Source organism: Micromonospora sp. NPDC005194 (genome assembly GCF_040608335.1).
Taxonomy (GTDB): Bacteria; Actinomycetota; Actinomycetes; order Mycobacteriales; family Micromonosporaceae; genus Micromonospora.
The window spans coordinates 56,101-112,862 of record NZ_JBEXIA010000014.1 but is presented as its reverse complement, the minus strand read 5'-3'; the positions used below and the strand labels follow the sequence as shown (position 1 = coordinate 112,862).

The following is a 56,762-nucleotide window of genomic DNA, read 5'->3' as shown; positions in this document are numbered from 1 at the left end:
TTGGTGACCACCCGCATCACGATCTGGACGGCCGTCGTCGCAGTGCCCTGGCTCGTCGGCGCCGCCGTGAGCGAGCACGCCCGGCCCGCGGTCTGGGCCGGCGCCCTGGCCATCGAGTACGTGGGGTTCGCCACCGGCTGGCCGATACCCCGGCTCGGCGCCTCCCGGGTGAACCAGTGGGTGATCAACGGGGTCCACCTGGTGGAGCGCTACCAGCAGGTGTTCCTGATCGCACTCGGCGAGGCGATCCTGGTGATCGGCCTGGCCTCCAGCGCGGACCCGTTGACCCCCGCGGCGGTCGCCGCCTTCGTCATCGCGTTCGCCGTCACCGTGCTGTTCTGGCGGATCTACTTCCACCGTGCCGGACACCTGCTCCCCCCGGCGATCCGCGACTCCCGGTCCCCGGCGCGACTCGGTGAGAGGGCGACCTACATCCACCTGGTGACGGTGGCCAGCGTGCTGATCACCGCAGTCGGATTCGAGCTGGTCATCGCCCACCCCGCCGACGAGGGCGCGTTGCCGCCGGCGGTCATCATGCTCGGTGGTCCGGCGCTGTTCCTCCTCGCGCAGGCCTGGGCGGAGTACGAGGTCTTCAGGCGGCGCCCCGTCCACCGGCTGGCCGGGGCGTTGGTGCTGGCCGCGGCAGTCCCGGTCGGCGCCCTGCTGCCGGGCCTGGCGGTCCTGGTCATGGCCGCCGTGGTGCTCGTCCTCGTCGGCGGGGCCGACACGCTGGTCAGCCACCTGAAAGATGCCGATGATCTGCCCTCACCCGCGTGACGGGAATCAGGGTCGCTCGGTAAAAGACCTGAGGGGAAACCGGGGCCGCACCCCCGGCGGCTGCCGTGGTGGAGCGTCGCCGTGCTGCTCGTCGGCATCGTCCTGCCCTCCGTCGACGTCGGCCATCAGCGGGTCAGGTCGGCATAGACCGCGATCTGCCAGGCGAGCACGGCCGTGGCGGCGACCTCAATGAGAGATACGGCGACGAAGGCGACGCTCAGGGGCCCGTTCGCCCAGAAGACGATCAGAGCGGCGAGCGGCGGGACGACGAAGGTGCCAAGGTCGACGGCGAGTTGCAGATACTTCCTGGAGACGCGGCGGGCGTCCGAGCGGTGAGCCGTCTCCCAGCCGAAGGCGGCCTCACCTCCAGCGGTCAGCGCGACCAGGCGGGGGCCAAGGTCGGTGCGGACGTAGCGACCGATCGCGGAAATCTTTTCGTCGTTGATCAAATAAGTCCATCCGAGAACGACGCTTGCCACGGGCAGCAGGAGCAACAGGTTGGCGTGGCCCTTCACGGAGAGAGCGGCCGCGACAACCGCCGCCATCGAGCCGAGGGTGGCATAGATCAGATTGTCGCGGAACCCGATCCGGGTGCGCTGCTCCTGTTTCAGCTGCTCATACTCGGTGAGCAGCAAACCGCCGGTAGTGATCTCGCCGACCATGCACGTCCTCCCGGATCGACAGGTGATGCGCCCCATGATGCCCGAGGCCACCAAGGACGGGCGATCGGTGAATAAGTCGACAACCTTGGCCCGTCGGGCGGCGCAGACGAGCAGGTATCCAGCGATTACCCGGCATTGTTGTCGCCCTGTCGGTCGTGCTCCTTGGCCGAGCGTAGGTCTTCCCGTCAGTCGTCTGTCCATTGTCGGGTTTCGACACCGATGGACGGCACTTTCGCATCTTCACAGGCCGTGTTGGCGCTGCTAGGTTTGCCCAGGATCCGCCCCCGGCGCGTGTGGGGGAGCCGGGGGTTACACCCAATCGGACAAGGGCGGCTGTGCCTCACACCGTCCGCAACATGACTCGGGGCATCGATGACTGGTCGACAGGCGTCGATATCGGCGACGGTGTACCAGCCGACGTGGAACGAGCACCTGGCGTTGCACGTGTCCAAGCTGGTCGTGGGTTTGGCGACCAACCCGCTGAGCCGCACTGTCCAGGATGGACTTGATCGCTGGTTGGCGGCGAAGAGGTCGGCCGCCGAAGACGGCTACCGGGTCTCCGTCCCGGGTGACGCCACGATCGACCGCCTGTGGCACCGGTGGGGCGAGGTCGCCACCGGCTGGCCGAGTGAGCAGAGAGCCTGCCTCGACCTCACCAACTGCGCATTCTCCGATGTGGCAGGTCCTGCCTTTCTCATCTCGAAAATGGTCGAGCGGCACCGCCTCGGGCTGGTTACCAGAGTCCGACTTCCCGAGCAGCCAGAGATGATCAATTTCCTCCGGGAAATCAACTTCCTGGAGGCGATGACCGTCGCCACCGAGACTCCGCTGCCTCAATTGCTGACCACGCAGAGCGTGTACCGATTGACCCGGGTCGACTCCTATCCTCACCGCCGGACGGCGGCCAGACGCCCGACCCTGCCCTTCAACATCTTTCCCTTCAAGGTCCTGCCACTCGGGTCGAGCACTCGGCACGCACCGGCAGTGCGGTACGCGGCGGACTGGCTGTCGAAGCATGTGGTCGCGGCGCTCGATCGGGATCTGGACGGCCATGGCGCGCAGGTGGCCCGCCGGGTCATCCTGGAGACCCTGATCCGCGCGTCGATCGGCCACGAGAAGCGGACCGCGGTTGTCGCCGCGCACTACGGGATGCGACGTTCCGGTCGCGCCCACCTGCAGATCGCCTTCTGGTGGGACGGTGCCGACGATCGATCGACCCAGGTGGCAACGGCCGATCTGCTTGACCTGGTGTTCGAGGAGGCGCAGGAAACGCTCGCCACTGTGGCGCCCACGTCCACCGCGCTCCGAGACGCCTGGCAGCCGCCGAACAATCCCACCGTGCTCGCCAGCGCGGTGATCGACATTTTCGGCGGCCAGCTCGACGCCTACGGTGCCGACGTGCACCTCGCCGTGGCCCGTGACCGCAGTGACGGCAGCGACGTCCCAGCTCTGCCACCGACGATCACCTGCGATCAGTCGCACCGTGGGACAGTGCGTGGCGACCTCGTAGTCGTGACCCTTCCGCTCAGCGACTAGTTCGGCGTCTGGCCCGATGCTGGAACGTGAACAACAGACACCACCGACCACGTTCGACCTCGTTCGCTTCGGGCTGGGTCCGGGCGAGGAACCGAACGAGCAGCAGCGAGCCTTCTACGCCTACGTGGCCCGGATCGTCGCCGGCCACACGATGCGCTACGTAGGATCCGCCGCCGCCTTTCACACCATCGACACGGCGACGGCGCTCGTCGAAACCGAGTCCATCTACGAGCCGCTCTACCGGGCGTTGATGGAGCTTCCTGACCGGGCGGATATCGGGATTCTCGACCTCTCGGTAAGCACCCGAACGGTCAACACCGAGCTGTTCCTCCGCCCGGAGGCTCTGCTGCATCTCGCCTCGGCGGTCAGCGCCGCCTGCGGCAGCGAGCAATGGGCCGCCCGCACCCTGGTCATCCTGCTCCCGACCGAGCAGGCAGAGGACATCAGGCTCCGTGAACAACTGGACGCGCGCCTGGCCTCTGGTCAGATTCACCTTCTCTCCGACGGTGGCACCGCCTCCTGGCCGGGCACCGACGAGGACGACTACCGCAGTGCCCTGGCCCGTCTACAGACCGCGTCGATCGACCTGTTCGAACGCAAACTCATCACCCGGCTCGGCTGGTTTCGTCCGCACGGCCGGCAGGGCGAGCGGAAGGTGCTACGCCACTACTTCGACGCCAGCCGGGCACAGGACGAGCTCGGCCACCTGCTGGACGAGGCGATCGGCGCGGACCGCCCGGACCTGATCGTCTACCACGAGTCCGTCTCGGACTGGCTCGCCAATCCCCTGAAGGGTTCCTGCATCTCCGCCGGCTCGCTGCCGATCCGATCCTTCTCCGAAGCGATGGACACGACGCCGACGGAGGGCCCTCAACCCCGGTCGGTGCTGCTGGTCGTGCCCGTCGTCAACACCGGCGTCTCGCTGACCGAGCGGGTCACCACCCTCCATGCCCGGTTGCGTCCCGAACGACTGCGGGTCCTGTCCGTCCTCTGCGTCGGAGGCCCACAGCCACGGTTCGGTCGCCGCCGGATCGAGGGAAATGACGGCACGGAGCACGAGGTTGCATACTTCCTGTCGGTTGAACAGCGCACCGAGTCGGAAGCCGAGTGCCGCCTGGCTGTGGTGGGAGAGACCAGGCGGTACGAGGAGCGGACCAACACGCTGACCACCGCCGAGTTCTGGGATCTGGTACGAACATGCGGCGTCAAGCCTGAAGATGACGTCCCGGCTCCCCGCCGTCGCGGCTACGCCGTGGTCCCTGACGTCCCACAGATCCTCGAGCAGTACGGAAACTGGCTGGCCGACAAGCTGTGGATGTTCGTGCGTCGGTCAACCAGCACCGTGGGACAGGACATCCTGTTGGTCTGCCCCGAACGCGAACAGGGTTCCCGAAAATTGTCCAACAGCCTGTCCCTGCGTTCCGGCGCTCAGGTGGTACGAATCCCGCGCGAGGATATCGAACGGGTGGTCAAGGGCACCGCACCGGAACAGGTCTTCGATGCCAGGGCCCCTTGGTGCCAGGAACTGGATTCCGTCGCGACGAAGGAGGTGGTCCTCATCGACGAGTTCGTCGGTAGCGGCGACACGATCAGAGCGATGGAGCGCATCGCCCGGGCGAAGGGCCTGAACGTGAAGGCCGTTTGCACACTGCTCGACTTCTCGCCCGACGCGGCCGGGCAACGGCACTCGCTCTACGGCTGGAAGCCACCCGCCTCCCAGACGGACCTCCCCGCGCAGCGCCCGGATGCGGACGGGGCAGCGGTGCGCCGGCCATGACCCGACAGCCGACCGAGAACGATGTCCTCACCCTGCTCGCCCTGCTGCGGGCGGAAACCTCGGACGACGTTGCGTCGATCATGTTCGACGACCTTGTCTGGTCTGTCAGTCGCCTCGACGAGAGATTCCGGTCGAAAGTTCTCGTCCACGCCGCGGCAATCATGGGCTCCCGCTGGCTCGAGGCGGACCGCGTGCGGGACATTTACGAACAGCTTGACAGGTGGCAGGTTGCGCGCAGCGTCGATTTTGCGCTCGTGACGGTGAAGGAGCGCGAGTTCGACGCCGCGAAGGCCGCGCTGGGCGTCGACCTTCGACGTGAGCCCGACTACTCGGTCCGCGGCGCATACTTCTTCGACGTCGAAGTGGCGCGCGACGGCCAGCCGCCGTTGAAGGGGATCATCACCAAGTGCGGGACCGCCGGCAACAGTCGGATGGCGGCCTTCCTGCACACCGTGTTCTCCGCGTACGACGTCCGGCTGTGCTGCCTGGTCGGCATGGCGGCCGGTCACAAGAAGCAGGTCCAGGTGGGCGACGTCGTGTTCGGTGACAAGGTGATCGATACCGGTGGTGGGATCTCGACGGCCCGTGGCTACGTGCCCGACCCGACCCCACTGAATCCGGATCTCCGGATCGCGCGGGAGATGACCTCGTTTCGGCCGGAGCGGCTGGATTGGCACGAACTGATTGCCAAGCAGATCGCCGCCGCGACCGCCGACCTGGACGATCTGCAGGTCCCCGAACTCTTCGACCCGGCGACCTACCGTCCACGGCTCATCCCGAAGACGATCCTCGCGAAGGACGAGTTGATAGAGGACGGGAAGGTAGGGCGGCGGGCACGGCGGTTCGGCCCGGAGCGCCGCACCGGCGCCTTGGAGATGGAGGGCGCCGGATTCGCGGTGGCCTGCGTCGAGGAAGGTGTGCCCTGGATGGTGATGCGCGGGATCGCCGACCTGGGTGAGCCCGATCGCGTGAAGGATTGGCAGTTCGTCAGCACCGTCGCGGCGGCCACCGCGGTGCGGCTCTGGTTGAAGTCCTGCCGGTTCATGCAGGACCGGGCCTAGTACGGCGGGGAAACCGGAATCTGATCTTGCCCCCGAGAGTCGCCTTGAGCTGCGGAGATAACGCTCTCACGGATGGTGCGAGAACCCTTGACGGACCGGGTATCGAGCGGCAACGATGCATGCACACCACCACCCGGCGTGATCGGCGCACGTCGTCCCGCACCCGCGAAAGGACCTACCCGTGCGCAGATCCCTGAGAGCGTGGTTCGGCGCTGCGCTGAGCGCGATCCTCGTCCTGGGCGGCGTCGTCGCCACGCCGCCCGCGGCCAGCGCCGCGCCGTTCACCGTGCTGGTCTTCAGCAAGACCGCCGGATTCCGACACGGATCCATCACCCCCGGCATCACCGCGATCCAGCAGCTCGGTGCCGCCAACGGGTTCACCGTCGAGGCCACCGAGGACGCGGCCCAGTTCACCGACGCCAACCTGGACCGGTTCGCGGCGGTGATCTGGCTGTCCACCACCGGCGACGTGCTCAACGCCGCACAGCAGGCGGCGTTCGAGCGCTACATCACCGGCGGCGGCGGGTACGTGGGCGTGCACTCCGCCTCCGACACCGAGTACGACTGGCCCTGGTACGGCGGGCTCGTCGGCGCGTACTTCGCCTCGCACCCGGCCGAGCAGACCGCCACCGTGAAGGTCGCCGACCAGGTGCACCCGTCGACCAGGGCGCTGCCGCAGCGGTGGAGCCGGTTCGACGAGCTCTACAACTACCGCGCCAACCCCCGGGGCAACGTGCACGTGCTGGCCACCCTGGACGAGAGCACCTACACCGGCGGCAGCATGGGGTACGACCACCCGATCTCCTGGTGCCAGAACTACTCCGGAGGGCGGGCCTGGTACACGGGCCTCGGCCACACCGACGCCTCGTACACCGACACGGCCTTCCGCCAGCACCTGCTCGGCGGCATCCAGACCGCGGCCGGGGCGGTCACCGCCGACTGCGGCCCGACCGTGACCACCAACTTCCAGCAGGTGGAGCTGGCCAAGGGCGCGGCCGAGACCGGCGAGCCGATGAGCCTCACCGTCCTGCCCGACCGGGGGGTGCTGCACACGTCCCGCGACGGCGTGATCCGGCACACCGACGCCGCCGGCAACACCAAGATCGCGGGCACCCTGGCCGTCTACACCGGCGACGAGGAGGGCCTGCAGGGCATCAAGGCCGACCCCAACTTCGCCACCAACCGCTGGGTGTACGCCTACTACGCGCCCCCGTTGAGCACACCCGGCGGTGGCGCCCCGGCCACCGGCACGCCTGCCGACTTCGCCGTCTGGGACGGCGTCAACCGGTTGTCCCGCTTCACCGTGAACGCGGACAACACCATCAACCTGGCCAGCGAGACGCTGATCCTGAACGTGCCCACCAGCCGGGGCATGTGCTGCCACGTCGGCGGCGACATGGACTTCGACGCGGCCGGCAACCTGTACCTGTCCACCGGCGACGACACCAACCCGTTCGACTCGGCCGGGTTCACCCCGATCGACGAGCGAGCCGGCCGTAACCCGGCCTTCGACGCCCAGCGCACCGCGGCGAACAGCAACGACCTGCGCGGCAAGGTGCTGCGCATCAAGCCGAGCACGGCGGGCGGTTACACCATCCCGGCCGGCAACATGTTCGCGCCCGGCACCGCGCGGACGCGCCCGGAAATCTACGCGATGGGGTTCCGCAACCCGTTCCGGATGAGCGTGGACAAGGCCACCGGCATCGTCTACCTCGGCGACTACGGCCCCGACGCGGGCACCGCCGACCCGAACCGGGGGCCGGCGGGCAATGTGGAGTTCGCCCGGATCGACCGGCCCGGCTTCTACGGCTGGCCGTACTGCACCGCCCGCAACGACGCCTACAACGACTACACGTTCCCGTCCGGGCCGTCCGGGCCGAAGTTCGACTGCGCGGGCGGGCCGGTCAACAACTCGCCCAACAACACCGGCATCACCCAGCTGCCGCCGGCCGTCCCGGCCTGGCTGCCGTACGGCGGTTCCGGCTCCCCGCCGGAGTTCACCGGCGGTGGGCTGTCGCCGATGGCCGGCCCGGTCTACCGGTACGACCCGAACAACACCTCCGCCGTGGCGTTCCCGCAGTACTACGACGGCACCTTCTTCGCCGGTGAGTTCGGCCGCCGCTGGATCAAGAACGTCAAGCTGGACGCGGCCGGCCAGCCCTTGAAGATCAACCCGTTCCCGTGGACCGGGACGCAGGTCATGGACATGGAGTTCGGCCCGGACGGCGCGCTCTACGTTCTCGACTACGGCACCGGCTGGTTCAACGGCGACGCCAACTCGGCGCTCTACCGCATCGAGTACGCCCGCGAGGGCAGAGCGCCCGTCGCGAAGGTCACCGCCACCCCAACCAGCGGCATCGCACCGTTGACCGTCGCCTTCTCCTCGGCCGGCACCCTCGACCCGGACGGCGACCCGTTCACCTACGCCTGGGACTTCGACAACAACGGCACCACCGACTCGACCGCGCCGAACCCGAGCTTCACGTACACGACCAACGGGACGCGCAGTCCGACGCTGACGGTTCGGGACACCACCGGCAAGACCGCCACCGCGAGCGTGGTCGTCACCGTCGGCAACAGCGCCCCGGTTGTCACCGTGAACACCCCGTTGAACGGGCAGACCTTCGCCTTCGGGGACGCGGTGCCGTTCAGCGTCACCGTCACCGACGCCCAGGACGGCACGATCAACTGCGCCCGGGTCAAGGTGAACTACGTCCTCGGCCACGACTCGCACGGCCACCAGCTCGGCAGCGTGCAGGGCTGCACCGGGGTCATCCAGACCTCGGCCGACGGCGAGCACGACACGGCGGCGAACATCTTCGGCATCATCGACGCCGAGTACACCGATCTGGGCGGGGGCGGCCAACCGGCGCTGACCACGCACACCCAGGCCGTGCTGCAACCGCGCGTGCGCCAGGCCGAGCACTTCGGCGACTCCTCGGGTGTCCAGATCGTCGCCGGGGCGGCCGGGCACGGCGGCGCCGCGGTCGGCTACATCGACAACAACGACTGGATCTCGTTCCGCCCCTACAACCTGACCGGCATCCAGTCGTTCAGCGCACGGGTCGGCGCCCCGGCCGGCGGCGGCGGGACGCTGGAACTGCGCGTCGACTCGCCCACCGGACCGCTGGTCGGCTCGGCAACCGTCACGCCCACCGGCGGGTACGCCAATTTCGCCACGGTCACCGGTGGGGTCACCGCGCCGACCGGCGCCCGCACCCTGTTCCTGGTCTTCAAGGGCCCCGGGCCGTGGTTCGACATCGACGAATTCACCCTCTCCACCAGTCCCGGCGGTCCCGGACCGGACCCGGATCCCGAGCCGGGCACCAACCTGGCCAAGGGCAAGCCGGCGCGAGCATCCAGCTACGAGGGCGCGTTCGTCGCGGCCAACGCGTTCGACGGCGTGGCCGGAACCCGCTGGGGCAGCGCCTTCGGCGACCCACAGTGGATCGACGTGGACCTGGGCGCCACGTACGCCCTCAGCCGGGTCAAGCTCACCTGGGAGGCGGCGTACGGCAGCGGGTACCAGATCCAGACCTCGACGGACGGGGTCACCTTCACCACGGTCCGGACGGTGACCGGCGGCGACGGCGGGGTGGACGACCTGACCGGGCTCACCGGCTCCGGCAGGTACGTCCGGCTCCTCGGCACCGCCCGCGGCACGGCCTGGGGCTACTCGCTCTACGAGTTCGAGGTGTACGGCGCCACCGGCGGCCCGACCGGCGGCAACCTGCTGCTCAACAAGCCGACGACGACGTCCAGCAACGAGGGGGCCGACGTGACCGGCGCCCAGGCGGTCGACGGCAGCCTCACCACCCGCTGGTCGAGCACCTTCTCCGACCCGCAGTGGATCCGCGTCGACCTCGGCGCCCCGACCGCCATCGGTCGGGTCAAGCTGAGCTGGGAGGCGGCGTACAGCAGCGCGTACCAGATCCAGACCTCCAACGACGGCACCACCTGGACCACCGTGAAGACGGTGACCGGCGCCGACGGCGGCGTGGACGAGCACAGCGGCCTCGGCGCCAACGGGCGCTACCTGCGCATCTACGGCACCGCCCGGGGCACCGGCTACGGCCACTCGCTCTGGGAGGTGGAGGCGTACAGCAGCTGAACCACCACCGACGACGTGGCCGGCACGGAATCCGTGCCGGCCACGTCCGTCGCTCAGCTGCTGGGTGTCGGGTCAGTCGTCGGCGACGGCCACCGGCTCGGCGCCGACGCAACGGACCTTCAACTCGTGCCTGCCGGCCGATCCCTCGAACGTGACCTCGACGTCGTCGTCCGGGCCCCGGTCCACCTTGTGCACCCGGTAGCCCTGCGCGGGCGCCCAGGAGACGAGGCGTACGCCATCGGGGCCGCACTCGGCCACGGCCGTGCCGCCGTTGGTGGCGAAACTGCGGCGGACACCGGCGCCCGGCGACGCGGCGCTCGCCGTGGCGGGGCCGGGCGACGCGGTGCCGGACGCGGTTGGGCCGGTGCCCGTGGTGCCCGTGGTGCCGGTGGGCACCGGCTCCGGCGAGGTGAGCGCCCGTTCGATCTCCGCCTCGCTGCGTATCCCGCCCGGGGTGCCGGTGATGCTGTCGCCGACCAGCCGGATCGCGCCCAGCCCGATCAGGGTCGCCACGGCGACCGTGGCCACCCATCCGACGGCGACGAGGACGGAACGACGGCTCATGCCACCGACTATCCCCGATCGTTGGTTGTCGTCGGCACATCCGGACGCTAAGCCGGGGTTAACGCAGGCCGTGCCGGGCGGCCTCACCAACGGACTCGGACGGGTTGGCCACCCCGGCCACCGCGGCGAGGCGCATGCTGGCCTCGTCCCTGGTGCCGGGCGCCGCGGTGAGGATCACGATCTTCAGCTCGGCGTCGCCGTCGGTCAGAACGTCGCAGTCGACCGTCACGGTACCGACCGACGGGTGATTGATGATCTTGCGGTCCTCGCGGTGTGCGGCGACCGTCCCAGCAGCCCACAACTCGGCGAACCGCTCGTTGCCCTCGGCGAGGTCGCGGATGAGCTTGGCCAGGCGACGGTCACGGGGAAACCGGCCGGTGGCGCGCCTGAGGTCGGACACGACCGCGGCGCTCGTGACTTCGTCGTCCAGTGCGAGCACGGGCCACTGCGACAGCCGTGGCTTGTCGGAGGTCACCGGGAAGGTGTCGCGAGCGAAGTTACGCAGGCCCGGCGGTGACGCCGACGGATCGCCCAGCAGCGCCGCCCAATTCCGGTTCCACCAGATCAACTGCCAGTCCGCGGCGAAGACGGCGACGGCGGCGTCACCGAGGCGCCCCACCACCCGCTGCACCCCGGGCGGAATGTGGTCGGAGATCTGGTCGTCCGTCGGGGCGGCCAGGTGGGCCAGCCGGAACAGGTGGTCGCGCTCGGCGGAGGTCAGCTGTAGGGCGCGGGCGAGCGCGGAGGCGACCTGCGCCGAGGGTGTGGTCGCCCGTCCCTGCTCCAGGCGCACGATGTAGTCGACCGACACGCCGGCGAGCTCGGCCAGCTCCTCCCGGCGCAGCCCGGCGGCCCGTCGCCCGTGGCCGGCGGGCAAGCCGGTGGCGGTCGGCGACAGGCGGTCACGCCAGGCGCGGATCGTGGGCCCCAGTCCCGCAGCCTGCGTCATCACGCCTCGATTGTTGCGCACACCCCCGGCGTGAAGGTGGTATTGCTTTTCCTACCGATGTGACGTCCCTGGCACATGCGCTCACCTCGACGAACGCTGGGACGCATGACGATCACCTTCATCACCGGGGCCAACAAGGGCCTCGGCCGCGAGACCGCTCGCCGCCTCATCGAACTGGGCCACACCGTTATCGTCGGAGCTCGTGACCCCGAGCTCGGCGCCGTGACAGCCGACACACTCGGCGCCCGGTTCGTCCAGATCGACGTCACCGACGACGACTCCGTCACCGCTGCGGCCGCCGACGTCGAGAAGCACGAGGGCCGCATCGACGTGCTGATCAACAATGCCGGCGTCCACGGGCCGTTCGGCGACCCGAGCGAGTTGACCGGCGACGAGATGCTCGACGTCCTCAACGTCAACCTCGTCGGCGTGGTGCGGACGACAACGGCGTTCCTGCCGCTGCTGCGCCGCTCGCCCGACCCGGTGATCATCAACGTGAGCAGCGCGATGGGATCCCTGTCGGCCACGCACGACCCGTCGCGAGCCGAGTCCGGCGTCATCGCCCCCGTCTACACGTCGTCGAAGGCGGCGCTGACCATGCTGACCACCCAGTACGCCAAGGCGCTGACGGACGTCCGCGTCAACGCCGCTGACCCCGGATACACCGCCACGGACCTCAACGGTCACAGCGGGCCGCAGACCGTCACCGAGGGCACGGACGCCATCGTCGCCCTCGCCACCGAAGGGCCGGGACATCGTTCGGGCCGCTTCGTCGACCGCCACGGCGAGATCGCGTGGTCCTGATGGCGAACCGTTAGCCTGCCAGGGTGGCCCGCCTGCTGCTCATCGAGGACGACCTGACGATCCGTACGCCGCTGATCCGAGCATTGCGGGAACGCGGCCACGCGGTCGCCGCGGCCTCGACCGCGATGGCCGGGCTGCGCGACGTGCTGGAGGACCGACCGGACCTGGTCATCCTCGACCTGGGCCTGCCCGACCTGGACGGACGCGAGCTGCTGCGGATGCTGCGCGCGGTCAGCTCGGTGCCGGTCATCGTCGCCACCGCCCGCGACGACGAGACCGAGATCGTCCGGGTCCTCGACGCGGGCGCCGACGACTACGTGGTCAAGCCGTTCACCGCCGCGCAGCTCGACGCCCGCGCCCGAGCGGTGCTGCGGCGGGGCCCGGCCAGCGCCGACGCGCAGGAGGTGTCCCTCGTGGTGGGCGGGCTGCGCGTCGATCCCCGGTCTCGGCAGGTCACCCTGGACGGCACGCTGGTGGAGCTGACGCCGCGCGAGTTCGACCTGCTGCACCACCTGGCCGGTCGGCCCGGCCAGGTGGTCACCAAACGCGAGCTGCTCACCGAGGTCTGGCAGATCCCGTACGGCGGCGCGGACAAGACGGTCGACGTGCACCTGTCCTGGCTGCGCCGCAAGCTGGGGGAGAGCGCCCAGCAGCCCCGCTACCTGCACACCGTGCGCGGCGTCGGGGTACGACTGGAGGCGCCGTGAGGGCACGGCTCGCGCTGCTGGTCGCTGCGGTCAGCGTGCTCACGCTCGTCGCCTTCCTGGTGCCGCTGGCGCTGCTGGTTCGCACCGTCGCCCAGGACCGGGCCACCGTGCGGGCCACCGCCGACGCGCAGAGCCTCGTGCCGGTGGTCGGCACCGCCGACGCGCCGACCATCCGGCTCACCGTCGAGCAGCTCGCCGCGGAGTCCGGTCGACCGGTGAGCGTCTTCCTGCCCGACGGCACGGTGCTCGGCGCCCAGGCGCCCCGTACGCCAGCGGTGGCTCTGGCCGCGCGTGGCCAGAGCCTCACCGGGGAGTCGGCGGCCGGCCGGGAGGTGGTCATCGCCGTGCAGGGCCGGGCGGACGGCACCGGCGTGATCCGGATCGTGGTGCCGCGGCAGGAGCTGACCGCCGGGGTGACCCGGGCCTGGCTGGTGCTGGCGCTGCTGGGTGTGGTGCTGGTGCTGATCGGGTTGGCGGTCGCCGACCGGCTGGCGCGCACGCTGGTGCGGCCGATCAGCGAACTCTCCGCCGTGTCGCACCGGCTGGCGAACGCCGAACTGGACGCCCGGGTCACGCCCGCCGGCCCGGCGGAGCTGCGCGAGGTGGCCGGTGCTCTCAACCACCTGGCCGGCCGGATCCAGGTTCTCCTGCTGCAGGAGCGCGAGCAGGTCGCCGACCTGTCGCACCGACTGCGGACGCCATTGACGGCGCTGCGGCTGGAGGCGGAGTCGCTGCGCGACCCGGACGACGCGGCCCGGATCGCCGCCGCCGCCGACGGGCTCGAACGGGCGGTCACCGGTCTGATCCAGCAGGCCCGCTGGCGTCGCGCGCCGACGCCCGGGACGGCCGTGTCGGACGCCGCCGCGATCGTCGCGGACCGGGTGGCGTTCTGGTCGGTGCTGGCCGAGGACACCGGTCGGGCCGTGCACCTCGACCTGGCCCCCGGCCCGCTCACCGTCGGGGTGCCCGCCGACGACCTGACGGCCGCCGTGGACGCCCTGCTCGGCAACGTCTTCGCGCACACCCCCGACGGCACACCGTTCACCGTCCGGCTCGCGCGCGACGACGGGGAGGTGCTGCTCACCGTCGCCGACGAGGGACCGGGCATGCCGGCGGGGGCGGTCCGACGGGGTGCCAGCGCCGCCGGGTCGACCGGACTCGGCCTGGACATCGCCCGCCGCGCCGCGCAGGCCGGCGGCGGTCGGCTGGAGCTGCGGTCCGGTCCGCAGGGCGGGGCGCAGGTGCTGCTCCGGCTCGGTCCGTCGACGTCGCGGCGAGAGGCATAGCCGCTGCGGTGCCGGGTAGCTGCCACCCATGGCGCGGTATACGAAACCCGAGCTCAGAGAGCAGATCAAGGAAGAGATCAAGGCGTCCGACAAGGGCGGTCGGCCGGGTCAGTGGTCGGCACGCAAGTCACAGCTGGTCACCCAGGAGTACAAGAAGCGCGGCGGCGGTTTCCTGGGCGAAAAGGACGAGCGGCAGAAAGCGCTCCAGCGCTGGGGCAACGAGAAGTGGCAGACCAAAGAGGGCGACACCCGTGCGCGCAAGGACGGCACGACGAGCCGCTACCTGCCCAAGAAGGCCTGGGACGAGATGTCGGAGAGCCAGAAGCGCGCGACCGACACCAAGAAGCGGGAAGCCTCCCGAACCGGCAGGCAGTACGTCGCCAACACCGGGCCGGCCAAGAAGGCGCGTCGAGACGCCACCACCGCCGGTCGGATCTCGGAGATGTCAGTCGCCGAGGCCAGCAAGCTGGTCCGTGGCCTCGACACGCGGCAGCTCAGAACGGCCCTGCGCAACGAGCACGCCGGCAAGGACCGCAAGACGCTCGTCCAGCGGCTCGAAGCGGAACTCAACCGGCGCGGCTGACGGACTTAACCCGGCCTTAGCGTCCGGACAGCGCGCCGCTATCCCGATCCGACCGATCCTCGGAGTCGACAACCGAGGAGAGGTGGACACCACGATGAAGCGCACCAATCTGCTTCTGGCGACGGTCGGCGGCTCGGCGGTGCTGGCGGTGGCCGGGGTCGCGCTGGGCGTCGCCGCCGCGAACGACACGCGGCGCGGCGACACGGCGCTCGCCGCGGCGACCATCGCCCCGACGGGCACGGACGCGCCGGACGACAGCGCCACCACCGTCGCGCCGGGGGCCAGCGGCACGCCGTCGGCGGGGACCCCGTCGGGTACGCCGTCGAGCGGCACGCCGTCCGCCGGCACCGCGCCGGCGGGCAGCGCGGTCGACGAGCAGCGCGCCGGTGAGATCGCGCTCGCCAGGGCCGGTGGCGGCCAGATCGTCGAGGTCGAGGCCGAGCAGGAGCACGGCCGGCCGGTGTGGAGCGTCGAGATCATCGCCGGCGACATCGAGCACGAGGTGGACGTCGACCGGGACAACGGCGCGGTGGTCAAGGCCGAGCAGGAGCCGGTCGACGATGACGACAGCTCCGGCGACGACGACTGACGAAAGACCGGCGACCAGCGACGCCCCGACCGGATCCGGCACAGCGGTCGGGGCGTCGCCACGCGCCGGGCCGGCACCACGCCTGCCGGCGGATCAGCTCTTCGGACGAGATCGCTCACCACGGGTCACCACGGGTGTTCCGGTACCGTTGCCAGACGGTGTGCGGGCCAGGTCGAGGTCCTGGTCGAGTGGCGGGGTGGGTGGTGGCGGTGGGTGCGGTAGGTAAGGTCATCCGGTTCGACGAGGCCCGTGGTTACGGCTTCATCGCGCCGTCGAAGGGCGGGGAGGACATCTTCGTCCACGCGAACGATTTCGGCGAGCAGCGGCATCTCGTGCATCCCGGCATGCGTGTCGAGTACGAGGTGGAGGCCGGTGAGCGTGGTCTGAAGGTGGCGTCCCTGCGGATCATCGAGCCGGTCGCTGTCTCCCGGCCGGAACGGGCGCCGACCATCACGTCGAGTCGGACCGCGCTGGCCGGCGAGGACGACGGGATGTGCGACGTCCTGTCGCCGCGCGAGTTCACGTACGAGGTGACGGAGTTGCTGATCGAGCGGGTGCCGACGCTGACCGCGGCCCAGCTCTCCGCGATCCGGCAGTCTCTGGTCGACCACGCCAGATTACACGGCTGGGTCGAGAGCTGAGCCGCTGACCCTGCCCGCCGGTCAGAGGCCCGCGTGCAGGGTCAGGCTCTGCCGCAGGTGGAGTTTCGGCCGGGACCCGACGACCGAGCCGACGACCTCGCCTTGACGGAACACCAGCAGCGTCGGCAGGGACATGACTCCGTAGCGCCGCGTGGCCTGCGGGTTGTCGTCGGAGTTGAGCTTGGCGATGGTCATGCGGTCGCCGAACTCCTGGGCCAGCTCGACGAGGCTCTTCTCGATCATCTTGCAGGGCGGGCACCACTCGGCCCAGAAGTCGACCACGACGGGCCGGTCGCTGGCCAACACCAGCTCGGCGAACGTGGCGTCGGTGACGGTGATCAGGGGGCGGACGGTCGTTTCCTGGGGCATGTTTCCTCCCGGTGCGCGATGGCGTGGGTGAGCTGGGTGCGCAACTGCTGACGGACCGCGGTGAGCCGGTCGAGGTAGTCGTCGACCTCGGCGAGCTTGCGCCGCAGCACCAGCACGGAATCCGGGCAGACATCGCCGGACGCGTTGCCCGCGCGCAGGCAGGCGACGAACGGTCGGACGTCGTCGAGGCCGAAGCCGACGTCGAGCAGCGCCCGGATCTCCCGGACGACCCGCAGCTCCGCCTCGTCGTAGACGCGGTAGCCGTTGGCCGAGCGCTGCGGGCGTACCAACCCGTGGGCCTCGTAGTAGCGCAGCGTCCGGGTGCTCGTGCCGGCCCGTTCAGCCAGCTCGCCGATCAGCATCAGACCTCCTCGACCAGCCCGTCGTGACCAGGCTAAACCTTGTCGTCAGCGTCAAGGCAAGGTCGCTCCCGGGGACGGCTCAGGGCGCCGCGAGGCGGCGCCCTGAGCGTCGGTGCGTGCCGGAGAGGGTTCTAGCCGATGCGGAACTGCTCGCCGTAGACGGCGAACGTCAGCGGCGTGTTCAGGTTGACGTTGCCGTTGTTGAGGAACACCCGCTGGGCCGTGTCGACGCGGGACGTGTCCGAGTGGGCTTCTTCCTTGCGCATCTCGATGACCCGCTCGTCGAGGAACGCGTTGAGCCAGGTCCGCTCGTCGCCACCCTGGGCCGGCGGCTTGGCGCGGGCGAGGGCGCGGCTGCGGATCTGGCGCATTCCCTCGTACCCGTGCATGACCGCCGCGTCGTAGTAGGCGAACTGGCCGAGTGCCCGTACCCCGTCGTTCTTGCCGTCACGGACCGACGGGTTGAAGTAGACCCGGTCCCGCTCGGCCTCCTGCGCGGCCCGGAACACCGAGTCGTTGGCCGCGGTGCGCCAGTCGCGGGGGAAGTTGGGGTCGAGGCCGGCGTGCGACGCGGTGCCGTTGACGGCGCGCAGCGCCGGCAGGTATCCGGCCAGCACGTTGCCGGGCTTGGTGTTCGTGTACGCCTGGACCAGTTCGAGCATGTCGCCGGTGCCGGAGCAGAAGCCGATGATGCCAGCGGTGTAGCCGCGACCGTCGCCGATGTCCTCGATGTAGGAGAACTGCGCCCGCCAGTCGAGCGAGGAGTTCTCCGCCGCCGACACGAGCTGCATGGCGACGTCCTTCTTCGCCGGGTCGTCCAGGTTGGTGCCGGCCGGGACGGTGGCGGTCGGCGTGGGGGTGGGGTTGCCGCCGCCGGGAAGGGTCCACTGCTGGTTGGTGGTGCCGCCGCAGGTCCAGATCTGCAACCGGGCGCCGTTGGCGGTGCTCCGGTCGGTCACGTCGAGGCACTTGCCCGAGGCGGTGTTGACCAGGGCGCCACCGCTGGCGGCGGTCCATTTCTGGGCGCCGGTGTTGTTGCAGTCGTACAGCTGGATCTTGGCGCCGTTGGCGGTCGACGCGGCGGTGACGTCGAGGCACTTGCCGAGCGCGCGGATCGAGCTGTCGGTGTTGCCGACCGTCCACGTCTGGGCCGCGCTGCCGTTGCAGTCGTAGAGCTGCGCCGCCGTGCCGTTGGCCGGATTGGCGCCGGCGACGTCGACGCACTTGCCACCGAGGCCGGTGATCGGGCCGGCGGTCGCGGCGCTGGCCGACGGGAGGCCGTAGCTGACCGCCGCGACGCCGATCAGCAGGGTGCCCACGACGTAGGCGGCTGTTCTCTTGCGCACCATGGTGTTCCTCGGGGAAGAGGCGGCGTGCCGCCGGCCGGTCGGTGCCCGGCGCGGCGATCGGCCCCGGCGGGCACCACGAGCTTCAGGAAACAGTATTAACAGATAGTGGTACGTCGATCAACTGCCACATCGGCGACGATCAGGATCAATCGAGGAAGGCGGTGGTGGCGCTGCGCAGCGCGGAGACGCACGCGACCACCGCGGGGTGGCCACCCGCGCCCCTGCGGTAGGCGACGCGCGTGCGGCGGCGCATGGCCAGCGGCAGGAGCCGGACCTGCGGGGAGGGCTGGGCGATGGCGAGCTGTGGAATGAGAGCGACGCCCTGACCGGCGGCGACGAGAGCGAGCATGGCGGTGAAATCATCGGCGTGATGCCGCACCGCCGGAGTGAAGCCGGCCAGCTGGCAGGCGTGCAGGGCGACCGAGTGGCAGAGCGTGCCGGGACTGCCGAGGATCCACTGCGCGTCGCGTGCTGCGCTGATCGGCTCGGCGGCGGTGTTGTCGGCGGTGTTGCCGGGCACGGCGAGGAAGACGGTCTCCTCCAGCAGGGCGATCGAGTCCACCGTCGGGTCGGGTGGGGTCGGCGCGATGTCGTAGTCGTGCAGCAGAGCGACGTCGAGCCGTCGGCTCCGCAGGGCGGCCGGCATGTCGACCGGGTCCAGCTCGCTGATCATGAGGTCGAGCGCGGGATGGTCGCGGGCCAGGGTGGCCAGGGCTGCCGGCAGCAGGGTGCGTACGGCGCTGGGGAAGGCCCCGATGCGGACGCTCGCGCGCAGACCGGTTCGGGCGGCCGCCAGGGTGGCGTCGGCGGCTTCCAGCGCGGCGAGAACGACCTCGGTGTGCTGCACGAGCGCGGTGGCGGTCGACGTGAGGCTGACCCGGCGTCCGGTGCGCTCCAGCAACCGGGTGCCCGCCTCCCGTTGCAGGGCGGCCAGTTGCTGCGAGACGGCGGACGGCGTGTAGGCGTGCGCCTGGGCGACCGCGGCGATGGTGCCGAGGCGGGCCAGGTCCCGCAGCAGGACCAGGCGACGGACGTCAAGCATCAGCTCAGCTTACGGATAGGTGGAGCAATCGGAACTGGACCTTCCCGGTCGGTCAGCCGAGAGTGGAGGCATGACCCTGACCGGCCTGTACGTTCCGCTCATCACGCCGTTCGACCTCGCGGGGGACATCGCCGTCGACGCGCTGACGGCCCTCGCGAACGATGCCCTGGACGCCGGCGCGGCCGGTGTGGTCGCGCTCGGCACGACGGGGGAGCCGGCCGCCCTCAGCGACGACGAGCGCGGCACGGTGCTCGACGTCCTGTCCGCGGTCTGCCGTGCGCGCCGCGCGCACCTGCTCGTCGGCGCCAACAGCGTCGAGGCGTTGCGCGCCCTGGCCGACCGGCCCGAGGTGACAGCGGCGCTCTGCCTGGTGCCCCCGTTCCTGCGGCCGGGCGGCGCGGGAGTGCTCGCCCACTTCGCCCACCTCGCCCAGACCAGCCCGGTGCCGCTGGTCGTCTACCACGTCCCGTACCGCACGGGGCAGCAGTTCGGCCCGGACGACCTTCGGCAGCTCGCCGGCCTGCCCGGCGTCATCGGCATCAAGTACGCCACCGGGGGGATCGACGGGGACACCGTCGACTTCCTCGCCGACATCCGGCCCGGCTTCGCCGTACTCGGTGGGGAGGACCCGCTCATCTCGCCGCTGCTCGCCCTCGGCGCGCACGGCGCGATCGCGGCCTCGGCCCAGGTCGCCGCCGCGGACTTCGTCCAGCTGGTCGCGCACTGGCAGGCCGGGGACCTCGTGCGGGGGCGGGCGCTCGGCCATCGGCTCGCGGGCCTGTCCGCGGCGCTGTTCGCCGAACCAAACCCGACAGTGATCAAGTCGGTGCTCCACGCGCGGGGTCGCATCCCGACGGCCGCCGTACGGCTGCCGCTGCTGCCCGCCGGTCCGGACGCCGCGCGGCGGGCGCTCCGGCGCCTGGACGAGCTGACGAGCGCGTCGAGGTGACCGGACGGCGCCCGCCGCGCCGCGTCCGCGTGGTCAGTGCTCCCGGTAGGTGGCCCGGTCGAAGTCGGCGTACACCCCGTCGCCGCCGAGATCCTGCACCCACAGGCCGACGAACGCCCCGGTGAAGCCCCACGCCGCCGGCTCCCCGTCGATGATCAGGGCGGCGTGCTCGTCGGACAGGATGGTCGCGTCCAGGTCGATCGGCAGCCGCTGCCAGCCCGCGCCGAGGTCGTAGTCGAAGCGCACCACGGGCCCGTCGAACACCGCCCGCAGACCGACCCGGTCGACACCGCTGGCATCGACGGTCAGCTCGGGGTACGGGGTGCGCCGCCCGTTGTCCGAGCTGAGCAGCTCCAGCACCGTACGCCCGTCGTCGGCCCGGGTCAGGTAGAGGTGATGCCAGTTGAGGGTGTTGTAGTACGCGGTGATCCCGGCGAGCTGACGGTGGTCGACCGGGTCGAACTCGACCACGGTCTCCAGCGAGCAGTGCGTCGCCCCGACCCGTCGCGCGACCAGGCTCGGCGCCTGTCGACCCACCGGCGACTGCCCACCGTGGACCCGCAGGTGCGAGGGGCGGGACGTCAGGTCGACCCAGTCCGCGGTGGCCGGCCGGCGCAGCGTCGACCAGCAGGAACCCAGCTCGGCGGCGTCGAAGTCGTCGGTGGCGGGCTCCTGGGGCCACGGATGCGGGGACAGGTCGGGAGCGGCGACCTCCTCGGCGGGCACCCCTCCGGAAATCCGGGGCCAACCGCCCGACGGCCACTCGACTCGCTGGATCGCCGTCTCCCGGCCCAGCACACAGTTGCCCAGCGGGGAGTAGGGACGGCCGACCAGGTGGGCCAGATACCACCCGCCGTCCGGGGTCTGGACCAGGCTGCCGTGACCGGCCTTCTGCAACCGCAGGTCCGGCCGACCGACGGAGGTGAGCAACGGCCCCTCCGGGTCCACTTCGTACGGACCGAACAACTCCCGCGAGCGTGCCACGGTGACCTGGTGCTCCCAGCTCGTGCCGCCCTCGGCGGTGATCAACCAGTACCAGCCGTCGTGGCGGTACAGGTGCGGGCCCTCGGTGACCCCGACCGGTGTGCCGGTGAAGAGCATGCGGGGCCGGTCGACGAGACGACGCGCCGCTCGGTCGTACTGCTGGATCTCGATGCCACCGAAGCGGTCGCGGCCGGGTCGCCAGTCGGCGCTCATGCTCAGCAGCCAGCTGGTGCCGTCGTCGTCGTGGAACAGGGAGGCGTCGAAGCCGCGCCCGTGCAGTTTCACCGGATCCGACCAGGGGCCGGCGATGTCGGGCGCGGTGATCAGGAAGTTCTGCGGATCCCAGTAGCCGCTGGCGAAGCTGGCGACGTCGCTGTAGACGAGGTGGAACTCCCCATCCTGGTACGTCAGGTCGGGCGCCCACACACCGTTGGAGTCGCCGCAGCCACGAAGGTCGAGCAGGCGGCGGTCGGTGATGATCCCGCCCAACGGGCGCCAGTTGACGAGGTCGCGGGAGTGGTGCACGCGAACCCCCGGATACCACTCGAACGTCGAGGTGGCCAGGTAGAAGTCGTCGCCGACGCGCAGGATCGACGGATCCGGGTGGAACCCGGCGAGGACGGGGTTGCGGATCGACCAGGCAGCGGTCGCCACGTCAGCGGTGTCGGTCGACACGGGGGCTCCTCTGTGCGGCTATGAAACTTCCGGAAACTTGCGGGGACCAGATCACTGGAAGCCCCTCGTACGGTAGCCGGTCTTATCGCGATAGGACAGGGGTCTTGACCGCTGGGGGAACTGCTCGTAGCGTCCCGGCCATCGATCGGTAATACCGACGAAGCAATGAAAGTTCCGGAGATCCAGGTTCGAACCCTTGCCGGCTCGGCCGGCGTCCGAGCACCCCGTGAGTCCCCCGAAGGGATGGATCATGACAGCGCACCTTTCCCGCCGATCGCTGCTCGGCCTGGCCGGCGCCGGCGCCGGCGCCTACCTGCTGAGCGCCTGTAGTGGCGACGAGAAGTCCAGCGACCCGAACGCCCCGCAGACCATCAACTGGTGGCACATCCAGAACACCGAGCCGATGCTGCCGGTGTGGGCCGCGATGGCCAACGAGTACAAGACCGCGCACAGCAACGTCACGTTCACCATCCAGCCGCTGGAGAACGAGGCGTTCAAGGCCAAGCTGACCACCGCCACCCAGGCCGGCGACCCGCCGGACCTCTTCCAGTCCTGGGGCGGCGGCGTGCTCAAGCAGCAGGTCGACGCGGGCCTGGTCAAGGACCTCACCGACGACGTGAAGGATCTGGTCAGCGGCATCCTGCCCGCCGCCATGCAGCCGTACACGATCGACGGCAAGATCTACGGCATCCCGTTCGACATCGGCATGGTCGGGTTCTGGTACAACAAGGACCTCTTCGCCCGCGCCGGCATCACCGAGCCGCCCACCACCTGGACGGGTGTTCTCGACGCGGTCCGCAAGCTCAAGACCGCCGGCATCACCCCGGTCGCCATCGCCGGCAAGGACAAGTGGCCGGCCCACTTCTACTGGTCCTACCTGGCCATGCGCATCGGCGGCGTCGGCGCGCTGCAGAAGGCCGTCGATGACAAGAACTTCGACACCCCCGACCTGGTCGCCGCGGGTGAGCGGCTCAAGGAACTCGTCGACCTGCAGCCCTTCCAGAAGGGTTTCCTGGGAGCCGAGTACGGCTCCCCGGACGGGCAGGCCGCCACGATGGGCAACGGCGGTGCGGCCATGGAGCTGATGGGGCAGTGGGCGCCGGCGGTGCAGGCGTCCAGCTCCACAAGCAAGAAGGGCCTCGGCGACAAGCTGGGCTTCTTCCCGTTCCCCGCCGTGGACGGCGGCAAGGGCACCGCCACCGAGGTCTTCGGCGGTGGCAACGGCTTCGCCGTCGGCAAGGACGCGCCGGCCGCCACCATCGACTTCCTGAAGTTCCTGCTGAGCGTCGACAACCAGCGTCGTTCCGCGAAGACCGGCGCGGTGCTGCCCACGGTGAAGGACGCCACCGACGCCATCACCGACGCCAACAACAAGGTCGTCGCGGAGACCCTGGCCAAGAACACCGGTTTCCAGCTCTACCTCGACCAGGCGTACGCGCCCGCGCTCGGGCAGCAGATCAACGACAGCGTCGCCGAGATCATCGCCGGCAAGAAGCAGCCCGCGGCGATCCTCAAGGACATCACGCAGGTGGCGAAGACCGTCTGACCGTGACCCCGTATCCATCCGTAGCCGGCGATAGAACCCGAGTGGAGCAGGCATGACCAGGCCATCGACCGTGTCGGACACGAGGCGCGGCGACACGGCGACCGATCCGCCGGCACCGGGGCCGGGCACCACGCGACAGCGTGGCCGCCAGCCCCGGCCGGGGCGGGGTGGCGTCCTCGCCGTCTTCCTGGCGCCCGCCCTGGCGCTGTTCCTGCTGCTGGTGATCGCGCCCATCCTGGTGGCCGGCTACGCCAGCCTCTACAAGTGGAACGGCTTCGGGCTGCCGGAGAACTTCGTCGGGCTGGACAACTACACCCGAGCCTTCGGCGATCCGACCTTCCGGGGCGACCTGTGGCGTGGCCTCGTGCTCGTGCTGCTCTCCCTCGCCGTGCAACTGCCCGCGGCGCTGGCCCTGGCCATGCTCCTCAACCAGCCGTTGCGCGGCCGGGCCGCGTACCGGCTGATCTTCTTCGCCCCGTACGTGCTCTCCGAGGTCACCACGGCCGTCCTGTTCACCCTGGTGTTCTCGCCAAACCGGGGCCTGGGGGAGTCGGTCTCGCGCTGGTTGGGCGCCGACGCGGGCGCCGTCTTCGCCGACCCCGACACCGTGCTGTTCGCCGTCTTCCTGGTGGTGTCCTGGAAGTACTTCGGCCTCTACATGATGCTCTTCCTGGCCGCCCGTCAGGGCATCCCGAAGGAGCTGTCCGAGGCCGCGGTCACCGACGGCGCCACCGCCTGGCAGGCGTTCCGGCACGTCACCCTGCCCCTGCTCGGCCCGACGATCCGCATCAGCATCTTCCTGTCGGTCATCGGCACCATCCAACTGTTCGACATGGTCTGGGTGCTGACCGGCGGTGGCCCGATCCACACCTCGGAGACCATGGCCGTCACGATGTACCAGTACGGCTTCCGCCGCTTCGAGGTCGGCTACGCCAGCGCGATCAGCATCGTCATGTTCCTGCTGAGCCTCGTCTTCGCCCTGTTCTACCAGCGCATCGTCCTGCGTCGGGACACCGCGGGCGCCATCACCAACCAGGGAGGCCAGCGATGACCGCCACGACCAGTCGCGCCCAGCGGACCCGCAGCCTCGTCCTGCACCTCATCTGCATCGGCGTCGGCGCGCTCATCGTCGTGCCGGTCTGGTTCGGTGTGATCGGCGGCTTCAAGGACAACGGTCAACTGTCGACCAACCCACTGGGCCTGCCCGACCCGTGGGTGCCGCAGAACTACACCGACCTCTTCGCCTCCGGCGTGTTCTGGCGACAGCTCGGCAACAGCCTGCTCATCGCCGTCACCAGCACCGTCATCGTGGTCGGCGCGGCGGCGATGGCGGCGTTCGTCTTCGCCCGCTACGCCTTCCGGGGCCGCGAGTTCCTGGTCACCCTGTTCGCGATCGGCCTGATGTTCCCGTTCGCGGTGGCGATCCTGCCGCTGTTCGTCCTGCTCCGCGGCCTGGGCCTGCTGGACAACCCCCTCGGTGTCATCCTGCCCCAGGCCGCGTTCGGGCTGCCGATCACCATCATCATCCTGCGCCAGTTCTTCCGGACCATCCCCGCCGAGGTGGAGGAGGCCGCCGTCCTCGACGGCTGCGGTTCCTTCGGGTTCTTCTGGCGGGTCCTGCTGCCGATGGCCCGTCCCGCCCTGGCCACCGTCTCGGTGCTGGCGGTCGTGACGAGCTGGAACAACTTCATGCTCCCGCTGGTCGTCTTCAGCGACCAGAGTTGGTGGACGCTCCCCGTCGGGGTCCAGGCGTTCCAGGGCCAGTACGCCGACGACACCGCCCGGGTGCTCGCCTACGTCGTCCTGTCCATGATTCCGGCCCTGGGCTTCTACGCCGTGGCCGAACGCCAACTCATCGGCGGCCTGACCGGCAGCGTCAAGGGGTGACGACACCGGATCGCCAACCCAGCTGAAGCGTCCCGCCGAACAAAGGAGCGGACCGTGGGCTCCGACAACGGCCGAAACGTCACCATCGCGATGATCGCGCGACTGGCCGGTGTGTCCGTGCCCACGGTCTCCCGGGTCATCAACGGTCGCTCCGACGTCGCTCCCGAGACCCGGGAGCGCGTCGAGCGGCTGCTCAACCACCACGGTTACCGCCGTCGCACCCAGGCCCGGCGGACCGAGGCCGCACTGATCGACCTGGTCTTCAACGACCTGGACAGCCCGTGGGCCGTGGAGATCATCCGTGGGGTGGAGGACGTCGCCCGTGCCAGTGGCGTCGGCACCGTCGTCTCCGCCATCCACTGGCGCATCTCCTCGGCCAAGCAGTGGCTGGACAACATGCGCACCCGATCCACCGAGGGCGTCATCTTCGTGACCTCGATGGTGAACCCACCGTTGCAGGCGGAGCTGCGCCGGCTGCACCTGCCAGTGGTCATCATCGACCCCGCCGGTGTCGACCCGCAGGAGTCGCCCACCATCGGCGCCACCAACTGGGCGGGCAGCCTGAGCGCCAACCAGTACCTGCTCGGCCTCGGCCACCGCCGCATCGGCTTCATCGCCGGACCACCACACCTGATGTGCAGCCGGGCCCGGATGGACGGGTACCGCGCGGCGCTCGGCGCCGCCGGCATCGCCGTCGACGACACCCTCATCCGGCCCGGCAACTTCTACCACGAGGCCGGCTTCACCTCGGGTACGCAACTACTGGCCCTGCCCGACCCACCCACCGCCATCTTCGCCTCCAGTGACCAGATGGCGCTCGGCGTCTACGAGGCCGTCCGCAAAAGCGGCCTGCGGGTGCCCGACGACATCAGCGTGGTCGGCTTCGACGACCTGCCGGAGGTCCGCTGGTGCTCCCCACCGCTGACCACGGTCCGCCAGCCACTGGCCGAGATGGGCATGCTGGCCGCCCGAACCGTGCTGCGCCTTGCCGGAGGCGAGAAGACCGAGAGCCCGCGCATCGAACTCGCCACCGAACTCGTCGTCCGCGACAGCGCCAGCCCGCCCCGCTGACCTTGCCGGGCCCGCGCGACCGTCGCGGTACTTTTTCGGTACGCCTCCTGCGCTCAGGCGTCGCGCAGGGCGTCGTCGACACCGGTCTCGCGGCGACCGAGGTGAGCGGGCTCCCGGCCGGACAACACGTCCACCGCGGCCTTCAGGCAGGCGCCGTTCTCGCGCAGGGAACCGAACCGCCACGTCCGGGAATACCGCTTCGCGCTGTCGTCGCCCACCCCCTGAGCGTCGATGCCGAGGCGCCGACACAACGCCACGGCCCGGGGCAGATGGAACGACTGGGTCACGACCGTCGCCCGTTGCACGCCGAAGATCTGCCGGGCCCGCGCGCAGGAGTCGTACGTGTCGAAGCCGGCGTAGTCCAGCACGACCTTGCGTGCCGGCACACCCCGGTCGACCAACCAGCGCAGCATCGCTTCCGGCTCGTTGTAGTCGGCGTTCATGTTGTCGCCGGACACCAGGATCGCGGTCACCTTGCCCCGGTCGATGAGCCGCCGCGCGATCTCCAGACGGGCCGCGAGAAAGGGTGACGGCGTACCGTCGGCGTCCACCTTGGTGCCGAGGACCAGGGCGACCGGCGCCGCCGGCACCTGGGCCTCGTCGTAGAGGTGGCCGTCCGCGGCGCCGCGGACCCACGTCACGCTGGCGACCGTGCCGCCGGTCAGCAGCACCGCGCCCACCACCAACCCGAAGAGGGTACGACGGACGAACCGTCGATACTCCGTGCACCACCGCCTGGCCGCTCCGAGTCGTCCCCGGATGCCGCGAGAGTATTCGGGCTTCGCTCATGGCGGTCGGGTCGGGGCGGTCACCTTCAGCCGAGGTCGTGCTCCTCGACGTGCTGCTCCGACTACGCGAGCATCCGATGTGCCGCAGCTGAGCTTGCAACCTGCTCGCGAGCGTGCGTTGCCGTGCCGACCATCGGTGACGTCGTGCCGCGTGCGCGTTCCACCCGCTCCAGAGTGGCAACGAAGTCACGGCGCCACGTAGGCGCATTCCAGTCATAGCTGAACGCCCAGGGAGCAACCCCGCGCAGTTCGACTCCTGGCGGGGGGTGAGAGACCATCGGCGCGCCGCGGACCATCTCCAGCATGTTCAACGAGCAGTCGACCCGGTCAGCGGGCGCCGCCGCCTGTAGGCGGAGCAACCACGCCAGTTGTGCCTGCGCCTCCTGCTCCTGCTCTCCTGGAAAGCCAAAGATCAAGTTCGTCACGACGGTGATACCCGCCTCCGCCAGCGCCAGGATCAGTTCCTCAAGCATCGCGGGATCGGCTCGCTTGTCGAACAGCCGCTGACCAGCCGGGCTGATCGTCTCCACGCCGATCTCCAGCGTGGCGAGTCCGGAGTCGGCCAGGAATGAGGCCAGCGGAAGCAGTGCCCGACTGGCCTTCGTCGTTGCGCTCCATCGCAGTCCAGTCACCGGCTCGTGGCGCAACGCCTCGGCCAGGGTGCGCAGCATCGGCGCTGTGAACAGAGAGTCCTTCAAGGAGAAGCGGCGGACGTCGTGGGCCCGGACGAGCGCGCTGATCGTCCGGGTCGCGGCATCTGGGGCGAGGGCGGTGACCTGCCGTTCGACGACCGGGTAGGTGCAGAAGGTGCATCGCCCGTAGGAACACCCTCGGGAGAACTGGACCGGCAGCGTCAGCGAACGGCGGTCGTAGAGAGCGAGCTGGCGGGCGTGGAACGTGGGTAGATACTCGAACGGAGCGTCTGCTGGAGTTTGCGCTGGTAGCAGCGGTCGCCGGATGCCGCGAGGGCTGAGTCGGACCAGAGTCGCCACAAACTCGTCTTCACAGTGACCGGCCAGCACAAGGTCGACCAGGTCCCGGATGCCGTTGTCACGGTGAATCCGATCTCCCAACAGGGTTACGTGACTGCCACCGAGCATGGTCGTCGTGCCGGGCCAGATCTCCTTGACCACCCGCAGTACGAGCAGACCGACGAAGACCTGGGACGGCCCCATCAGGGACACGCCCACCACCGCGGGTGGGGTGTCGCACGAAGCTTGGAGCTGCTGTTCGAGCCACGTCCGCCATGGCTCCGGCTCGGCGGCGGCGGCCGTCACGGCGGCCGTGATCGCATCGGTTGGGTAGTGCATCCCCGCCACTGGATCGGCGGTGTCGGGCAGATGCAGCGGAGGCGTACCACGCAGACCCGTGTGGGCGAAGAGCCATCGCGCGGCGGCCGCCACGCTCGACCGGTCCTTGCCGTGGTCGCCCAGTGTGCTGCGGAGGGTGCCAGCCTGATTGCCGAACCGGTTGAGTAAGAGAATGTTGAGATCCAGGACCTCCACGTTAAGGCCGTGACGTGCGGCGACGGTCGCGAGGATCGCCGGGCCCAGCGGAGGGTTGGTGTCCGATGGAGACGGTGGCGGTACGACGATCAACGCGTCGCAGAACGGTGGTGGCGTGTGGGATGAAGACGACCGGACAACTCGAGGTGATGCCATTGGCGACCTCGCACTCCGTGAGGCATTGATTGCTCACAGTTTAGGCAGTGCGATTGGAGGTGGTCTATATGCGATGGAGAACCTCGCGAAGGTCCCTGATTCGGAAGTCCGCGCTGCAGTTGCGAAATGCAAAGTCGGGATGGGCGAAGAGGTAGGTCGTCCCCCCGGCCACCTCTGCCAATCGCATGTCGCTCGCCGAGTCTCCGATGATCACGATCTCCTCGAAGGCCTGTTGGCCGACGAGGTACCCGGCGAGAACATCCCTCTTGGTGGTCTTCACGTCCAGGACATGCTGGTCCACAGCGAACGCCCGCCCCGGCAGGAAATAGTCCGCGAGTTCCAGCAGTTTGAGGAACATGTCGAGGGTGCCGGGGCGGGTGTTGGAGATGACGATCTGCTGGTGCTGGATGGCTATGGCGTCCAGTACGTCGGTGACATGTGGAGTCGGTTTCATCCAGTGATACTGCAGGTCAGGCCGCTCCTCGGAGAGGGTGAAGCACGCGTCCTGCAGCTCCAGGTGCCGGTGGTGCGTCTCGTTGGGCAGGAGGAAGTCAAAGTATTCGTACCACTTGTGGCCGTACAGGCGGCGGCCGTCCTCGTACCCGAATCTTTGCTCGTATCCGAAGGTGGCGAGCACCTCGTTGGAGATGTCGATCACGGCTCGATCGTTGCCCTGCTCCAGTACGCCGTGCAGATCCCAGACAAAGAGTTTCACGAGTTCGCCCTTCCCGTGGTCGCGTAGTGTCATCTGCTCATCCCGCAAACGACGTCGAGCTTCCGTCCGCAATGGGCCGACGGGAGATCGCCTGCAACATCTCGGACAGCTTCTCTTCCATCGCCGACGTCAGCCCTTGGCCGGACAACGCAGTGGTGGCCGCGCGGAGCGTCGACAGGGAACGGCCACCGATACTCTCATGCCGCACCAGATAGATGTCCATGAAGGTGTACAGGTCGACGTAGCGGCGTTGCGGGGGGATTGCCTGGAAGGTGGTGCTCTCGAACATCGCCAACACTCGGGTCGTCGTGCGTTCGTGCGGCGGGTAGGGCGGCAGATCCAGGAAGGGTGGGCGGCCTGCCCTCACGTCGCCGTAGTAGTAGAGGACGTAGCCGCGGCTGCAGGCCCGGAACGCCGAGTCGTACTGCAGCAGGTAGAAGAACCGTGACAGCGCCGAGTCCGACTCGTGGTGGCACAACGCCCACAGAATCGAGCTCAACAGGAACTCGTCTCGCTCTCGCTGCAGCAGTGCGGTCAGCTGCTCAGGAGCCGCCGGACTGGTCCGCGAGATCAAGTAGACCAGCAGGTTGCAGACCGTCAGCCGGTCACCCGTGTCGAGACCTGGTTCATCACGCAGATGCCGGTACAGCTGGGAAAGCCGTTCGCCGAGCCGGTGGTCGGCCAGCTCCTGCAGCTGACCGATCAAGTGGTGGCGGACCTCTCTCGTCAGGTCGCGACGCAGCAACGTCACAGCCTGCTCGGGGGAGAGCACGGCGAGCAGCCGGTCGCGAATGTGTCGGGCCAGCAGGTATTCGTAGAACGAGTAGTGCAGGAACTCGCCGACTTCGGTGCCGTGGAGAGTGCGCCGGTCGATCACCTGGTCGAGTGCTCTGATTTCGGCCCCGCGTCCGCGGCTGGTTGCGAGAGCGGCGTGCAGGTCGGCCATCGGTATGGCGTCCGCCGGCAGTTCGCGTGCGTGCACGAGCCAGGCCGCCGTCTGCCAGACCGACAGCGACTGGCCGGCCCACGCGGGGTGGGTGCTGCGCACCGCGAAGTCGGTTGTACGGCTCAGCCGGTTGAGATACTCGCCATAGAGATTACTTGCACTGCTGATCCGCGTTGCGGCGTCATGGCCGATGAAGGTGAGCATCCGGGCGTAGAGCGGACGCTCTACGAGTCTCGTCAACCGCTCCGAGTCGACCACGGTCCGGTAGAGATCGGGATCGGCGATCAGCCCCTGCCGTTGCAGTCGGATCAGATAGTCCGCGAACTCGGTCTCCGCCGACCAGCCCTTGAGCACGAACACCTCGTCGAAGCTGATCGCGGTGGTCTCGAAGGCGATCCATTCCTCGTATTCCCTGGTGCGGGAGGTGACAAGCGCCGGGGCGTGTTGGAGCAGTTGCAGCAGTGCGACGGTGAGCGGCCCGTCGCCGGCCAATTCACTCGCCTCGTCCAGGCCATCGACAAGCACCACCGCGTCCGTCGCTGCCGTCGGGTCGAGTCCTGCCTGCTGCAAACGGTCGAGGACCTCCACAGCGTCAAGCGCGCGCAGCGGAATGGGTATCAGGCCGGCTTGTTGTAGTTCGAGCGCCGCGCCGTAGAGCGAGAGGCTCTTTCCGGACCCGGGCTCGCCGAGCAGAAGCACCGACTCGCCCTGGTGGAGAGGGGCCATCAGTGCCGCCACGGCATGCTCGCCCACTTCTGGGCCTCGCTCGTGATACCGGGTCATTCGGCCGGGCACGAACAGGTCCAACCGATGCAGCTCGGCGAGGCTCAGATCAAGGGGGTATGCGGTCCGTCTCCGACCGAGACGGCTGACCAGTCCCGTAGAGAGGCGTCTCAGTCGGATCCGTTGTTCCTCGCGTCGGTCGTCCACCGGCGCTTCCTGTTCAGCGGACTCGACAACTGTGGACGGCGGCGGTGCCGGTGGCGCGGTCTCGGCGTCCGCCAGGTCCGGGTGACTCGGGGTTTTCGTTCCGCCGTCCGGCAACACCGTCAGGACGACGGTTAGCCCGACCAAGAGCAGTGCCAGTACGCCGAGTGAGTGCCACGGGTGGGTGCGGACCAACTCCAGCCAGCCGGGCCACCGCTGCTGGGCCGACGCCTCGTTGGTGATCAGCCCGGTGAGCACTGTCGCGGCTGAGAGGACGCCGGTGACCGCGATTGCCACCACCATCCGCGGCGTCCTCATCATGCGCATCCCTCATCACCAGTCGGTGGTGGTCGGATGTTCGGCGCGGCCGCCAACCGTTTCCCGCTTGTTGACGGACCGTGACCATGGCCTGACTCCAGGCTAACGCCCGTCTTCCAAGCTGGCTGCCCAGCGATCCGTGGAGAGCCACGACGGGGCCGAGCCCCACTGGCTGGCCGTCTGGAGCGGAATCGCGGCCCGGCTCCGGAAGACTCCCGGGCCGGGCCGCATCGTCGCCGGTAGCACCGATCGATCGGGCTACCGCATCAGCTTCTGGTCCACCTCTGGCTGGTCCCGCCGTTGCAGGTCGAGAGGACCACCGGGCTGCCGTTGGCGGTGCCGGCGGAGTTCGGGGTGAGGCACAGGCCCGACTGGACTCCGGTGACCGTGCCGTCGGTTCCGAGGTTCCACTGCTGGTTGGCACCGCCGTTGCAGTCCCAGATGATCACCCGAGTCCCGGAGGACGTCCCGGCACCCTCGGCGTCCAGGCACTTGGTGCCGTACACCTGGAGTTGCCTGCCGGTCGTCGACGTCCACTGCTGGTTGGTGCCGCCGTTGCAGTCCCACAACGCCACCTGGGTGCCGTTCGTCTGCGACCGGGACGGGACGTCCAGGCACCGGCCGGCGTTGACGTTGCGCAGCGGCGCCGCCGTGCCGCCCGGCGGCGGGGTGGTGGGGTTGGGGTTGGTGGTGTCGAAGCCGAGGAAGCGGATGGCCTGGGCGGCGTCGAACGGGATCGAGTGGCCGTAGCCCTGGAAGCTGATCGCCTCGACCGGGGCGGTGGGGCCGGTGCCTCCGTAGCGGGTGCGGGTGGCGCTCGTCTGGGGGTAGTCGGTGTAGCTGGGGGTCTGCGAGACGCCCAGCACGTTGGTCCACTGTTTGATCTGCTCGCCGAAGTTGACGTAGCTCAGCGTGGTGTCCGTGGTGCCGTGCCAGATCTGGACGCGGGGGCGGGCGCCGGTGTAGCCGGGGTAGGCGTTGCGCACGAGGTCGCCCCACTGCTGCGGGGTTTTGGTGATGCGTCCGCCGGAGCATTCGCTGTTCCACTCGGCGCCGTTGGTGGTGGCGAAGCAGCCGAACGGGACTCCGGAGGAGCTGAAGCCGGCGTTGAACACGTCCGGGTAGAGGCCGAGCATGACGTTGGTCATCATGGCGCCGGAGGAGAAACCGCCCACGGCGATCCGGGTCGGGTCGACCGGGTAGCGGCTGCGGACGTAGTCCAGCATGGACTTCAGGCCGACGGGGTCGCTGCCGCCGTCGCGGCGCAGGGCCTGCGGGGAGGAGACGTCCCAGCATTTGCTGCTGCGGGTGACCGACGGGTAGATCACGATGAAGCCGTAGCGGTCGGCCAGGGAGCTGAGGCCGAAACCGGTGTGCACGGCCGGGCCGCTGCCCGTGCAGTAGTGCAGCGCGAGGAGCAGCGCCGGGCGGGCCGCGACCCGGTCCGGCACGTACAGGTGCATCTGCAGGTTCGTCGGGTTGGTGCCGAAGTTGCTCACCTGGGTGAGCGTCGCGGCCGACGCCGGGGTGGCGAGCGTGACCACGGCCGTCATCGTCGCCAGAGCCGTCGCCAACCCGGCGGCCAGCAGCGCGAGCCTTGTTCTCATCGGCGGTTCCTCCACAGTGGGTGCAGCGGTGGCGGTGGGGGTGTGCGGGGAGAAGGCCCGGACCGGTCATCGGCACGACGAACCACGCGGGCGCGCGGAGTCCACCGCGCGTCACCCGCGGGCTGTTGACCGGTCCGGTCGCGACGTCCGCCTGCCGGCGGGCGTCCTGACCAGCGACGGCTCTCCCGGTGAGCCGTTGACGCTGGGCGTCTCGCATCGACTGTGAGCGATAACATGTCGTTCGTCAAGACGTAACGTATGACGTCATTTCAGTCGTGGGAGCGCCTGCTTCGGGCGGGTCCCCTTGAGATCCCCGATTCGACCATGACATTCTTGGCCGTCGATAACCTGCTACGCGCGGGGCTGACGCCCGTCCACTGGGCAGCCGGGACCGGACCACGGATCCCGGGGGACGGGGATTGAGCGATGGGGCGCCGGGGCCTGTCCGTCCACGAGTCCGCCCGCCGCCGCGCCGCTTTCTGCCGGCCGGGTGACTCACTGTCGTTTCCCGAAGGAACCCAGCCATGCAGATACCGAACCGCCGCGCGGCGCTCCTGGCGGGCGTGCTGCTCGCCGCGAGCGCACTCTCCGGCATCCACCCTCCGACAGCGATGGCGGCGGCCGCCCCCGACGCCGTCGGCGTGACCGTGAACGCCCGCGCCGGGCTGGCGCGGGTGTCCGACACCGCGTTGGGCGTCAACCACGCCATCTGGGACCAGAACCTGGGCACCGCCGAGACGTCGGACCTGCTGCGCGACGCCGGCGTGCAGATGATGCGCTATCCCGGCGGCTCGTACGCCGACATCTACCACTGGAAGGACCACACCGCGCCCGGCGGGTACGTCGCCCCGAACACCGACTTCGACACGTTCATGGCGGCGGTCAGGCGGGTCGGCGCCCAACCGATGATCATCGCGAACTACGGCACCGGTACGCCGTCCGAGGCCGCCGACTGGGTGCGCTACGCCAACGTGACCAAGGGGTACGGCGCAAAGTACTGGACGATCGGCAACGAGAACTACGGCAACGGGCTCTACGGGTCGGCCTGGGAGGCGGACGACCACCCGGACAAGAGCGCCAGCCAGTACGCGCGGCTGGTGATCGAGTACGCCGACGCGATGAAGGCGGTCGACCCGAGCATCAGGGTCGGCGCGGTGCTGACCATGCCGGGCAACTGGCCGGACGGGATCACCGCCGGCGGCGACCCGGGCTCCTGGAACCAGACCGTGCTCTCCCTCGCCGGCCCGAAGATCGACTTCGTGGACGTGCACTGGTACCCGGGTGGAACCGCCGCCGAGTCGCTGACCCGCACCAACCAGCTCCCCGACGCGACGTACCTGCTCCGGCAGCAGCTCAGCCGGTACGCGGGCCCGAACGCCGACCGGATCGGCATCAGCTTCACCGAGCTGAACGTCGGCGCCGGCCAGAACACCCAGCCCGGGGCGCTGTTCCTCGCCGACGCGTACAGCGGGCTGCTGGAGAACGGCGTGTTCACCGCCCAGTGGTGGAACGTGCACAACGGCATCGGCACAGTGAGCGAGGTGGCGGGCCAGACCGACTACGGCGACTTCGGCATGCTGTCCAGCGGCACCTGCACCGCAGACGGCTCGGTGTGCGAGCCGCCGCTGAACACGCCGTTCGCCCCGTACCACGCGCTGACGATGATGAAGCTCTTCGCGAAGACCGGCGACCAGTTCATCCGCGCCGGCACCGACGAGCCACTGGTCAGCGCGCACGCCGTTCGACGGGGCAACGGCGACCTGGCCGTGCTGCTGATCAACAAGGACCCGGACGCGGCCCACGACGTCGCCATCGACTACGCCGGGTTCACACCGTCGACAGCCGCGCCGACGGTGTCCACCCTCACCAACGGCGCGACGGGCATCGCCACCGGCCAGTCCGGCTCGGCGACCAGCCGGACGCTGCCGCCGTACTCGTTGACGACGCTCGTGCTGCGCCCGGCCGGCGCGACCGCCGGGCGGCCGTCGGCCCCGGGCCAGCCCACCGCCAGCGGCGTCACCGACCGGGGCGCGACGATCACCTGGCCGGCGGCCACCGCCGGCAGCAGCCCGATCGCCAAGTACGAGGTGTACCGGCAGAACGGCGCGGTCAGCGAGCAGTTCGGCGAGACGGCGACGACGTCGTTCACGGTCGGCAACCTGGTGCCGGGCAGCAGGTACACAGTCAACGTGCTGGCCCGTGACACGGCCGGCCGGGTGTCGTGGGCCTCACCGCCGTTGACGTTCGCCACCGGCAGCCCGGCGACCAGCGCGTGCACGGTCCGCTTCACCGCCAGCAACGACTGGGGCAACGGCTACATCGGGGGCGTCGAGATCACCAACAACGGGACGAAACCCATCACCGGCTGGACGCTCACCTGGACCTGGCCGACCGGGTGGCAGCAGGTGAGCAGTGGCTGGAGCGCCACCTGGGAGCAGGTCGGCAGGGCCGTGCGCGTCACCCCGACCGACGACAACCGGCAGATCGCCGCCGGCGCCACCGTCAGCGCCGGGTTCGTCGGCGCGTACAGCGGGCCGAACGTGCTCCCCACCGCGTTCACCCTCAACGGCGCCATCTGCGCGAGCGGCTGACCGCGCCCGTCGACGATCGTGATGCCTGTGAGTTGTCCAGATGACCCACAGGCATCACGCTCGTGCCGACTCCGGGGGTCCGTGATCGACCATCGTGGACGGTATGCTGCGGGCTCGGCGGGGAGAGGTGGTCGGCCATGACGCAGTCGGAGCCCAGGCTGAGCCTGCAGACCGACCGGCCGAACGCGGCGCGGATGTTCGACTACTACCTCGGCGGCAAGGACAACTTCGCCGCCGACCGGGCCGCCGCCGAGATGGTGTTGCAGGTCGCGCCGTGGATGCCCGAGGCCGCCCGGCAGGGCCGCGACCTGATCGCCCGTACGGTCCGCCACCTCGTCGAGGAGAAGGGCGTCCGGCAGATCCTGGACCTCGGTTCCGGGCTGCCGACCCGGGACAACGTGCACGAGATCGCCCACCGCATCGACCCGGGCGTACGCGTCGTCTACGTCGACAACGACCCGGTGGTGTGCGCCCACGGGCGTGCCCTGCTCGCCGACGCGGCGACGGTGTCGGTCGTGCAGGCCGACCTGTGCCGACCCGCCGAGGTGCTTTCCCATCCGGAGATCGCCGCCGCCATCGACTTCGACAGCCCGGTCGCGGTCCTCATGATGTTCGTGCTGCACCTGGTGCCCGACGAGCAGGTCCCGCACCGCATCGTGGCGACCTACCGCGACGCGCTCGCCCCGGGCAGCTACCTCGCGCTGTCCCACGCCAGCACCGACGTGCACCCCGACCTGATGGCCCGCATCTCGGCGATCTACGCCCGCGCGAACACGCCGTTCGTGCCGCGCGACCACGCCGGCGTCACCCGGTTCTTCGGCGATTTCGTTTTCGAGTCGCCCGGTCTGGTCAACATGTGGCCGTACCCCGAGCCGCCCGCCACCGTCGACGCCGAGGTGGCCCGCACCGGCTACAGCGGCGTGGCCCGCAAACCGTAGGCATCATCGGGCTTGTTCCGGCGACCGTCGCGCCGCGCCGGTCGGGCTCCAGCCGGCCGCGACCAGCGCCCGTCGAACGGTGTCGGCGACCTCGTCGGGGCGGGCGCGGACCAGCCAGGCGGGGAAGCGCAGGATACGGTCACCGCTGGTCCATACGTCGTTCTGCCGGCGCATGTCCGCCGCCCACTGCCGGGCGTCCATGTGGTGCGCGCCGTCGATCTCCACCTGCACCCGCCACTCGTGCCAGTACGCGTCCAACCAGCGGTTGCGGCCCGCCGCGTCGACGCGGTGTCGTTGCAGGTCCGGCGCGGGCAGCCGGTGCCGCCGGCACAGCCGTACAAAATTGATCTCGGAAAGCGCCTGCGCACCGCCGGCGATGTCGGCGACGGCCTGCCGGATCAGCCGTCGGCGAGGTGCCCGGGGCAGGACGTCGAGCACGGCATCCAGTTCCTCGGGTAGCACGCGACGCTGCTGGCATCCGGCGGCCAACAACCCCTGCGCCTCGTCGACGCCGCCCGCCCACCCGGCCGCGTCCACCAGGGCGCGGGCCGTCGTCGTACGCGGCGGACGGGCGAGCTGAACATGCCCGTCCGGCAGCACCGACGTGCGATGGACCAGCACCGCGGGCATGTCGATGGGCAGCCGACGCAGGGCGGTCCGCGCGGCGCGACGCTCGGCCGGCACCAGCACGTGCAGTGGTTCGCGCCGCAGTCCCCGTACGCCCGCCTCGGCAGCCGCGGTCACCCCGGCCAGGACCGCTCCCGGACCGGCCGCAAGCACCGCCACCCACAGTTGCTGGTCGCGGGTGAGTCGACCATTACCGGCCAGCACGATCCCCTGACAGACCGACCGCCAGCGTCCGGAGCGAATCCGGCCCCGGACCGTCCCCTCGGTGACGAGCCCGGAGAGCTGCGCGGTCGTCAGCACACCCGCCTGCTCGAAGGCGAGCCAGTCGAGTGCGTCAGCGTCATCAGGAGGCAACATCCCGTCGAGCCTTCCCACCTGGTTGGTGCCGCGCCATCACATGGCGGACAGTTCTGCCGCTGGCGTACAGCCCTCGTTGCTGCCGCTGCCGCTTGCTGCTGCCGCCGCTGTCGTTGCGGCGTTGCGGCGTTGCCGCGTTGCCGTGCTGCCGCTCCGCGCTGCCGTTCGGCGTCCGCCGCGTGTCGCGTGTCGCGTGTCGCGTGCCGTGCGCCGTGCGCCGTGGCCGCGTTGCCGTTCGGCGTCCGTCGCGTGTCGTGCGCCGTCCGCCGCGTGTCGCGTGTCGTGCGCCGTCCGGCCCTGCGCCGTGCGGCCGTGCGCGGCGTTGCCGCGCGCTCCGTTGCTGTCGCCCGTGCAGATCTTGGACAGTTTCCGTTAGCAGCTAACGGAAACTGTCCAAGATCTGCAGGGATTCGGGCGGGAGGAGGGGTGTGGCTAGCGGGGGGAGGCCCAGGTGGTGAAGCGGTCGGTCAGGTTTGTGGGTGGTTTATCCGGATTGAGGGCAGTGAGGTGGGCGGCGGCCTCCGCCTGAAGCGCCGCCAGGTGGGCCAGCAGGGCCGGGCGATCAAGCCGGTAGGTCGCGAGGAGGCGGAGCTTGGCGGCCGAGCAGGGCCAGGCGATTCCGCAGGTGCCGCAGCGCCACGTCGGGCGGGCCGGCTGATGGTCGTGAGCACGCCGGGGCATCAGCCGACCCGCACCGGACCGCGCATTGCCGGGCGCCGAGCAGCACGACGCGGCGGTGCCGTGGGCCGGGACGGTGTGGTGGTCGGGCGCGGCGGTGCGGTGACGGGTACCGCAATGGGCTTGGGCGGCGCGGCGGTCCGGGGTGGGGTGGCGGTCCGGGATAGCGCGGGCGTCGGGGATGGGGTGGCGGTCCGGGGTGGAGTGCCGGTCCGGGGTGGGGTGGCGGTCCGCGGTGGGGTGGCGGTCGGGGGTGGCGCGGTCGTTCGGGGTGGGGTGGCAGGCGGGGAGGGGAGCCAGCGCGCGCCGGAGGGCATCAGGTAAAGCTCGCGGCGGGCGACGGCGTCGCCGCTCGGGCCGAGTTGGTAGGCGTCGATCCACAACCAACCGTGGTACGTGTGGCGGTCGGTCAGGGCGCGGATCACGCGGACGGTGATGGGGCGGGCAAACTGCGGGCTTGCGGCACGGGTCAGGTACAGCAGGTCGCCGGAGCGTACCTGCAGTGGTGGGTTGATGGGCATGGTGATCTCCGCTGGCAGTCGTTGGGAGGGGCCGCCCGGTGAGTGCTCGCCCAGAGGGCGGCCCCGGTACGAACGCGTCCGCCGGGTCTCGGGTCCTCCACCGGCCGCGCCGTTGGTTCCACCCTGGATGTTCGGCGCTTAGGATCGGAATAGTTACCGCTCGATCACGGAGCGACGCGGCTGGATTCGAGGCCTGCGGGGAACAGCGTGGAAATCTGCCGGAAGGTGTGGAAGCCGTGGGGATCTCGCCCTCTGAGTACCTTCTTCGTGAGCTGAAACGACGCCGAACAGCGGCCGGACTTACACAGGCTCAGCTCGGCGAGCAGGTGTTCTGCTCGGATTCCCAGGTGAGCGCGATCGAGACAGGAACGAAGCCGCCCACCCCGCCCTACCTGGCGGCGGTGGACAAGGCGCTGGATACGGGTGGGTACTTCACGACGCTCTGGAATGAGCTGGTGAAGAGCGACGCTGCGCCGATCTGGCTACGTGAGTGGATCGAGACTGAGCGCGAGGCAACGGCATTGCGCTGGTACGAGCATGCGTTCGTGCCGGGACTTCTTCAGACTGAGGCCTATGCCCGGGCAACCTTCCGTGCGGCGCGGGTTCCCGCGATCGACCTTGATCAGCGCGTCTCGGCCCGGCTGGAACGGCAATCGGTCCTCGCCCGTGTCCCGGCACCGCAACTCTTCGTAGTCTTGGATGAGATGGCGGTCCGACGTGCCTGCGGTGGCCCGGATGTGATGGCCGAGCAGGTGGAACATCTGATGAGCTGCGCCGAAGAACCGCATATTCAGTTGCATGTCGTGCCGATGTCCATTGGCATGTACTCAGGGCTGGCTGGGGCATTCATCCTGGCCGACATGCCTGATGGATCACGTGTTGGATACGTGGACAACCAGCTCTCCGCTCAAATCGTGGAGCAGCCGGAGGGGATTGCTAGCCTGGGGCTGTCGTGGGACGCGGTTCGCGGCGAGGCTCTTCCGCTCGGGCAAACCCTCGGCTTACTCAAGGAAGCGGCAAAGACATGGACATCATGACGGGTGCTCGGTGGCGGAAGGCCTCCCGGTCGTCCACCAACGGCGGGGCCTGCGTCGAGGTTGCGGACAATCTGCCGGGCATCGTCGGTGTGCGGGACTCCAAGGACCCCGACGGGCCGGCGCTCGTCTTCCGGCCAGCCTCGTGGCGGGCGTTCGTCGCCGATCTCGCTCGGCGTTCGTAGCCAGCGCCCCAAGCGAGAAGCGCCCGCCCCACGAACAGCGGGGACGGGCGCTTCGCTGTGCAGGGGACCGGTCAGGCGACCACCGACCGCAGCGGCACTCCGGCGGCGCGCAGCGCGCGTACCAGATCGTTCGTGAAGGGGTGTTCGTCAGCCTGGAGGCCCTGCGGGTTGGGGATCACGACGTACGCCGAGGTGCCCTTCGCGGACGTCCGGGCGTCGGTGGTGAAGCGTTCGACGATGGCCCGCGTGCGAGCCAGGTCCGTCGCCGCGACCTCGATGGTGGTCGGCCGCCATCCGCCGCCCAGGTCCGCCGCGACCGGCACCGACGCGGCGCTGGCGCGCGCCGCGTCGGTGCCCGGCGTGCGTCGGGCGTCGGGTGCGCCCGGCGGGTAGAGCAGCGCGTTGGCCACCAGGTGCAGACCATTCTCGTTGTACGCGCGAAAGAGCGGGTTGAACGCGAACAGCACCGACCTGCCGGCGCCGGTCGGCTCGTCGACGACGGCGGCCGTGCCCTTCAGTGTGTCCGCGCCGACGGTGTAGCCGTTGGCCCAGAACGTGTCGTCGGTCGGGTAGGTGAGCACGTTCGTCCCGGTGGTGCTGGGGTTGAGGATCGGGTCGCTGTTGTTGAACTCGAAGTCCTCGGCGGGGCGGCCGAGGGCGACCGGGTTGTCGGTGTCGACGTCGACCCGCAGGTGCGAGCCGATCACCAGGTAGTCGGCCGGTTTGGTCTTCTCCGTGGTGGAGGTGAGCCCGGCGGCGCGGGCCAGCCGGGTGCCCTCGTTGCGCAGCCCGATGTAGGTGTGGCCCTGGGCGATCCAGTCGCGCAGGTTGGCCTGCCCGGCGGCGGTCAGTCCGCCGGTCGGGCTGCTGCCGTCGGGGACCAGCAGCACCGTACGCCCGGTGAACGCCGCGGTGTTGTCGTTGATGTCGGCAGTGGTGACCGGCTTGAGGGCGAGGCCCCACCGCTTGCCGAGCACGTACCGGGCCTCGCCGTGCGAGCCGGACGTGGTGGAGATGCCGGTGCCCTGGAACAGCCCGACGTCGGGCAGGTCGAGACGGGTCCCGGTGGGGCGTCCGCCGGGGGTGAGGGTGACCCCGGCGGCCTCGGCCAGGTCGTCGACCGTACGGCTCAGCCGGGTCGCCGGGATCGCGACGCGATTGGTGTCGAGGTCCCGCACGAGCGGCACGCCACGGCCGAGCAGGGTGAAGGTGAGCTCCGCGGCGGCGGCCGAGTCCAGCGGGTACGTGTAGGAGCCCCACGGCCAGGCCAGCCCGCTGCGGCCGCCGGAGATCCCCCGGACCGGCTGGGCCTGCGGGCGGACGTTGTCTCCCGTGTAGATCGTGGAGACGCCCATCAGCAGCGGGTTGCTCCAGGAGGACACGTCGTAGAAGTACGGGAACGGGACGTACGGGTCCTCGCCCATGATCGCCTGGATCCAGTGTTTCTGCGGCTGGTCCATCGGAATCCAGTACGCGCCCTTGGGCACCGTGACGTTTGTGGCGCTGCGACCGCCGAAGACCCGCGCGGTGGGCACCCGGGTGGGCTTCTGCACCTCGTACACCTCGACGTCCATCCGGCGCAGCCGCTCGACGAGGCGGCGGACGTCGGCGAGCTGCCGGTCGGGCAGCAGGAAGTACGAGCGGACCGTGACGGCCGGCACCGGGAACTGGACCTCGTTGGTGGGCTGCACCACCTCGTTCGGCTCCAGGGCGCCCGTCCGGCCCTCGGCGAGCGCGTCGGTCCAGATGTCGAAGTAGCCGTCCAGCACCTCGCGCTTGTTGGCGGCGGCCCAGCCGAGCGTCGACCACTGGGTGTGGAACTGCTGCTGCACCCGGTCGGCGACGGCCGAGGCGCTGCCCTTCTCGTACGTCATGCCGGCCGCGCCGAAGCCGGTGGTCGGCACGGTGTCGCCGTAGCCCATGAAGAACATGTCGTACGTGTCGTAGTTGAAGTAGCACTCGGTGGTGACCGTGTCGTCGCAGGCGCCGTTGTAGCCGAAGCCGGCCTTGTTGGCCTCGCCGATCCGGTTGATCCAGTCCACCGCCTCGCCGGCGATCTCGTGGTGGATCGGATCGGCGTTGGGCGGGAAGAAGTACTGCCGGCCGCCCATCTCGTGGGCGTCGATGAAGACCTGCGGCGGGTAGCGGCGCAGCAGTTCGAGCTTGCCGTCCGTCTCCTGCTGGGTGCGGGCGAACCAGTCCCGGTTCAGGTCGAAGCCGAACTCGTTCTGCCGCCGGGTCGCGTCGCGGCCGTCCGGGTTCTGTGTCGGGACGATGATGGTGACCAGGTTGTCGTTGCGCCGCGCGACCTCGCAGGACAGGCCGGCCGCCAACTCGTACAGCGTCTTGAGCGCCGCGTCGGTGCCGCTCTTCTCGCCGCCGTGCACGTTCGCGGTGACCCAGACGATGGCCGGGCCGTCCTTCGCCGTCCGGGCGGCCGTCCGCGCGCTTGTCCGGCGGGGGTCACGCAGGTCCCGTACGTCGTCGGCGATCTTCCGCAGGGCGGACGGCCGCACGTGGCGCTCGTTGGACACCACCGCGTACGGCAGGGGCTGGCCGAGCACGCTGGTGGCCGTCACACCCGTGACGACCCGGTCGGAGGCGCTGTCCACGGCCCCGAGGTAGGTGCGGACCTCGTCGTTGGTGACGACCCGCTCCTGTCCCGTCCCGAGGGGGAAGCCGAGCACGGCCTCCGGGGCGGGCACGCTGGCCAGCCGTGCGCTCGGGTCGGTGCTGCATCTCGACGGTGGGGCGCCGCTCGCGGCCGAAGTGCCGCCGAGCAGGGGAGTCAGACCGAGCAGGAGCGCGACGGCGGCGGCACCCGCCAGTCGCTTCGGGGGGACCATCCGGATCGGACGCGACGATGGGGCCATGTCTCGGGTTCCCTTCTTGGGGGAAAGCCTCGCAGTGGCCGGAGCCTATGAACCGGCCGACACGGCGGTCAAGGGCTGATCGACATCGGTGAGTGCGCGGGATGCCGGGGCCGGGTCCGGCTGGCAGGATGGCGGGTGGCCTGTCGTCGTCTGGAAAGGGGAGACCGTGCCGGAGACGATCACGCTCTCGGTCCATCCGGATGTTCCGTCCGCCGATGCGCGGCGCTCTCTGGCGTCCTGGCTGCGCGCCGAGGACCGGCTGCGGGACGGGGTGACCACGACACCGTCCGACGTCCTGGGTGTGGTGGTCGACGACGCCGGCGCCGTCATGGTGCTGGTCCAGGCGATCGCTGGCTGGCTCACTCACCGCCGGGAGGACGTGACGGTCCAGCTCGACCACCCGGGGTGGTCAGCCGAGGTGGACGTGCGCCGTGCGCGGGACATGGCTCAGGTGACCGCTCTCATCGAGGCCGCGGTGCGGTCGGTGACGCCCCAGGAGCAGCGCCCGTGATCACGTGATGCTCAGCAGTTGTCGGTGACCCGATTCAACTGGTGGCCATCACGTGATCACGGGCGTCGGGTACGCCTACCGGGTGGTCAGGCCGAGGCCGATCGTCTTGGTCAGCGTGGCGTTGTCGTCGTCGCCGTCGAGTGACCAGACCATCGCGCCGGCCAGGCCGGCCCGCCGGATGTAGAGCATCTTCTGCAGTACGACGGCCGGGTCGTCGTACGTCCAGAAGGTCGTACCGTCGAAGAGCCAGGCGTGCCCGGCGCGCAGGTCGCGGTGCACGGTGTAGCCGTTGCCGGCCAGGGCCTTGAGCTGCTTGTAGTCCTCGTACCCGGCCTCGAAGGTCGCCGGTGCGGGCCCGGCGGCCGGCTGGAACAGGCCGTTGCCGCCGCCGGTGACGCCGGTCCAGCCGCGACCGTAGTAGGGGATACCCAGGACCAGCTTGCCGCGCGGCGCTCCACGGTCGAGCCAGCCGTCGATGGCCACCTCGACGGAGAAGTCCGGGTTGTCCGGCGAGCCCGCCGGCACGCGCAGCGCGGACTGCTGGTTGGTCACCGCGTCCCAGCCGCCGTGGAAGTCGTACCCCTGCACGGTGGCGAAGTCCAGGTACTTGAAGATCTTGCGGCCCTCGTAGCCGGCGTCCATCGTGGCCGGGTTGGCCGGCAGGAAGGCGGTCAGCGGGTGGTGCGCGCGGGTCGTGCGGCCGTACGCGTCGAGCTGCCGGCGGAACTCGGCCAGCAGCTTGGTGAAGTTCTCCCGGTCCTGGGGGCGGATGACGTTGCCGGGCTCGCCGTCCCAGTTCGGCCACTCCCAGTCGAGGTCGACGCCGTCGAAGACGCCCGCCGCGGCACCCGGGCTGCCCGGGAGGTTGCCCTTGAGGTACAGGTCGATGCAGGACGCGACAAACGCCTTGCGGGAGGCGTCGGTGCGGGCGGCGTTGGAGAAGTACGTCGACCAGCTCCACCCGCCCAGCGAGATCAGCACCTGGAGGTCGGGGTGCTTGGCCTTCAGCTTGGCGAGCTGGCCGAAGTTGCCGTTGAGCGCCTGGCCGGGGGCATCGGCGACGCCGTCGACGCTCTCCTCGGCGGACACCGGCCGTTGGTAGTCGGCCCAGGCGTCGCCCTCGCCCGGCCCGCCGTCCACATAGCAGCGGCCGTCCTCGCTGACGTTGCCGAAGGCGTAGTTGAGGTGGGTGAGGCGGCTCGCCGCACCGGAGGCGTCGAGCTTCTTGACCGTGAAGGCCCGGCCGTAGATGCCCCACTGGGTGAAGTAGCCGACCCGGTGGTAGCCAGGCTGGCGGTCGGGCCTGGCGCCGGCGCTCGCCGCGGCGGGCGGGGCGGCGGTGAGCAGCAGGGTCGCCAGGGCGACGACGGCGGTGAGGCGGCGGTGACGCAATTGTCGCATCGGCACTCCCACGAGGGATCAAGCAGAATTAGTAAAGACACTTATCTGATTGATGAAGTTAAGCCGATCACGCTCTGCGGTCAAGAGCCGTCCGTCCGCCGCCGTCCCCGCGGCGGACGGTCAGCCGACCTGGCTGTTGTCCTTGAGCGACCCCCAGCCGTGCCAGCGGTCGATCTCGATCAGGGCGCTGACCCGACCACGATCACGCCGGGGATAGGGATTGCCCGTGTAGTGCCGGGACAGCCGGTCGATGTCCGCGAAATCCTCGTCGGCGCGCAACTCGGCGACGTGCCCGATGATGCTGACGTGGGTGTACCAGCCGGCCTCGTCCAGCACAGTGAGGGAGACCCGAGGATCGTTGCGGACGTGCTCCAACCGGCGGCGGCTCTCGTCCATGTTGACCAGGATCCGGCCGTCCTCCCAGAGGTACCAGGTCGCGGCGGACACCGGCTGACCATCACTGCGAAGCGTGGTGATGACGGCCGGGTTCGGCTTCTGCAGCATCTCGACCGCGGCCTCGGGAAGCGGTGGCTTGGACATGAATGCTCCTTTTCGCATGAGCGGTTACCCCTGCACGGTACGCACCCGCCCGGCCCCCGCACGGCAGGACGCGGATCGCGGCGTGCGGGAGGCCGAGGGGCTCAGTCGAGCCAACGGCCGTCGCGCATGAGGACGCGTCCCCGCAGCTCGTTGGCCTCCCGCCAGGCCAGGATGCGCCGCGGCCGGATCACGAAGTACTGGTAGGGCTCGGCGATTCCGCTCGGGTCGAAGCCGGTCCTGGTGGCGAACGCCGTACGCCTGTCGTGGCCGAGGTCGGCGGTGTCCACCGGCTCGGCGGCACCCTCGACGATGACGACGTCGCGCGTCGTGCCCAGGCTGAGTCGCACCCGGCCATCCCCCACCAGGTTGCGGCCGGTGACCGAGGCGCGCGGCGTCGAGATGAGAAACACGCTGCCGTCCCAGAGGTAGGAGAGCGGGACGAGGTGCACGCCGTCCGGGGAGCCCGACGTGGCGACCCAGAGGTCGACGTCGTTCTCCAGTCTCCTGCGCGTGTCTCTCAGCCGCTCCTCACGCCCCCGCGGTGGCGTGCTCGCCATATCTTCCCCCGTCCACCTCGTGACCTCTGATCGGTTCGGTCGCCCCCGCCGCGACCAACGGCACGTCCGGCGCGTGACGTAGTCGGGCGAGGTCGTCCAGGCGCTGCTCCTCGGCGCGTGCGCGTCCCCAGGCGGCGAGACACATGGCTCAGCGCAGTTCCTGGATGCGGACCATGTTGCCGGCCGGATCGCGGAAGGCGCAGTCGCGGATGCCGTACGGCTGCTCGGTCGGCTCCTGGACGACCTCGGCGTCGCGGGCCTGTACCTTCTCGAAGGTGCCGTCCAGGTCCCGGGTGGCCAGCAGGATCCACCCGTAGGTGCCCTTGGCCATCATCTCGGCGATGGTGCGCCGCTCGTCCTCGGTGATGCCGGGGTCCGCGGCCGGCGGGGCCAGCAGGATGGACGTGCCGGGCTGGTCGACAGGGCCGACGGTGATCCACCGCATGGTCCCCTGACCGACGTCGCTGCGGACCTCGAAGCCGAGGACGTCGCGGTAGAAGGCCACGGAGGCGTCCGGGTCGACGTGCGGAAGAACTGTCGTGTGAATGGTGATGTCCATGCTGGCCATGCTAAGTAGGGCCCTCGGCCGGTACTTCTCGATTCCTGATCGATGCGGCGGGTGGCGGGCGCGGGCGCACCCGCGTGTGGGGTGTCCCGGCCGGCCGGAGAGGATGGGGCCATGACCGATCCCGTACTGCCCGGACGCGTTGTCGTCACCGGCGCCACCGGCAAGCTCGGCCGTGCCGTGGTCGCCCACCTGCGCGGCGTGGGCGTCGACGTGCTGGCGGTGGACCGCGTGGGCGGGCGCGATCCCCGCGACGTCGACGGCGAGTTCCTCCTCGTCGACCTGACCGACTACGGGCAGGTGGTGGAGGCGTTCACCGGAGGCGCCGACGAGCACCCCGGCGGCGTCGAGGCGGTCGTGCACCTGGCCGCGGTCCCGGCGCCCGGGCTGATGCCCAACGCGACGACGTTCGCGAACAACTCCGCCGCGACGTACAACGTCTTCGCCGCCGCCCGGGCGGCCGGCATCAAGCGGGTGGTGTGGGCGTCCAGCGAGACCGTGCTCGGGCTGCCGTTCGACACCCCGCCGCCGTACGCGCCGGTCGACGAGGAGTACGCGCCGCGACCGGAGTCGACGTACTCGCTGAACAAGGCCCTTGAGGAGGAGATGGCGCGGCACTTCTGCCGGTGGGACCCGGAGCTGGTCATGGTGGGTCTGCGGTTCTCCAACGTGATGGACGTCGAGGACTACCTGCCGTTCCCCTCCTTCGACGCCGATCCGCGGTCGCGGCGGTGGAACCTGTGGGGCTACATCGACGCCCGCGACGGCGCCCAGGCGGTCGAGCGGGCGCTCGCGTACGACCGGCCCGGCGCGGACGTGTTCATCATCGCCAACGCCGACACCGTCATGAGCAGGTCGAGCGCCAGCCTGATGGCCGAGGTCTACCCGGGTGTCGAGATCCGCAAGGAGCTCGGCGAGCACGAAACCCTGCTCAGCATCGACAAGGCGCGGCGGGTGCTGGGCTACGAGCCCCGGCATTCGTGGCGCGACCACGTCGACCAGTTGTAGGCCGCCTCGGAGCGAAACCAGGTTGTGCCGTACGCCCAGAATGTATGCGTGACCCTCGATATTGATCACGTGTACGTGCCGGTCAAGTTCGACCTCGGCGGCACGGTGCAGGACGTGGAACCGGCGCTCCCGCTGCTGGCCGCACTGGGCGCCACCTCGGTCGACGTCGTCCAGCACGAGGAGACCCGGGCCTACAACATCTCCTACCTGGCCACCCACCCGCCGGTGCTGCAGATCTCCCTCGGCACGTCGGCGGTGCGCATCGGCCGTACGACGTGGGCGACCAGCACCCAGATCGTGATCTACCCGGCGCTCGGCGTGATCTCGGTGGATCTGCGGTTCGCCGCGCCGGAGCCGGCGGTCAGCACCGAGGACATCTGCCGGTTCTACGACGACCTCGTGCGCGAGAACACCCTCGACTACTTCCGGCACCTGCGCGACCTGGACACCTTCCCGCCGAACCTGGCCGGGCACCTCAGCATGATCGAGGCCGAGCCCCGGGAGCACGGTGGGCTGACGGTGTCCGCCCACGTCCAGGCGGTCCGCGCCATCCTGCGCGAGTCGGCCGGCTTCGAGCCCCGGGAACGCCGCTACCCGTTCCAGAACATGCGCCAGTTCTTCGTCCTGCGCGGTCCCGAGCGGGCCGAGAACGAACCGCTCGTGGAGTCGCTGCTGCGGCTCTCCGCCCTGCCGGTGACCCCGGGCACGGCTGCCGACGACGGGCCGCTGCGCCTGCCCGGCCTGCTGGTCCGCACCACCGGCTGGTCCACCGTGGCGGTTCTGCACGACGGGGTGGAGGGCGCGTCGGCGGCGGCCCGCATGGTCCAGGACATGTACGGCCAGATCCACGCCCAGTGGTTCTTCTGCCAACTGTGGGTGGGGGTGGACCCGAACGACCGCGACGAACTCGTCGGGCCGGGTCACTCGCTCGGCGCGCGCATCACCCAACTGGCGCGGGTGCAGTTGCAACTGAGCCGAGGGCTGGCCGAGGTCGGCAATGTCGACCTCATGTACCGCGATCCCATGCGCATCGCGGTGGCCACGTTCCTCATCGACGGGCTGCGGGTTCCCCGGCATCTCCAGGCCGCCCGGCAGCGCCTCGAACTGCTGCGCAGCAATCTGAGCCAGCTCTTCGGGTTGCAGACGGCGCTGTTCCAACAGCGCCTCCAGTGGCTGTTCTCGGTCACCGCGGTCGCCGGCGTCGCGGCGCTGCTACCGGAGATGCTCCAGATCGACAGCATGCGCTGGCGGATCGTGACCATCGCCCTGTTCGGCGCGTTGGCGCTGTTCTGCTGGCTGCTGATCCGGCTGCTCGGCCGTGCGGGCCTCCGCACGGACCGGCGGGCCCGGCCGACCCGGACGAGGCGGCGGACCGCCCGAACGAGGCGGTGGAGGCCCTGGGGGCGCGGCGTCGACCGCCCTCCGGGCGATCTGGCATAACCATCGGGCGTACCGACAGACCGGGATGAAGTCCCCTCAGCGGGTACGAGGCGGGACCGGGTCGGCGAGGGGGTGCGGCCATGGCCGTGGTGTCCTCTGGCCGCTCGCGCTCGCCGTTGAGCTCGTCGGGGCGGCCTCCCACTGGCCGGTGCCGCGTATCGGCCGTGCGCCGCTCGCCAACCTGGTCACGGTCTCCGAGCGTCCTTCTCCCGCCGGTCGCCGTGACCGCCGTGGCGGCACTGATCCTGGCCGGGATCGCCGTCGCCGACGGGCGGGTCCACCAACGCGGCGCGGAGACCAACCCGACGCTGTGAGCCGGGCCGGAAGAACGTTGTGCGGCTGCTGGCGCTTCGCGTATGTTGGCGGGCACGCCGTCGAGCCGAGAGGAGGTCAGAACAATGTCCGATGTTCTGCGCCCCCTCCGCGTACCGGCGTCCACGCGGATCTGACCCGGGGCGCTCGCTTTCCGGAGGTTCGCCATGACCAGTCTGGTCATCCGCCCGCTCGTCGCGGGCGAGGAAAACCTGTTCGACTCCATGACCGATCCGCTGCCCCAACTGCGGCAGATCGCGTACGCCGACGGCATCACCGGCGGCGGCTACCGGCCCGAGAACACCTGGATCGCCCTGCGCGACGGCCGGGTGGTCGGGCGGGCGGCCTGGCTGCTCCCGCCCGGGGCGGTGGGCGCTCCCTGGCTGGAGCGGTTCGACCTGGCCGCCGAGCCGGAGGTCGGCGCCGCGTTGCTGCACGCTGCCCACGAGGCGCTGGGCGGCCCCGGTCGGTACTACGCGGCTCTGCCCGCGCACTGGCGGCGTCGACCCGAGGTGCTGGCCGTGGTCACCGCGCCGATGGAGGCGGCCCGACTCGCCGGCCTGGTCGAGGTGGGTGAGCGGCTGCGGTGCTCGTGGACGGGAACTCCACTGCCGACGACCTCCGGCCGGTACACGTTCCGGCCGCCCGTCGACGCTGCTGAGATCAACGCCCTGGTCGCCCGGGTCGCCGTGCCGGACGTGCTGACCGGCGCGGAGATCGCGCGTGCCGTCGGCGGCGTCGACCTGGCCACCGATCCGCTGGCCTGGCTGGGGGAGTCGACCGACCAGTGGCGCGTCGGGGTGCAGGCCGGGCAGCCGGTGGGCCTGGTCGGCACGGCCGGCGACGCCTGCTACCCACTGCTGGCGTACCTCGGCCTGCTCGACGACGCGGCGCGCGGTGAGCTGCTGGTCGAGGCGGTCCGGGTGCTCGCCGCCGGAGGCGCCCGGGAGGTGATCGCCGACGTGGACGCCCACCGCGTCGCGGTGCTCGCGGAGTTGGAGCGCACCGGGTTCCGGCAGCTCCGCGCGCGCGTGCTGTTCGCGCCGCCGGCCGAGAAGGCGTAGCCACTCGGGGGTGCGCCCCGCGTCACCCGGGGCGCACCCCGCACCGGCGGCACCGTCGGGGCGGACCGGACCGAGACCGTGCCCTCACCGCACGCCCGCTGATCCACCGGTGATCAAGAGGTTCGCGTCACGACACGCCGGTGGAATGACGCAAACCTCTTGATCACCGAGGCGGGGCGGGGGAGGAGGAGGCGGGGGTGGGGGTGAGGGTGTTCAGGTTTGTTTGGTGGGTGGTGTTGGACTGGATCACTGTGGTGGCCAGTGTGGTGGTGGCCGGGTGGACGCCGCCCTTCTGCTCGGCGGTGGCGACCCGGACCGTCTGCGTGAGGTACGCGCGCAGGTGCGCGGCCAGCAGGCGGTGGAACGTCTTCCCGGTGGCCGACCGCAGCGCGGCCAGCTCGTCGCCGGTGACCATGCCCGGCATGTCGTGGCCCTCGTGCGGGTTGGTCGTCGGCGCTCCCGCCTCGCTGAGCAGTTGACGGGACCGGTTCAGGTCGGCACGGTTGCTGGCCCGCACCTCGGCGGCCAGCCGTCGCCAGGCGGGGTCGGTGGTCCGGGTTGGCACCAGGTCCAGCACCGGGAGCAGCCGGTCCGTCAACGCCGCCGTCAGTTGCAGCCAGGCGATGTCGGTGGGGCTGAAGGAGCTTGCCGATCCGACGTTCGACGGTGTGGACGCGGCCGGCGCGACAGTGGGTGGCCCGTCGCTGTGCGCGGTGCCGGGAGACCCGCCGGCGCAGCCGGCGACGAGCACCGCCGCCGTGAGCAGAGCGGCGCGAGCGCGCATGCGGCCTCCTTTCGCCCGCGGCGGGCGGGCCCGGCGTGACCGGACCCGCCCCTCCGTACGACGGTGTCGGCTCAGATCGGCCGGCCGTCGTGCCCGCACTTGATGACCGGACGGATGCAGTCCTGGACCCGGCGGGCCATCTCAGCGGTCGGCCAGGCGTTGAAGAAGTCGCCGTGCATGGTGTAGCCCGGCCCGGAGGCCAGCCGGAAGTGCGACGGGTCGCCGTTGACCGGGTACCGCAGCACCTGCCGCAACTTCGGCACGTGCACCGGGTGGGTGCTCGGGCAGGCCTGGTTCACCGGGTACGCCAGGTGGCTCTTGTGGTCCGGGGAGTCCAGGTCCCGACCGTTCCAGCACTGCGGGAAGTCCAGGTACGACTCCAGCATCGTGCCGGCCGGGCAGTTGACGAAGTCCTTCGACGGCGGCACCTGCCCGGCGTGCAGGCACGACCAGCGGGCGATGCTGTCGTTCGGCCCGGTGGCCTTCGCGTTGCCCGCGACGAGTCGCAGGCCCTGCGGGATCGGTTGGGTGTTGGCGACGACGTCGGCGCGGACCCCTTCACCGAGGTAGTAGAACGTGGCGATGGCCGGCTCCACCGCGACGTTGTCCCGGTAGAGGGTCGGCACCCAGTACGACGAGACGTCCACCGCCGGGTTGCAGGTGCTGGTGGACTTGACCAGGTCGGGAAGCGTGGTGTTGCCGTTCGTCACCGTGCTGCCGAAGAAGCTGTGCATGTGTGAGGCCCCGGGCAGCCCGGGAAAGACGATCGGGTCGTCGGGCAGCCGGTGGCTGTACGCGCAGTCGGCGGGGAACTCGGCGACCCGGATGACGTTGGCGACCGGGGCGGCGTCGGCCCGGTCGGTGGTCCAGGCCAGGTACGTGCCGAGGAGCGTCAGCAGGGCGCCGATCGCCGTGGCGATGCGTAGCCGGCGGGGGACGTGGGAGAGGGGTGCGGCCCTGTCCATCTCGTGACTCCTGTCGGGGACGGGTCAGGGACAGCTCCGACGCCGCCGCCGAAAGACGTCGGAGAGTGTCCTGGCCGAAAGGGGGTGGTGGCCCGTGAACCGGGGCGAGAGAGCGCTCTCACCACATCAGACTGTTCCCCACGTCGACGGTTGTCAATACGTGCGCAGTTGGTGGAAAACGCGGCGGGAGGGGCAGCCCGACACCTCGGACTGCCCCTCCCGTGGAACGAGGACGTCAGAAACCGAGGACGGCCCGCCCGCCGACCACGGGCAGCCGCACCTCACTGTCGTTCGGCGCGACCCGCAACTCGGTGCCGCCCAACGGCAGCAGCGTGTACTCCTGGTCGCTGGAGAAGACGACCACCCCGATCCGGTGGCCCGCCGGGAAGATGTAGTCCTTCGGCTCCATGGTCCACCGGTAGTCGTACAGCTTGCCCTGCTTGACCGGCTCGGTGCGCGCGGCGCTCTTGCGGTTCTGCGGGTCCATCCAGCCGCGGGTCACCACGGTCGGCGCGGCGGTCGACCCGGCCGGGCCGTAGTCGACCAGGTACGCGGTGAGGTTCGCGTCCGGCTTGTTGTCGATCGCCATCCGCAGCCGCATCTCCGAGCGCCCCGAGATGCGCACGTTCTGCGTCAGCGCGGGGGAGCGGTACGCGAGCCGGTTGGCGCTGGCCGTGTCCGGATCGGCCACCAGGGTGTCCGGGTGGATGGTCCGTCCCTCGTCGACGAAGCTCTGCTCGACCTTGGCCTTCGGCGGCTTGCCCGTGGTCAGAGCGCCCGGCGCGGTGGCGTCGGTCGCCGCGAACCGCAACCCGACCTCACGCGCGGCGGGGTCGGGCCAGTTGGCGTACGTGGTGTAGGCGCGGTCCTCGCGCTGGAGCACCGCGGTCGGCTCGTCCATGATGCCGTTGCGCACGTTCCACAGCCAGAAGTCGAACCAGCGGTTCTCGGTCTGCTTGTAGGTCCAGGTGTGGCCGTCCGGAAGCGTCACCGAGGCGTTGCTGCCCGGACCGCCGTGCCCACCCTGGTGCAGCCAGATCTTGCGCGGCACGTCGCGCTTCGCGAGCTCGTCCCACCAGCCGGCGAAGTGCTCGGTCTTCACGTTCCAGTCGTTGAGGCCGTGCACGACGAAGACGCTCGCCCTGACGTCGCGCGCGTCCAGGTAGTCGCGGTCCTGCCAGAACTTGGAGTAGTCACCGGTGACCCGGTCCTGCTCGGCGGTGATCGTCGCGAGCTCGTCGGCGCAGGGCCCCTCGGCGCGCGCCTGCCCGGCCGTGTACTGGGCCAGGATGTCGAGGTCCTCGCCCTGGAAGGTGACCGGCGCCACCACCAGGCCGTTGGCCCGGTAGTAGTCGTACCAGCTGCTGATCGCGGAGACCGGCACGATGGTCTTCAGTCCCTTGACCCCGGTGGTGGCCACCTGGTTGGGCAGCGTCCCGTTGTAGGAGACGCCGGTCATGCCGACCGCGCCGGTGGTCCACCCGGCGGTGACCGGTGCGCCGTTCACGTCGTACGCCTTGGCCCGCCCGTTGAGCCAGTCGATGACCGCCTTGGTGCCGAGCGTCTCGGCCTGGTCGCCGCTGGTCGGGCAGCCGTCCGAGTCACCGGTGCCGACACTCTGGCCGAGCACCACCGCGTACCCACGCGGCACGTAGTAGTCGTCCAGCGAACCGGGCAGGTTCGCCTTCGCCTGTGCCCGCTGGGCTTCCACCTCGACCGCCCGCCGCCCCGAGCGGTCGGTCCGGCCGTTCTGCGGCAGGTCGTCGACCAGCACGCTCGGGTACGGCACGTCACCCCAGGTGCCCTTGCGGTACGGGCTGTGCTCGAAGATGACCGGCACCTTGAAGCCCTGGGTGGCGGTCTCCCGGGGGCGGGAGATGTCGATCGCCACCCGGTCGGGACGGCCGTCGTGGTCGGTGTCCACCGGGGTCTGGACGAACACCCGCTCCTCGATGGCGTCCGCGAGCGAGAACACCGGTTGGGTCATGCCGTCGGCCACCACGATGCCGGTGGGCGCGGAAGGCGTGGGCGGAGCGGCCGCCGCGGTCGGGGCTGCGCTCAGCACCAGGGCGCCGGACACGCCGACGCTGAGAAGTGCGAGATGGCGGGGTCGACGCATGCGCGTCTCCCTTCGGTCGGGCTGGCTGCCGGGTCTCGGCACGAACCAATCACGAAGATCCATTCGTCGCCATGCTAGGTGCGAGTGGGCGTCGCGTCGATCCCCTCGGGCCGCGCCCGCGCTCGTTACTGGCCCTCCCAGACCGCCTTCGCGCCGGAGTCGCCGGTACGGACCACGTAGTACACGGCGATGGCGGCGGCCACCACCGACAGCACCTGCAACACCAGCGTCAGCGCCTTACCGGAGCGCGCGCCCTCGGCGCCGCGCGGCGCGACGAACCAGACCAGCGCCAGCGCCACGACCCCCAGCCCGATCGCGGCGTAGAGGGCGAGGTCACCAAAATCCTGGTGCGCCTCCAGCTTCGGGACGAACTCGGGCGTGACGCGGTTGGCGGAGCGCAAGCGCGCGAAGAACGCGTCGCCGGTGAGCTTCGCCAACAGGGCGGCGACCGGCGCGCCCACGGCGAGCAGGCCCAGCACCCAGCGTGTGTGCGGCCGGATCGGCGCGACGAGCGCGTACGCGACCGTCAGGAGGGCCAGCAGCGGCACGAACACGACCGCGGCGTGCAGCACGAGAGGGTGGGCGGGGATACCCATGAACTCCTCGAACATCGGCGTCTCCTCCGAAAGGGGTGGACGTCGATCGTCCGGGAAGGACGTTATCGGTCGCGCGCGGACGTGTCAGCCCTCGGGCTCGCCTCAACTGCGCGAGCGCGGCAGGCAGTCCTTCTTGTACTTCAGGCCCGAGCCGCACCAGCACGGGTCGTTGCGCTCCGGTGGCCAGGGAACCCGCGAGCTGGGTCGCGCCGACACCTCGACCGCGTAGCCGGCCCGGATCGCCGCGTCGGTCGGGTCGCCGTCGCGGCGACCGGCGAACGCGTCCAGGCCGGCCACTGTCGCTCTGAACACGCCCAGCCCGGTCCGGCCGGCACTCGTCAGCCTTACCAGCTCCTTCTCCAGCCGGGCCCGGTGCGCGTCCCAGTCCGGCCCGTACACGTCGGTCAGCTCGGGGTGCTCGGCGAGCAGACTGTCGAACTCGGCCCGGGGCCAGAGGAGCAGATCAGAATCAGCGCCCTGACGCTCTGCGGCCCGGCGGACGAGCTGGTTCTCCAGGCGGTCCGCCAGGTCGTCCTGCCGGTCGTGCGGCAGGTTGAGATTCCGGCGTACCCGGTGGCGCTGTTGCAGCAGGAAGAAGAGCACACCGGGGGCGTCCGGCGGGCCGACCTCCGGGTCGGCCGCCGCCCCGGCCCGCTCACCCAGCAGGGTGTCGACCGCCTCGCTGAGCCAGGTCTCGGCGATCGCCGAACGGCCGGCCGCGTCCAGCGCCGCGCTGATGTAGGCGGGCGCGTCGGGCTGCGTGAGCAGCAACGGCCGCAGCGCGGTCAGCTCCGCCATCGCCTCGTCGTCCCGACCGCCGGCCTGGAACATCGCCCGGGCCCGCAGCGCGCGCACGACGCCGGCCCGGGGATCGTCGGCGGACGGGTACGCCGCGAGCGCCTCGTCCGCGTACCGCAGCGCGGCGTCGGGCCTGGCCCGGACCTGGGCGATCTCGGCGGCCAGGGTCAGCGCGTCCCCGGCGTCGTCCGGATCCTCCAGGCGGCCCTGCCGGGCCGCCTCGGCGACGTCGGCGGCGACACCGAGCGGGTCGGCCGCCCCGAGCGCCGAACGGCGGAGTTCGGCGAGGTCAGCCTTGGTGAGTACGTCTCTCGTCGGCACGACCTCACGGTACGTCGGCGTGCTTCCGCCCGGCCGAATTATGGCCATCTGCCGTCAACCAGACCTCGATAGCGTCCGGTCGCCAGTTTCTCGACCAGATCGCACAAAGGCGGAGTTATGGGCACGGTGGATCGCCGTACGTTCCTCAAGGCAATGGGTGTTCCCGCGATCGGCGCGGCGCTCCCGCTGGATCTCAGCAAGGCGCTCGCCATCCCGGCGAACAACCGGACGGGCTCGATCAACGACGTCGAGCACGTGATCATCCTGATGCAGGAGAACCGGTCCTTCGACCACTACTTCGGCGCCATGCGCGGTGTACGCGGCTTCGGCGACCCGCATCCGGCGACACTGCCGTCCGGCAATGACGTGTGGCACCAGCCCAACGGCACCGACGAGCTGCTGCCCTTCCGCCCCGAGGTGAAGGACCTCGGCCAGACCTTCCTGCCGGACCCGCCGCACGGCTGGAACGACGGGCACGCCGCCTGGAACGACGGCCGGTTCGACGGGTGGGTGCCCAACAAGGGCGTCACGGCGATGACGTACCACACCCGCCAGGACCTGCCCTACCACTACGCGCTCGCCGACGCCTTCACCGTCTGCGACAGCTACCACTGCTCATTGATGGGCCCGACCGACCCGAACCGCTACCACATGTGGAGCGGCTGGGTCGGCAACGACGGCAAGGGCGGCGGCCCGGTCATCACCAACGCGGAGGCCGGCTACGACTGGTCGAC

The 56,762-nt window shown here is 70.2% G+C and carries 49 protein-coding genes and 1 pseudogene (2 of these 50 only partly in view); 25 read left to right on the top strand and 25 right to left on the bottom strand.

Going from position 1 to position 56,762, the window contains the following annotated elements; all coding sequences use genetic code 11:
- Positions 1-777 carry the 3' portion of a low temperature requirement protein A gene (locus ABZU53_RS15115; protein WP_355066389.1) on the top strand. It extends 306 nt beyond the left edge of the window, so only the last 777 of its 1,083 coding nucleotides appear in the window; its start codon lies off the left edge, out of view; its stop codon occupies positions 775-777.
- Positions 778-902: 125 nt separating this feature from the next.
- Here ABZU53_RS15115 and ABZU53_RS15110 read toward each other — a convergent pair whose 3' ends face one another.
- Positions 903-1,439 carry a hypothetical protein gene (locus tag ABZU53_RS15110; protein WP_355066388.1) on the bottom strand — a complete coding sequence of 179 codons (537 nt, stop codon included), beginning with the start codon at positions 1,437-1,439 and terminating at the stop codon, positions 903-905.
- A gap of 444 nt (positions 1,440-1,883) precedes the next feature.
- On the opposite strand from ABZU53_RS15110, the gene ABZU53_RS15105 reads away from it, so the two are divergent.
- From ABZU53_RS15105 to ABZU53_RS15090, 4 genes are all read left to right on the top strand, one after another.
- On the top strand, positions 1,884-2,975 hold the full coding sequence (locus ABZU53_RS15105) for a hypothetical protein (RefSeq protein ID WP_355066386.1): 1,092 nt from the start codon (positions 1,884-1,886) through the stop codon (positions 2,973-2,975).
- Between the two features lie 16 nt (positions 2,976-2,991).
- Positions 2,992-4,752: a phosphoribosyltransferase gene (locus ABZU53_RS15100; RefSeq protein WP_354855720.1), complete on the top strand. Its 1,761-nt coding sequence runs from the start codon at positions 2,992-2,994 to the stop codon at positions 4,750-4,752.
- On the top strand, positions 4,749-5,813 hold the full coding sequence (locus tag ABZU53_RS15095) for a hypothetical protein (protein ID WP_354855719.1): 1,065 nt from the start codon (positions 4,749-4,751) through the stop codon (positions 5,811-5,813). The genes ABZU53_RS15100 and ABZU53_RS15095 overlap by 4 nt, the downstream gene beginning before the upstream one ends.
- Positions 5,814-5,994: 181 nt before the next feature.
- Positions 5,995-9,924, top strand: coding sequence for a ThuA domain-containing protein (locus ABZU53_RS15090; protein ID WP_355066384.1), 3,930 nt, complete (start codon positions 5,995-5,997; stop codon positions 9,922-9,924).
- A gap of 72 nt (positions 9,925-9,996) precedes the next feature.
- Here the strand turns inward: ABZU53_RS15090 and ABZU53_RS15085 are convergent, their stop codons facing one another.
- Together ABZU53_RS15085 and ABZU53_RS15080 are read right to left on the bottom strand one after the other, a co-directional pair.
- Positions 9,997-10,488, bottom strand: a complete 492-nt coding sequence (locus tag ABZU53_RS15085) for a septum formation initiator (RefSeq protein WP_355066382.1) — start codon at positions 10,486-10,488, stop codon at positions 9,997-9,999.
- Positions 10,489-10,546: 58 nt separating this feature from the next.
- A complete protein-coding gene (locus ABZU53_RS15080; protein WP_355066434.1) occupies positions 10,547-11,437 on the bottom strand; it encodes a helix-turn-helix transcriptional regulator in 891 nt (296 codons plus the stop codon).
- A gap of 105 nt (positions 11,438-11,542) precedes the next feature.
- Here ABZU53_RS15080 and ABZU53_RS15075 point away from each other — a divergent pair, with 105 nt between their 5' ends.
- From ABZU53_RS15075 to ABZU53_RS15050, 6 genes are all read left to right on the top strand, one after another.
- Complete coding sequence (locus tag ABZU53_RS15075; RefSeq protein ID WP_355066380.1) at positions 11,543-12,241, top strand: SDR family NAD(P)-dependent oxidoreductase; 699 nt, start codon at positions 11,543-11,545, stop codon at positions 12,239-12,241.
- 23 nt (positions 12,242-12,264) lie between these two features.
- Complete coding sequence (locus ABZU53_RS15070) at positions 12,265-12,948, top strand: response regulator transcription factor (protein WP_355066378.1); 684 nt, start codon at positions 12,265-12,267, stop codon at positions 12,946-12,948.
- Entirely contained in the window at positions 12,945-14,234 is a 1,290-nt protein-coding gene (locus ABZU53_RS15065; protein WP_355066376.1) for a HAMP domain-containing sensor histidine kinase, read from the top strand. The genes ABZU53_RS15070 and ABZU53_RS15065 overlap by 4 nt, the downstream gene beginning before the upstream one ends.
- A 28-nt stretch (positions 14,235-14,262) precedes the next feature.
- Positions 14,263-14,817, top strand: a complete 555-nt coding sequence (locus tag ABZU53_RS15060) for a DUF5872 domain-containing protein (RefSeq protein ID WP_354855713.1) — start codon at positions 14,263-14,265, stop codon at positions 14,815-14,817.
- 94 nt (positions 14,818-14,911) lie between these two features.
- Positions 14,912-15,406 (top strand): PepSY domain-containing protein, encoded by a 495-nt coding sequence (locus tag ABZU53_RS15055; RefSeq protein ID WP_355066374.1) that lies wholly within the window; start codon positions 14,912-14,914, stop codon positions 15,404-15,406.
- 209 nt (positions 15,407-15,615) lie between these two features.
- The gene (locus ABZU53_RS15050) at positions 15,616-16,047 is read left to right on the top strand and encodes a cold shock domain-containing protein (RefSeq protein ID WP_355066372.1); all 432 of its coding nucleotides are present in this window, start codon (positions 15,616-15,618) and stop codon (positions 16,045-16,047) included.
- Between the two features lie 21 nt (positions 16,048-16,068).
- Here ABZU53_RS15050 and trxA read toward each other — a convergent pair whose 3' ends face one another.
- From trxA to ABZU53_RS15030, 4 genes are all read right to left on the bottom strand, one after another.
- Entirely contained in the window at positions 16,069-16,416 is a 348-nt protein-coding gene (trxA, locus tag ABZU53_RS15045; protein ID WP_354855710.1) for a thioredoxin, read from the bottom strand.
- The gene (locus ABZU53_RS15040) at positions 16,386-16,778 is read right to left on the bottom strand and encodes a MerR family transcriptional regulator (RefSeq protein WP_355066371.1); all 393 of its coding nucleotides are present in this window, start codon (positions 16,776-16,778) and stop codon (positions 16,386-16,388) included. The genes trxA and ABZU53_RS15040 overlap by 31 nt, the downstream gene beginning before the upstream one ends.
- Before the next feature lie 131 nt (positions 16,779-16,909).
- Positions 16,910-18,127: a chitosanase gene (locus ABZU53_RS15035; protein WP_355066369.1), complete on the bottom strand. Its 1,218-nt coding sequence runs from the start codon at positions 18,125-18,127 to the stop codon at positions 16,910-16,912.
- Positions 18,128-18,272: 145 nt separating this feature from the next.
- Positions 18,273-19,169 carry a LysR family transcriptional regulator gene (locus tag ABZU53_RS15030; RefSeq protein WP_355066367.1) on the bottom strand — a complete coding sequence of 299 codons (897 nt, stop codon included), beginning with the start codon at positions 19,167-19,169 and terminating at the stop codon, positions 18,273-18,275.
- Positions 19,170-19,239: 70 nt separating this feature from the next.
- On the opposite strand from ABZU53_RS15030, the gene ABZU53_RS15025 reads away from it, so the two are divergent.
- Positions 19,240-20,118, top strand: coding sequence for a dihydrodipicolinate synthase family protein (locus ABZU53_RS15025; protein ID WP_355066365.1), 879 nt, complete (start codon positions 19,240-19,242; stop codon positions 20,116-20,118).
- Between the two features lie 33 nt (positions 20,119-20,151).
- On the opposite strand, the gene ABZU53_RS15020 is transcribed toward ABZU53_RS15025, so the two are convergent.
- A complete protein-coding gene (locus tag ABZU53_RS15020; protein ID WP_355066363.1) occupies positions 20,152-21,777 on the bottom strand; it encodes a glycoside hydrolase family 43 protein in 1,626 nt (541 codons plus the stop codon).
- Positions 21,778-22,027: 250 nt separating this feature from the next.
- On the opposite strand from ABZU53_RS15020, the gene ABZU53_RS15015 reads away from it, so the two are divergent.
- The 4 genes from ABZU53_RS15015 to ABZU53_RS15000 are packed head-to-tail and all read left to right on the top strand — an operon-like array spanning position 22,028 to position 26,281.
- Entirely contained in the window at positions 22,028-23,323 is a 1,296-nt protein-coding gene (locus ABZU53_RS15015; protein ID WP_355066361.1) for an extracellular solute-binding protein, read from the top strand.
- Positions 23,324-23,375: 52 nt separating this feature from the next.
- Positions 23,376-24,374: a sugar ABC transporter permease gene (locus ABZU53_RS15010; RefSeq protein ID WP_354855703.1), complete on the top strand. Its 999-nt coding sequence runs from the start codon at positions 23,376-23,378 to the stop codon at positions 24,372-24,374.
- Positions 24,371-25,210 (top strand): carbohydrate ABC transporter permease, encoded by an 840-nt coding sequence (locus ABZU53_RS15005; protein WP_355066360.1) that lies wholly within the window; start codon positions 24,371-24,373, stop codon positions 25,208-25,210. Before ABZU53_RS15010 ends, ABZU53_RS15005 begins: the two co-directional genes overlap by 4 nt.
- A gap of 54 nt (positions 25,211-25,264) precedes the next feature.
- Positions 25,265-26,281 (top strand): LacI family DNA-binding transcriptional regulator, encoded by a 1,017-nt coding sequence (locus tag ABZU53_RS15000; RefSeq protein ID WP_355066358.1) that lies wholly within the window; start codon positions 25,265-25,267, stop codon positions 26,279-26,281.
- 53 nt (positions 26,282-26,334) lie between these two features.
- Here ABZU53_RS15000 and ABZU53_RS14995 read toward each other — a convergent pair whose 3' ends face one another.
- The 5 genes from ABZU53_RS14995 to ABZU53_RS14975 form a co-directional block, all read right to left on the bottom strand.
- Positions 26,335-26,967 (bottom strand): ElyC/SanA/YdcF family protein, encoded by a 633-nt coding sequence (locus tag ABZU53_RS14995; protein ID WP_355066356.1) that lies wholly within the window; start codon positions 26,965-26,967, stop codon positions 26,335-26,337.
- A 164-nt stretch (positions 26,968-27,131) separates the two neighbouring features.
- Entirely contained in the window at positions 27,132-28,574 is a 1,443-nt protein-coding gene (locus ABZU53_RS14990; protein WP_355066354.1) for a B12-binding domain-containing radical SAM protein, read from the bottom strand.
- Positions 28,575-28,794: 220 nt separating this feature from the next.
- Entirely contained in the window at positions 28,795-29,478 is a 684-nt protein-coding gene (locus ABZU53_RS14985; RefSeq protein ID WP_355066352.1) for an HAD hydrolase-like protein, read from the bottom strand.
- A gap of 4 nt (positions 29,479-29,482) precedes the next feature.
- The gene (locus ABZU53_RS14980) at positions 29,483-31,621 is read right to left on the bottom strand and encodes a hypothetical protein (protein WP_355066350.1); all 2,139 of its coding nucleotides are present in this window, start codon (positions 31,619-31,621) and stop codon (positions 29,483-29,485) included.
- 281 nt (positions 31,622-31,902) lie between these two features.
- A complete protein-coding gene (locus ABZU53_RS14975) occupies positions 31,903-33,243 on the bottom strand; it encodes a PHB depolymerase family esterase (protein WP_355066349.1) in 1,341 nt (446 codons plus the stop codon).
- 524 nt (positions 33,244-33,767) lie between these two features.
- Between ABZU53_RS14975 and ABZU53_RS14970 the strand changes: the two genes are divergently transcribed.
- Positions 33,768-35,834 (top strand): cellulose binding domain-containing protein, encoded by a 2,067-nt coding sequence (locus tag ABZU53_RS14970; protein ID WP_355066347.1) that lies wholly within the window; start codon positions 33,768-33,770, stop codon positions 35,832-35,834.
- A gap of 137 nt (positions 35,835-35,971) precedes the next feature.
- On the top strand, positions 35,972-36,772 hold the full coding sequence (locus ABZU53_RS14965) for an SAM-dependent methyltransferase (RefSeq protein WP_355066345.1): 801 nt from the start codon (positions 35,972-35,974) through the stop codon (positions 36,770-36,772).
- Between the two features lie 3 nt (positions 36,773-36,775).
- On the opposite strand, the gene ABZU53_RS14960 is transcribed toward ABZU53_RS14965, so the two are convergent.
- Both ABZU53_RS14960 and ABZU53_RS14955 read right to left on the bottom strand, forming a co-directional pair.
- On the bottom strand, positions 36,776-37,756 hold the full coding sequence (locus tag ABZU53_RS14960) for a DUF559 domain-containing protein (protein WP_355066343.1): 981 nt from the start codon (positions 37,754-37,756) through the stop codon (positions 36,776-36,778).
- 995 nt (positions 37,757-38,751) lie between these two features.
- A pseudogene (locus tag ABZU53_RS14955) lies at positions 38,752-38,937 on the bottom strand (hypothetical protein); the annotation flags it as partial.
- 254 nt (positions 38,938-39,191) lie between these two features.
- Between ABZU53_RS14955 and ABZU53_RS14950 the strand changes: the two are divergent.
- Positions 39,192-39,992, top strand: coding sequence for a helix-turn-helix transcriptional regulator (locus ABZU53_RS14950; protein WP_355066341.1), 801 nt, complete (start codon positions 39,192-39,194; stop codon positions 39,990-39,992).
- A complete protein-coding gene (locus tag ABZU53_RS14945; RefSeq protein ID WP_355066339.1) occupies positions 39,980-40,174 on the top strand; it encodes a DUF397 domain-containing protein in 195 nt (64 codons plus the stop codon). Before ABZU53_RS14950 ends, ABZU53_RS14945 begins: the two co-directional genes overlap by 13 nt.
- 71 nt (positions 40,175-40,245) lie before the next feature.
- Here the strand turns inward: ABZU53_RS14945 and ABZU53_RS14940 are convergent, their stop codons facing one another.
- Entirely contained in the window at positions 40,246-43,020 is a 2,775-nt protein-coding gene (locus ABZU53_RS14940; RefSeq protein WP_355066337.1) for a M14 family zinc carboxypeptidase, read from the bottom strand.
- A 193-nt stretch (positions 43,021-43,213) separates the two neighbouring features.
- On the opposite strand from ABZU53_RS14940, the gene ABZU53_RS14935 reads away from it, so the two are divergent.
- Positions 43,214-43,558, top strand: a complete 345-nt coding sequence (locus tag ABZU53_RS14935) for a hypothetical protein (RefSeq protein ID WP_354862326.1) — start codon at positions 43,214-43,216, stop codon at positions 43,556-43,558.
- A gap of 75 nt (positions 43,559-43,633) precedes the next feature.
- On the opposite strand, the gene ABZU53_RS14930 is transcribed toward ABZU53_RS14935, so the two are convergent.
- The 4 genes from ABZU53_RS14930 to ABZU53_RS14915 form a co-directional block, all read right to left on the bottom strand.
- Positions 43,634-44,959: a glycoside hydrolase family 18 protein gene (locus tag ABZU53_RS14930; protein ID WP_355066335.1), complete on the bottom strand. Its 1,326-nt coding sequence runs from the start codon at positions 44,957-44,959 to the stop codon at positions 43,634-43,636.
- 120 nt (positions 44,960-45,079) lie between these two features.
- Positions 45,080-45,499, bottom strand: coding sequence for a PPOX class F420-dependent oxidoreductase (locus ABZU53_RS14925; RefSeq protein WP_355066333.1), 420 nt, complete (start codon positions 45,497-45,499; stop codon positions 45,080-45,082).
- A 101-nt stretch (positions 45,500-45,600) separates the two neighbouring features.
- Positions 45,601-46,056: a pyridoxamine 5'-phosphate oxidase family protein gene (locus ABZU53_RS14920; RefSeq protein WP_355066332.1), complete on the bottom strand. Its 456-nt coding sequence runs from the start codon at positions 46,054-46,056 to the stop codon at positions 45,601-45,603.
- Positions 46,057-46,204: 148 nt separating this feature from the next.
- Entirely contained in the window at positions 46,205-46,615 is a 411-nt protein-coding gene (locus ABZU53_RS14915) for a VOC family protein (protein WP_354862333.1), read from the bottom strand.
- 120 nt (positions 46,616-46,735) lie between these two features.
- On the opposite strand from ABZU53_RS14915, the gene ABZU53_RS14910 reads away from it, so the two are divergent.
- The 3 genes from ABZU53_RS14910 to ABZU53_RS14900 all read left to right on the top strand — a co-directional run bounded on the left by ABZU53_RS14910 (position 46,736) and on the right by ABZU53_RS14900 (position 50,445).
- Complete coding sequence (locus ABZU53_RS14910; protein ID WP_354862334.1) at positions 46,736-47,629, top strand: NAD(P)-dependent oxidoreductase; 894 nt, start codon at positions 46,736-46,738, stop codon at positions 47,627-47,629.
- Between the two features lie 48 nt (positions 47,630-47,677).
- On the top strand, positions 47,678-49,069 hold the full coding sequence (locus ABZU53_RS14905; RefSeq protein ID WP_355066330.1) for a hypothetical protein: 1,392 nt from the start codon (positions 47,678-47,680) through the stop codon (positions 49,067-49,069).
- A 479-nt stretch (positions 49,070-49,548) separates the two neighbouring features.
- Positions 49,549-50,445 carry an acetyltransferase gene (locus ABZU53_RS14900; RefSeq protein WP_355066329.1) on the top strand — a complete coding sequence of 299 codons (897 nt, stop codon included), beginning with the start codon at positions 49,549-49,551 and terminating at the stop codon, positions 50,443-50,445.
- Positions 50,446-50,608: 163 nt separating this feature from the next.
- Here ABZU53_RS14900 and ABZU53_RS14895 read toward each other — a convergent pair whose 3' ends face one another.
- From ABZU53_RS14895 to ABZU53_RS14875, 5 genes are all read right to left on the bottom strand, one after another.
- Positions 50,609-51,229, bottom strand: coding sequence for a DUF305 domain-containing protein (locus tag ABZU53_RS14895; protein WP_355066327.1), 621 nt, complete (start codon positions 51,227-51,229; stop codon positions 50,609-50,611).
- 71 nt (positions 51,230-51,300) lie between these two features.
- The gene (locus ABZU53_RS14890) at positions 51,301-52,194 is read right to left on the bottom strand and encodes a DUF1996 domain-containing protein (protein WP_355066325.1); all 894 of its coding nucleotides are present in this window, start codon (positions 52,192-52,194) and stop codon (positions 51,301-51,303) included.
- Between the two features lie 235 nt (positions 52,195-52,429).
- A complete protein-coding gene (locus tag ABZU53_RS14885; protein WP_355066323.1) occupies positions 52,430-54,313 on the bottom strand; it encodes a Xaa-Pro dipeptidyl-peptidase in 1,884 nt (627 codons plus the stop codon).
- 125 nt (positions 54,314-54,438) lie between these two features.
- The gene (locus ABZU53_RS14880) at positions 54,439-54,924 is read right to left on the bottom strand and encodes a DUF2231 domain-containing protein (RefSeq protein WP_355066321.1); all 486 of its coding nucleotides are present in this window, start codon (positions 54,922-54,924) and stop codon (positions 54,439-54,441) included.
- A gap of 87 nt (positions 54,925-55,011) precedes the next feature.
- Complete coding sequence (locus ABZU53_RS14875; protein ID WP_355066319.1) at positions 55,012-56,028, bottom strand: SEC-C domain-containing protein; 1,017 nt, start codon at positions 56,026-56,028, stop codon at positions 55,012-55,014.
- Positions 56,029-56,145: 117 nt separating this feature from the next.
- On the opposite strand from ABZU53_RS14875, the gene ABZU53_RS14870 reads away from it, so the two are divergent.
- Positions 56,146-56,762 carry the beginning of a phosphocholine-specific phospholipase C gene (locus tag ABZU53_RS14870; protein WP_355066317.1) on the top strand. It continues 1,453 nt past the right edge of the window, so the window shows 617 of its 2,070 coding nt (coding positions 1-617); its start codon is at positions 56,146-56,148; its stop codon lies off the right edge, out of view.

Coding starts and splice junctions, on each gene's coding strand:
- ABZU53_RS14915 (WP_354862333.1), bottom strand. CDS start 46,615: ATGGACATCACCATTCACACGACAGTTCTTCCGCACGTCGACCCGGAC.
- ABZU53_RS14925 (WP_355066333.1), bottom strand. CDS start 45,499: ATGTCCAAGCCACCGCTTCCCGAGGCCGCGGTCGAGATGCTGCAGAAG.
- ABZU53_RS15010 (WP_354855703.1), top strand. CDS start 23,376: ATGACCAGGCCATCGACCGTGTCGGACACGAGGCGCGGCGACACGGCG.
- ABZU53_RS14975 (WP_355066349.1), bottom strand. CDS start 33,243: ATGAGAACAAGGCTCGCGCTGCTGGCCGCCGGGTTGGCGACGGCTCTG.
- ABZU53_RS15040 (WP_355066371.1), bottom strand. CDS start 16,778: ATGCTGATCGGCGAGCTGGCTGAACGGGCCGGCACGAGCACCCGGACG.
- ABZU53_RS15080 (WP_355066434.1), bottom strand. CDS start 11,437: ATGACGCAGGCTGCGGGACTGGGGCCCACGATCCGCGCCTGGCGTGAC.
- ABZU53_RS14890 (WP_355066325.1), bottom strand. CDS start 52,194: ATGGACAGGGCCGCACCCCTCTCCCACGTCCCCCGCCGGCTACGCATC.
- ABZU53_RS14985 (WP_355066352.1), bottom strand. CDS start 29,478: ATGACACTACGCGACCACGGGAAGGGCGAACTCGTGAAACTCTTTGTC.
- trxA (WP_354855710.1), bottom strand. CDS start 16,416: ATGCCCCAGGAAACGACCGTCCGCCCCCTGATCACCGTCACCGACGCC.
- ABZU53_RS15015 (WP_355066361.1), top strand. CDS start 22,028: ATGACAGCGCACCTTTCCCGCCGATCGCTGCTCGGCCTGGCCGGCGCC.
- ABZU53_RS14965 (WP_355066345.1), top strand. CDS start 35,972: ATGACGCAGTCGGAGCCCAGGCTGAGCCTGCAGACCGACCGGCCGAAC.
- ABZU53_RS15035 (WP_355066369.1), bottom strand. CDS start 18,127: ATGGTGCGCAAGAGAACAGCCGCCTACGTCGTGGGCACCCTGCTGATC.
- ABZU53_RS14885 (WP_355066323.1), bottom strand. CDS start 54,313: ATGCGTCGACCCCGCCATCTCGCACTTCTCAGCGTCGGCGTGTCCGGC.
- ABZU53_RS14980 (WP_355066350.1), bottom strand. CDS start 31,621: ATGGTGGTGGCAATCGCGGTCACCGGCGTCCTCTCAGCCGCGACAGTG.
- ABZU53_RS14930 (WP_355066335.1), bottom strand. CDS start 44,959: ATGCGACAATTGCGTCACCGCCGCCTCACCGCCGTCGTCGCCCTGGCG.
- ABZU53_RS14880 (WP_355066321.1), bottom strand. CDS start 54,924: ATGTTCGAGGAGTTCATGGGTATCCCCGCCCACCCTCTCGTGCTGCAC.
- ABZU53_RS15100 (WP_354855720.1), top strand. CDS start 2,992: ATGCTGGAACGTGAACAACAGACACCACCGACCACGTTCGACCTCGTT.
- ABZU53_RS15055 (WP_355066374.1), top strand. CDS start 14,912: ATGAAGCGCACCAATCTGCTTCTGGCGACGGTCGGCGGCTCGGCGGTG.
- ABZU53_RS15095 (WP_354855719.1), top strand. CDS start 4,749: ATGACCCGACAGCCGACCGAGAACGATGTCCTCACCCTGCTCGCCCTG.
- ABZU53_RS15005 (WP_355066360.1), top strand. CDS start 24,371: ATGACCGCCACGACCAGTCGCGCCCAGCGGACCCGCAGCCTCGTCCTG.
- ABZU53_RS14895 (WP_355066327.1), bottom strand. CDS start 51,229: ATGCGCGCTCGCGCCGCTCTGCTCACGGCGGCGGTGCTCGTCGCCGGC.
- ABZU53_RS15025 (WP_355066365.1), top strand. CDS start 19,240: ATGACCCTGACCGGCCTGTACGTTCCGCTCATCACGCCGTTCGACCTC.
- ABZU53_RS14960 (WP_355066343.1), bottom strand. CDS start 37,756: ATGTTGCCTCCTGATGACGCTGACGCACTCGACTGGCTCGCCTTCGAG.
- ABZU53_RS15030 (WP_355066367.1), bottom strand. CDS start 19,169: ATGCTTGACGTCCGTCGCCTGGTCCTGCTGCGGGACCTGGCCCGCCTC.
- ABZU53_RS15075 (WP_355066380.1), top strand. CDS start 11,543: ATGACGATCACCTTCATCACCGGGGCCAACAAGGGCCTCGGCCGCGAG.
- ABZU53_RS14900 (WP_355066329.1), top strand. CDS start 49,549: ATGACCAGTCTGGTCATCCGCCCGCTCGTCGCGGGCGAGGAAAACCTG.
- ABZU53_RS14920 (WP_355066332.1), bottom strand. CDS start 46,056: ATGGCGAGCACGCCACCGCGGGGGCGTGAGGAGCGGCTGAGAGACACG.
- ABZU53_RS14940 (WP_355066337.1), bottom strand. CDS start 43,020: ATGGTCCCCCCGAAGCGACTGGCGGGTGCCGCCGCCGTCGCGCTCCTG.
- ABZU53_RS15060 (WP_354855713.1), top strand. CDS start 14,263: ATGGCGCGGTATACGAAACCCGAGCTCAGAGAGCAGATCAAGGAAGAG.
- ABZU53_RS15110 (WP_355066388.1), bottom strand. CDS start 1,439: ATGGTCGGCGAGATCACTACCGGCGGTTTGCTGCTCACCGAGTATGAG.
- ABZU53_RS15085 (WP_355066382.1), bottom strand. CDS start 10,488: ATGAGCCGTCGTTCCGTCCTCGTCGCCGTCGGATGGGTGGCCACGGTC.
- ABZU53_RS14910 (WP_354862334.1), top strand. CDS start 46,736: ATGACCGATCCCGTACTGCCCGGACGCGTTGTCGTCACCGGCGCCACC.
- ABZU53_RS14970 (WP_355066347.1), top strand. CDS start 33,768: ATGCAGATACCGAACCGCCGCGCGGCGCTCCTGGCGGGCGTGCTGCTC.
- ABZU53_RS14945 (WP_355066339.1), top strand. CDS start 39,980: ATGGACATCATGACGGGTGCTCGGTGGCGGAAGGCCTCCCGGTCGTCC.